Source organism: Kitasatospora sp. NPDC088134 (assembly GCF_044741705.1).
In the GTDB taxonomy this organism is placed as follows: domain Bacteria; phylum Actinomycetota; class Actinomycetes; order Streptomycetales; family Streptomycetaceae; genus Kitasatospora.
On sequence record NZ_JBIUTD010000007.1, the window covers coordinates 171,988 to 229,658 of the forward strand.

Genomic DNA, 57,671 nt, shown 5'->3' on the forward strand with positions numbered 1-57,671 from the left:
GAGCACGGCGGCGCGCTCCTCGAAGGCGGTGCGCTCGGCGTGCAGGGCGTGGCCGATCGCGGCGAGGGCGCGCGGCGAGGTGTCGGCGGCGGTGCGCAGCCGGTCGGCGAGGCGGGCGGCCTGGGCGCGCAGCGCGGCCTCGGTGCGGGCGGAGAGCGGCCACAGCACGGGGGTGGCCGGGGCCTCGTCGGCCGGTTCCGGCTCCGGTTCCGGCTGCGGTTCCGGCTGCGGTTCCGGCTGCGGGGCGGGCTCCTCCGGCGGGGCCTGCTCCAGGATGAGGTGGGTGTTGGTGCCGCTGACGCCGAACGCGGAGACCCCGGCCCGGCGCGGGCGGCCGGTCTCCGGCCAGGGGCGGTCCTCGGTCAGCAGCCGGACGGCCCCGCTCCCCCAGTCGACGTGCGGGGTGGGCGCGTCCACGTGCAGGGTGCGCGGCAGCACGCCGTGGCGCAGCGCCTGGACGGTCTTGATCACGCCGGCGGCCCCGGCGGCGGCCTGGGTGTGGCCGAGGTTGGACTTGACCGAGCCGAGCCACAGCGGCCGGTCGGCGGGCCGGTCCGCCCCGTAGGAGGCGAGCAGGGCCTGTGCCTCGATCGGGTCGCCGAGCCGGGTGCCGGTGCCGTGCGCCTCGACGGCGTCGACGTCCTGCGGGTCGAGTCCGGCGTCGGCGAGGGCCTGCCGGACGACGCGCTGCTGGGCGGGGCCGGACGGGGCGGTCAGGCCGTTGGAGGCGCCGTCCTGGTTGACGGCGGTGCCGCGGATCACGGCGAGCACCCGGTGCCCGTGGCGGCGGGCGTCGGAGAGCCGTTCGACCACCAGCAGGGCGGCGCCCTCGGACCAGCCGGTGCCGTCGGCGGCGGCCGCGAACGCCTTGCACCGGCCGTCCGGGGAGAGGCCGTGCTGCCGGGAGAACTCGACGAACAGCTGCGGGGTCGTCATGACGGTGACGCCGCCCGCGAGCGCGAGGTCGGCCTCGCCGGAGCGCAGCGCCCGGACGGCCAGGTGCAGGGCGACGGAGGAGGCCGAGCAGGCGGTGTCGACGGTGACGGCGGGGCCCTCCAGGCCGAGCGCGTAGGAGATCCGGCCGGAGGCGACGGAGGCGGCGTTGCCGACCGCGAGGTAGCCCTCCAGTTCCTCGGGGGCGGTGCCGGCCGGCGGCACGTAGTCGTTGCCGTTGGTGCCGACGTACACGCCGGTGCGGCTGCCGCGCAGGTCGCCGGGCCGCAGGCCGGCCCGCTCCAGCGCCTCCCAGGCGGTCTCCAGCAGCAGGCGGTGCTGCGGGTCGGAGGCCAGTGCCTCGCGCGGGGAGATGCCGAAGAAGTCGGCGTCGAACCCGCCCGGGTCGGCGAGGAAGGCGCCGTACCGGGTGGACGAGGTGCGCGGCCGGTCCGGGTCGGCGTCGAACAGTGCGCCCAGGTCCCAGCCCCGGTCGGTGGGGAACTCCCCGACCGCGTCCCGGCCTTCGGCGACCAGCCGCCACAGGTCCTCGGGCGAGTCGACGCCGCCGGGGAAGTGGCAGGCCATGCCGACGATCGCCACCGGTTCGGCGGCCCGCGCCCTGGTGTCGGTCAACTCCCGGCGGGTCTGCTGCAGTTCGGCGGTGACCCGTTCCAGCAGGTACCGCATCCGGCCGTCGTTCAAGGTTCCGCCCTTCGTGCGGGGAGTGCTCAAGGTTTCAGGGGTGCGGCGCGGTGCCGTGGGCGCCGCGGGGTCAGGAGATGCCCAACTCCCGGTCGATGAAGGCGATCAGCTCGTCGTCGGCGGCGGCGGACAGCCCCAGGTCCGGGACGTCGCCGACCGGGGCCGGTGCGCCGGTGAGCGCGGCCAGGCGGGCCAGCAGCCGGGGCCGGGACGGGTCGTGGGCCGGGAGCTCGGCGAACTGCCGCTCCCAGTCGTCGAGTCGGGACAGCAGCTCGGCGCCGTCCGACGCTCCGGGGCCTTCCCGGCCGGCCGCCGGGAGGTCGAGCAGGGCGAGCAGCTGCCCGGTCAGGGCCTGCGCGGTCGGGTGGTCGAACACCAGCGTGGTGGGCAGCCGCAGGCCGGTGAGCCGGCCGAGCCGGTTGCGCAGTTCGACGGTGGCGATCGAGTCGAACCCCTGGTCGCGCAGGCCGCGTTGCGGGTCGACGGCGTCACCGCCGGGCCGTCCGAGCACGGCCGCGGCCTCCGCCCGGACGGCCCGCAGCAGGGTGCGCTGCCGCTCGGCCGCCTGCTGTCCGGCCAGTTCCGCCCGCAGCCCGCCGGCCCGTTCGGGCTGCTCGGCGGCGCCCGGCCCGGCCGGGCCCTGCGGCAGCAGCTCGGCCAGCAGCGGGTGCGGGCGGACGGCGGCGAGGGCCGGCCAGTCCGCGTCCGCGACCAGCAGGTGGGCGGCGCCCTCGGCGAGCGCGGTGTCCAGGGCGGCCAGCGCGGTGTCGGGGTCGATCGGCCGGTGCCCGTGCCGGGCGGCCAGCCCCGCCGCCGTCGGGTCCGCGATGCCGTCGCCCGCCCACAGGCCCCAGGAGAGCGCGACGGCGGGCTGTCCGGCGGCGCGGCGGCGCTGCGCCAGCGCGTCCAGCACGGCGTTGCCGGGCGCGTAGTTGCCCTGGCCGGGCAGGGCGGCCACCGAGGCGGCGGACGAGTACAGCACGAACGCGTCCAGCGGCAGTTCCCGGGTCAGCTCGTCCAGGTGGACGGCGGCCAGCGCCTTCGCGCCGAGCGCCCGCTCCAGCTGGTCGTCCGTCAGCCCGACCAGCGTCGCGTCGTCCAGCACGGCGGCGGTGTGCACCACCACGCGCAGCGGCAGCTCGGCGGGCAGCCCGTCGATCAGCCGGGCCACGGCGTCCCGGTCGGTCACGTCCACCGCGGCGAGGCTGACCTGCCGGGCGCCCAACTCCTTCAGCTCGGCGGCCAGTTCGGCGGCCCCGGGCGCGTCCGGGCCCCGCCGGCCGACCAGCAGCAGGTGCGCGGCCCCGCGCCGGGCGAACGCCCGCGCGGTGTGCCCGGCCAGCGCTCCGCTGCCCCCGGTGATCAGCACCGTCCCCCGCGACCCGGGCGGCGCGGCGCGGCCGGCTTCGGTGCCCGCTCCCGCCGGGGTCTCCTCCGGGGCCGGGGCGGCGACCAGGCGGCGGGTGTACACCCCTTCGCGGCGGACGGCGAGTTCGGCTTCCGGGCCCCCGGCGAGCAGGGCGGCGACGGCGAGGGCGGCGGGGCGGCCGCCGGGGTCGGCGGGGAGGTCGAGGACGCCACCCCAGGCGGGGCTCTCGGTGGCGGCGGCTGCGGCGAGGCCCCAGACGGCGGCGGCCCGGGGGGCGGTGGGCGGGTCGGCGGGGCCGGTGCCGACGGCGCCGCTGGTGGCGGTCCAGACGGGGGCGGTCAGGCCGATCGCCTCGGCGGCCTGGAGCAGGTGCAGGGTGTCGGCGAGCGCGGCGGGCACGGCGGGTCGGCCGGGGGCGGGGCCGTCGGCCAGCGACAGCAGCGAGAGCACGCCCGCCGGTACGGGCCGCTCCTCCCGGCCGGGCGCGGCAAGGCCGTTCAGCACCGCGTGGGTGCCGAGCACGGCCGCGTTCGAGGTCTCCACGTCGGGGTCCGGCGGGCCGTCGACGGCCGCCCGGAGCAGCGCGGTCAGGGCGTCCCGGTCGGTGCCGGCCGGGACGTCCAGCCGGTGGACGGTGCGTCCGGCCTGCCGCAGCGCCTGTTCGAGGACGTCGCGCCAGAGTCCGATCCGCGTCCCGGCCTCGTCCGCCGCCCCGTCACCGGCGGGCGCGCCCTGGACGGCGGGGGCCAGCAGCAGCCAGTGGCCGTCCCCGGCGGGGGCCTCGGTCTCGGGCAGCGGGCGCCAGAGCACCCGGTGGCGGAGCGCGTCCACGGCGCGGCGGCGTTCGCGGTCGGAGCGCCAGGCGGCGAGCGCGGGCAGCAGTCCGTCGAGTGCGCTGCGGGCGGCGTCATCGGGCAGGCCGAGCAGGTCGGCGAGCCGGGCGGGGTCCTGCTGTTCGACGGCGGTCCAGAAGCCGGGTTCGCCGCTGCGGACGGGGCCGGTGTCCTCGGGCGGGACCTCGGACCAGTGGCGGGCGTGCTGGAAGGCGTAGGTGGGGAGGCGGTCGGCGCGGCCGGGGCGGCCGCCGAGGACGGTGCTCCAGTCGACGGCGGTGCCCCGGGTGTGGACGGTGGCGAGCGCGGTCAGCAGGGTCTGCGGCTCGGGGCGGTCGCGGCGCAGGGCGGCGGCGAGCGCGGGGCCGGGGCCGTCCGGTGCGGGGTCCTCGTCCAGGGCCGCCCGGGTGAGGGCGGTCAGTACGGCGTCGGGGCCGAGTTCCAGGTAGCCGGTGGTGCCGTCGGCGGCCAGGCCGCGCACGGCGTCCAGGTGGCGGACCTCGTTGCGGAGGTGGCCGACCCAGTGGTCGGGGGTCAACGGGTTTACGGCGTCGCGGAGTTCGCCGTCGACGGCGGAGCGGATCGGGATCTTCGGCGGGTGGTGGGGCAGGCTCGCGGCGATCCGGCCGAACTCGGCGGTGATCGGGTCCATCAGCGGGGAGTGGAAGGCGTGGCTGGTCCGCAGCCGGGCGACCCGGTGGCCGAGGGCCCGGAACCGGTCCTCGGCGGCGGCGACGGCGGCGCGCTCGCCGGAGACCACGACGGCAGTCGGCCCGTTGACGGCGGCGATCGCCACCACCCCTGGCACAGCGGCGAGTTCCGCCAGGACCAGCTTTTCGGGGGCTTCGACGGCGAGCATCGCGCCGCCCTCGGGCAGGGCGTCCATCAGGCGGCCCCGGGCGGCGACCAGGGTGGCGGCGTCGGGGAGGGTGAGCACGCCCGCGAGGTGGGCGGCGGTGATCTCGCCGATCGAGTGCCCGGCCAACCGGTGCGGGGTGACGCCCCAGGACTCGATCAGGCGGTAGAGGGCGACGCCGAGCGCGAACAGCGCGGGCTGGGTGTAGCGGGTGCGGTCGAGCAGCGCGGCCCCGGCGCTGCCCTCGGCCGCGAACAGCACCTCCAGCAGCGGCCGTTCGAGCTGCCCGTCGAAGGCGGCCGCGACCTCGTCGAGGGCCGCCGCGAACACCGGGAAGGTGGCGTACAACTCGCGTCCCGCGCCGGGACGCTGGCTGCCCTGGCCGGTGAACAGGACGGCGGTGCGGTCGGTTTCGGCGGCCGCGCCGACCACCGCGTTCGCGGCCGGTTCGCCCGCCGCGACGGCCGCCAGTCCGGCCCGCAGCTCCGCGGTGTCGGCGCCGAGCACCACCGCGCGGTGCTCGAACGCCGTCCGGGTCGCCGCCAACCCCACGGCCGCTTGGGCGAGTTCCTGATCCGGCACGGTGTCGAGCAGCTTCCGGGCCTGGGCGCGCAGCGCTCGGTCGGTGCGGCCGGAGACCAGCAGCGGCAGCACGGGGAGTGCCGATTCCTCGGCCGGCGCCGCTTCCTCCGCCGGTGCCTGTTCCAGGATCAGGTGGGCGTTGGTGCCGCTGATCCCGAACGAGGACACCCCGGCCCGGCGCGGACGCCCGGTCTCCGGCCAGGCCCGCCGCTCCGTCAGCAGCGAGACACCCGCGTCCCAGTCCACCAGCGGCGAGGGCTGGTCCGCGTGCAGCGACGGCGGCAGCACACCGGCCCGCAGCGCGGCCACCGTCTTGATCACCGCGCCGACACCCGCCGCCGCCTGCATGTGCCCGACGTTCGACTTCAACGACCCCAGCCAGAGCGGTTCGTCGTCCGCCCCGCGCCCCTTTCCGTACACGTCGACCAGTGCCCCGGCCTCGATCGGATCGCCGAGCACGGTGCCGGTGCCGTGCGCCTCCACCGCGTCCACCTCGCGGGCGGTCAGGCCGGAGCGGCGCAACGCCTCGGTCAGCACCCGGCGTTGGGCCTGGCCGTTGGGGGCGGTGAGCTGGCTGCTGCGGCCGTCCTGGTTGACGGCGCTGCCGCGGATGACGGCCAGCACGGGGTGGCCGTTGCGGCGGGCGTCGGACAGCCGCTCCAGCACCAGCACGCCCACGCCCTCCGCCCAGCCGGTGCCGTCCGCCCCGGCCGCGAAGGAACGGCAGCGCCCGTCGGGCGAGTTGGCGCCCTGGCGGCTGAAGTCGACGAAGGTCGCGGGGGTGGACATCACGGTGACGCCGCCGGCCAGCGCGAGGGTGGCCTCGCCGGAGCGCAGCGCCTGCGCCGCCAGGTGGATCGCCACCAGCGAGGACGAGCACGCCGTGTCCACCGTCACCGCCGGACCCTCCAGGCCCAGCGTGTAGGCGATCCGGCCGGAGACCACGCTGCCCGCGCTGCCGACGACCAGGTAGCCCTCCAACTCCTCGGGCGCGCGCCGGAACCGGCTGCCGTAGTCGTGGTACATGACGCCGGCCCAGACGCCGGTGCGGGTGCCGCGCAGCTCGGCGGGACGGATCCCGGCCCGCTCCAGCGACTCCCACGCCACCTCCAGCAGCAGCCGCTGCTGCGGATCCATCGCCGCCGCCTCCCGCGGCGAGATCCCGAAGAACTCCGCATCGAACTCCGCCGCCTCGTACAGGAATCCACCACCGGAGGTGTAGGTCCGGCCGGGGCGGTCGCGGTCGGGGTGGTACAGGTCGGCGGGCCACCCCCGGTCGGCCGGGAACGGACCGATCGCGTCGCCCCCGTTCACCACCAGCTCCCACAGCGCCTCCGGCGAGTCCACCCCGCCCGGGAACCGCCCCGCCGCCGCCACGATCGCCACGGGTTCGGTGTCGCGGGCCTCCAGTTCGGCGGTCCGGGCCCGGCTGTCGCGGAGTTCGGCGGTGACCCGCTTGAGGTAGCCGCGCAGCTTCTCCTCGGTGGTGTCGCTCATCGCCTCAGTTCTCCTCGTTGCCGGTGATGCCGAGTTCCAGGTCGATCAGGTCGAAGATCTCCTGGTCGGTGGCCGTCTCCAGGTCGGAGGACGGGCCGAATCCGGCCAGCAGGTCGCGCAGTTCGGCGAGCAGCGGCGCCCGCTCGGTGTCGTCGAGGGCGGGCAGCGCGGCGGCCAGGGCGTCGATCCCGGCGCGCAGCCGCCCGGGGTCGGGGGCGGGGCGTTCGGGGGTGAACAGCTCCGCCAGGCGGGCGGTGAGCCGGCCGATCGTCGGGTGGTCGAGCAGCAGGGTGGCGGGCAGCCGCAGTCCGCTGTCGGCGGCCAGCCGGTTGCGCAGTTCGACGGCGGTCAGCGAGTCCACGCCGAGATCCAGGAAGCCGCGGTGCTCGCCGAGTTCGCCGGGCGCGTGGCCCAGGACGGCGGCGACCATGCCGCGCAGGTGCTCGGCGATCAGCGCGGGCCGGGCCTCGGCGGGCTGCCCGGCGAGCCGGGCGGCGAGCGCGGGAGCGGCCGTCGCCGCCGGACCGGCCGTCTTCCGACGCTCCGTCAGTTCGACCAGCAGTTGCGGGAGTTCGCCGTTCGCGGCGAGCCGGGTCAGGGCGGCGGCACTGGTGGGCGCGGGGACGAGGACGGCCTCGCCGTGGCCGGTCGCCGCGTCGTACAGGGCCAGGCCGTGGTCGGGGGTGATCGGGGCCAGGCCGAGCCGTTCGAACCGGGCCCGGCCGGTGTCGTCGAGGCGGTCGCCCATGCCGCCGGGGCCGGTCCACAGGCCCCAGGCCAGTGAGCGGGCGGGCAGGCCGAGGGCGTGCCGGTGGCGGGCCAGACCGTCCAGGAAGCCGTTCGCCGCCGCGTAGTTGGCCTGTCCGGCGGTGCCGAGGACGCCCGCGACCGAGGAGAACAGCACGAACGCGGCGAGGTCGGCGTCCCGGGTCAGCTCGTGCAGGTGCCAGGCCGCGTCGGCCTTGGCGCGCAGGACGGCGGCCAGCCGCTCGGGGGTGAGGGTGGCGGCCAGGCCGTCGTCGAGCACGCCCGCCGCGTGCACGACGGCGGTGAGCGGCCGGTCGGCGGGCAGCTCGGCGAGCAGCCGGGCCAGCGCGTCCCGGTCGGCGACGTCGCAGCCCGCCACGGTCGCCTCCGCACCCAACTCCGCCAGTTCCTCCAGCAGTTCGGTGGCGCCGGGGGCGTTGACGCCGCGCCGGCCGACCAGCAGCAGCCGTCGGGCCCGGCCGGTGCGCACCAGGTGCCGAGCCAGCAGAGCGCCCAGCGCGCCGGTGCCGCCGGTGATCAGCACCGTGCCGTCCGGGTCGAGGTCGACCGCTGTACCGGGGGCGGGCGTACCGGGGGCGGGCGTACCGGGAGTGGCCGTCCCCGCCCGGACCAGCCGGAGGGCGAGCAACCGGCCGTCACGCAGGGCGAGTTCGGGTTCGGTCCCGGTCGCACCCAGGGCGGCGGGCAGGGCCCGCAGCGAGGCCGGGCTGCCGTCCAGGTCCAGCAGGGCCAATCGGTCGGGGTGTTCGGCCCGGGCGGAGCGGAGCAGGCCCCGGGCGGCGGCGGCCGCGGGTGCAGCGGGCCCGGTGGCGTCGGCCGTGCCCTCGGTGAGGACCACGATCCGGGCCCCGGCCAGGGCGGGGTCGGCCACCGGCCCCTGCACCACCCGCAGGGCCGCCGCAGCGGCCGCGTGGGCGGCGGCCAGCGGCGCGCCGGCCTCGGCGGGCAGCCGGACCAGCACCACGTCCGGCGCCGCTCCCCCGAGCTCGTGACGCACCGTCACACCGGCGCCGCGCAATGCCGTCGCCAGTTCCGCCGTCCGCGCGTCGCCGGGTCCACCGGGTCCGTCGGGGGCGCCGGGGTCGCCGGGCAGCAGCAGCACCGAGCGCGGGGGTGTGCCGGTCGCGGGGACGGGCCGCCACTCGGTGCGCAGCAGGTCGCGGGCGGCCGTGGCGTCCCGCGCCCCGAGCCGGTCCGTGCCGACCCGGCGGAGCGCCAGTTCCTCGACGGTGGCGACCCGGCGGCCGTCCTCGGCGCGCAGGTCGAGGCGGGCCCGGTCCGGGCCGGTCGGGGTGATCAGGACCCGGGCCGTCTCCGCGCCCGCGGCCGGGCCCGGGGTGACGCCGCTCCAGGCGAACGGGAGGGCGATCCGGCCGGTGCCGTCGTCGCCCCGGCCGCGCACCAGCGGGTGCAGGGCGGCGTCCAGCAGGGCGGGGTGCAGCACGAACCCGTCCCGGGCGGCGTCCGGCGGCAGCCGCAGCTCGGCGGCCCGGCGGTCGCCGTCGGCCGCCGTGCCGGTCACGGCGCGGAACGCGGGGCCGTACGTGTAGCCCTCGTCGGCGAGTTCGGCGTAGAACTGCCCGGCGTCGGTGGGCGCGACGGCCCGGAACGGCGCACTGTCGAGGTGCGCCCCGAACCGGTCCCCGGGCTGTTCCCCGGTCTGCTCCCCGGGCTGCTCCCCGGTGGCCGGGGCGAGGGTCCCGGTCGCGTGGCGGGTCCACGGGGTGTCGGGCCCGGCCCCGGCGGGGCGGGAGTGGACGGCGACGGGGCGGGCGCCCCGCGCGTCGGCGGGGCCGGCCGTGGCCTGGAGGTCGACGTCCTGGTCGGACGGCAGCGGCAGCGGGGCTTCGAGGGTCAGTTCGACGAGGACGGGGGTGTCCACCGACTGCCCGGTGCGCAGGGCGAGTTCGACCAGGGCGGTGCCGGGCAGCAGGACCGTCCCGGCGATGGCGTGGTCGGCCAGCCAGGGGTGGCTGCGGGTGGAGATCCGGCCGGTGAGGACGGTGCCCGCGCCGTCCGCGAGGACCACCTCGGCGGGCAGGAACGGGTGTCCGGTGCCGGGTCCGGCCGCGCCGGCGGGCGGGGCGTCCAGCCAGTGGCGGCGGCGCTGGAAGGCGTAGGTGGGCAGGTCGACCGGTCCGGCGGGCGGGGCGCCGAGCAGCCGTGTCCAGTCGACGGCCGCGCCGTCCACCTGCAGGGCCGCCAACGCGCCGAGCAGGGTGGGCAGTTCGGGACGGCCGCGGCGCAGGACGGCCACGGCGGTGCCGCCGTCCGGGTTCCCCGGGTCGGTGGGGCCGGTCTCCGCGAGAGCGGTGGCGGCGAGGGTGGCGAGGACGGTGTCGGGGCCGAGTTCCAGGAAGCGCCGCACGCCTGCGGCCCGGAGCGTCTGCAGCCCCTGGTGGAAGCGGACCGCCTCGCGGGCGTGCCGGACCCAGTAGGCGGGGTCGGTGAGTTCACCGGGTCCGGCGAGCCGTCCGGTGACGTTCGAGACCACGGGCAGCGCCGGTTCGCGGTAGTCGAGCCGGGCGGCGATCTCGTGGAACTCGGCCAGCATCGGTGCCATCCGGGGCGAGTGGAAGGCGTGGCCGACCTTGAGCCGGGTGGTGCGGTGGCCGCGCGCCCGCCAGCGTTCGACGGCGGCGTCCACGGCCGCCCGGTCGCCCGAGACCACCGTGGCCCGGGGCCCGTTGACGGCGGCGATCGCCACCACCCCTGGCGCGGTGGCGAGTTCGGCCTCGACCTCCGCGTGCGGCGCCTCGATCGAGGCCATCGCGCCGCCCTCGGGCAGGGCGTCCATCAGGCGGCCCCGGGCGGCGACCAGGGTGGCGGCGTCGGAGAGGGTGAGCACGCCCGCGAGGTGGGCGGCGGTGATCTCGCCGATCGAGTGCCCGGCCAGGAACTCCGGTGCGGGCAGCACGGTTTCGATCAGCCGGTAGAGCGCGGTCTCCAGTGCGAACAGGGCCGGCTGGGCGTACCGGGTGCGCTGCAGCAGGTCGCCGTCCACGGTGCCGGGCGCGGCGAACAGCACGTCCAGCAGCGGACGTTCGAGCTGCCCGTCGAAGGCGGCGGCGGTCTGGTCGAGGGCGCCCGCGAACACCGGGAAGGTGTCGTACAACTCCCGTCCCGCGCCGGGACGCTGGCTGCCCTGGCCGGTGAACAGCACCGCCGTCCCGCCGTCGGTCCGCTCCCCCGTCAGCACGCCCTCGGCCGGCTGCCCGGCGGCGACGGCCGCCAGTCCGGCCCGCAGCTGCTCCTGGTCGGCGCCGAGCACCACCGCGCGGTGGTCGAACGCCGTCCGGGTCGCGGCCAGCGCCCTTGCGGCGGGGACGAGTGCACGCCCGTCGAGCAACCGTTCCGCCTGGGCACGCAGGGCCGCTTCGGTGCGGCCGGAGACCAGCAGCGGCACGACCGGGAGCACCGGCTGCTGCTCGAACGGCTCCTCCGCCGGTGCCTGTTCCAGGATCAGGTGGGCGTTGGTGCCGCTGATCCCGAACGAGGAGACTCCGGCCCGGCGCGGACGCCCGGTCTCCGGCCACGCCCGGCGCTCCGTCAGCAGCGAGACACCGGCGTCCCAATCGATCAGCGGCGAGGGCTGGTCCGCGTGCAGCGAGGGCGGCAGCACACCGGCCCGCAGCGCGGCCACCGTCTTGATCACCGCGCCGACACCCGCCGCCGCCTGCATGTGCCCGACGTTCGACTTCAACGAGCCGACCCAGAGCGGCTCGTCGTCCGCCGTCCGGGCCCGGCCGTAGACCTCGGCCAGGGCCCCGGCCTCGATCGGGTCGCCGAGGACGGTGCCGGTGCCGTGCGCCTCCACCGTGTCCACCTCGCGGGCGGTCAGGCCGGAGCGGCGCAGGGCGTCCGCGATGACGCGCTGCTGGGCGGCGCCGTTGGGCGCGGTGAGGCCGTTGGAGGCGCCGTCGTTGTTGATCGCGCTGCCGCGGATGACGGCCAGTACGGGGTGGCCGTTGCGGCGGGCGTCGGACAGCCGCTCCAGCACCAGCACGCCCACGCCCTCCGCCCAGCCGGTGCCGTCCGCCCCGGCCGCGAAGGAGCGGCAGCGCCCGTCGGCGGCCAGGCCGCGCTGGCGGCCGAACTCGGTCAGCATGCCGGGGGTGGACATCACGGTGGCGCCGCCGGCCAGCGCGAGGGTGGCCTCGCCGGAGCGCAGCGCTTGCGCCGCCAGGTGGATCGCCACCAGCGAGGACGAGCACGCCGTGTCCACCGTCACCGCCGGACCCTCCAGGCCCAGCGTGTAGGCGATCCGGCCGGAGGCGATGCTGACGGTGCTCCCGGTCAGCAGGTGGCCCTCGTGACCGGCGGCGGGCTCGTGCAGGCGCGGCCCGTAGTCGAGTTGGGTGAGTCCGGCGTACACGCCGGTGCGGGTGCCGCGCAGTTCGGCGGGACGGATCCCGGCCCGCTCCAGCGACTCCCACGCCACCTCCAGCAGCAGCCGCTGCTGCGGATCCATCGCCGCCGCCTCCCGCGGCGAGATCCCGAAGAACTCCGCATCGAACTCCGCCGCCTCGTACAGGAACCCACCACCGGTGGCGTAGGTGTGCCCGGGCTTCCCCGGTTCCGGGTGGTGCAGGTCGGCGGGCCACCCCCGGTCGGCCGGGAACGGGCCGATCGCCTCACCCCCGTTCACCACCAGCTCCCACAGCGCCTCCGGCGAATCCGCCCCGCCCGGGAACCGCCCCGCCGCCGCCACGATCGCCACCGGCTCCTCGGACCGGTCGGCCGGCTCCTCCGCCGTCCGCTCCGACTCCCGTGCGCCGCCGAGGTGTTCGGCGACCGCGCGCGGCGAGGGGTGCTCGTAGACGAGAGTGCCGGTGAGGGTGCGGCCGACCCGCTCGCCGAGCCGTTCGGCGAACTCGACCGCGCCCAGCGAGTCCAGGCCCAGTTCGCGGAACGAGCGGTCGGGGTCGATCCGGGCGCCGTCGCGGTGGCCGAGCACGGCCGCCAGGGCGTCCAGCACCTCCGGCAGCCCGAATTCCTGGGCACCAGCTTCTTGTTCGGCCTCCGAAGCCGTCGGTGCCGACGGCACCGTCGGCACCGGTTGCGGCGGCTGCGGCGGCGGGGCGGGCCGGGCGCCGTCGGCGGCGGTCTCGGCGAACCAGTGCCGCTCGCGCTGGAAGGCGTAGCCGGGCAGGTCGACGTGCGGTGCCTGCGGCCGGGCCAGTTCGACGCCGTGGACCTGGAGTTCGCCGATCGCCCGGCGGAAGGCGGTGCTCTCGGGGCCGGTGCCGTCACCGCGCAGCAGCGGGACGGCGACGAAGTGCCCTCCGCTTCCGGCGGCCGGGCGGTTCTGGCGGGCGAGCGCGGCGAGCACCCGGCCGGGGCCGAGTTCGGCGTAGGCGGTGGCGCCGAGTTCGGCCAGGGTGCGCAGGGCCTGCCGGAACCGGACGGGGCGGCGCAGGTGGTGGGCCCAGTAGTCGGCGGAGGCGAGTTCCTCGGCGGTGGCGGGGGCCCCGGTCAGGTCGGAGACCACGGTGAGCCGGGGCGCGCGGAACCGCAGTCCGGCGGCGATCCGCCGGTACTCGTCGAGGGCGCTGTCCATGTGTGCGGAGTGGAAGGCGTGGCTGACCCGCAACGGCCGGGTGCGGCGGCCGAGTTCGGCGAACCGGGTGGCGAGTTCGGTGACCGGCCCGGCGTCGCCGGAGAGCACCACCGCGTCGGGTTCGTTGTCGGCGGCGAGCGCGACCCGGTCGCCGTACCCGGCGAGCAGCGGCAGCACCTCCTCGGCGGCGGCCTGGACGGCGACCATGGCGCCGTCGGCGCGGGCGGCCTGCATCAGGCGGGCCCGGGCGGTGACCAGGGTGGCGGCGTCGGCGAGCGGGAGGGCGTCGGCGGCGTGCACGGCGGCGATCGCGCCGACGGAGTGTCCGAGGACGAACTCGCCTGCCAGGCCGTGGTACTGGGCGAGTCGGTGCAGGGCGGTGGACCAGGCGAACAGGGCGGGCTGGGTGTACTCGGTGCGGTCGAGCAGCGCGGCCTCGGCACTGTCGGGGTCGGCGAACAGCAGTTCGCGCAGCGGCCGGTCGAGGTGCGGGTCGAGCGCGGCCAGGGTCTCGTCCAGGGCGGCGGCGAACACGGGCTGCGCGGCGTACAGTTCGCGGCCGGCGCCGGCCTGCTGGCTGCCCTGGCCGGAGAACAGCAGGGCCGTCCGGGCGGGGCCGTCCGCCGGGGCGGCGCCGAGCACCGCCCGGGGGCTGGGCCGGTCGTCCGCCAAGGCGCGCAGTTCGGTGAGGAGTTCGGCCCGTTCGCAGACCGGCAGGGCGGCCCGGTGGCGGAACCGGGTGCGGTGCGCGGCGAGCGCCGGGGCGAGCACATCGGGCTTCAACTCCGGCCGCTGCTCCAGGTGTTCGGCGAGCCGGGCGGCCTGGGCGCGCAGCGCGTCGGGGGTGCGGCCGGAGAGCAGCACCGGCAGGCCCGGGACAGCAGCGGGCACGGCGGACGTCGCGGGCGCCGCGGGCGCTTCGGCCAGCAGGACGTGGGCGTTGGCGCCGCCCATGCCGAAGGAGCTGACGGCGGCGAGCAGCGGCCGCTGCGGGTCGGGCCAGGGCCGCAGGGTGTCGGGGACGCGCAGGCCGAGGCGGTCCAGCGGGATCGCGGGGTTGGGGCGGGTGTGGTGCGGGGTCGCGGGGAGCTGGCGGTGGGCGAGGGCGAGGACGGTCTTCAGGAAGCCGACGATCCCGGCGGCGCCCTCCAGGTGGCCGACGTTGGCCTTGGCGGAGCCGACCAGCAGCGGGGCGTCGGCGGGGCGGCCCGCGCCGTAGACGGCGCCGACGGCGGCGGCCTCGACCGGGTCGCCGACGGGCGTGCCGGTGCCGTGCAGTTCGACGTACTGGACGTCCGCGGCCCGGCGGCCGGACTGGCGCAGGGTGCTTTCCAGCAGGGCGCGTTGGGCGTCGGCGTCGGGGACGGTGAGGCCGGTGGCGGCGCCGCCGTGGTTGGTGTCGCTGGCGAGGATCACGGCGAGCACCCGGTCGCCGTCGGCCCGGGCCCGGGCCAGCGGCTTGAGCACCACCAGGCCGGCGCCCTCGCCGCGGGCGTAGCCGTCGGCGTCGGCGTCCAGCGGGCGGATCAGGCCGTCGGGCGAGAGGCCGCCGAACTGCCGGGCCTCCTCGGTGCTGCGGTCGGTGAGGATCAGGTTGACGCCGCCGGCCAGGGCGAGTGCGCAGTCGCCGTCGCGGACGGCGCGGTGGGCGAGGTGCAGGGCGGTGAGGGCGGAGGACTGCGCGGTGTCGAGGGTGAGGCTGGGGCCGTGCAGGCCGAGGGTGTAGGAGATCCGGTTGGCGAGCAGGCCGTGGCCGAGGCCGGTGAGGGTGTGCCGGCCGGGCGGCGGGGCGTCCTGGCAGTGCCGCAGGATCCGGTAGTCGTGGGCCATCGCGCCGATGTACACGCCGGTGCGGGTGCCGTGCAGGTCGGCGGGGACGATCCCGGCGTGTTCCAGCGCCTCCCAGCCGAGTTCGAGCAGCAGCCGCTGCTGGGGGTCGGTCTCGGCGGCCTCGCGCGGGGAGAGACCGAAGAACTCGGCGTCGAAGCCGTCGACCCGGTCGAGCAGGGCGGCGGGCGGGAGTGCGGGGTCCAGGCCGCGCCGCCCGGCGAGGTCGCCGTGCCCGGCGGACCGGCCGACGACGCTGCGGCCCTCGGCGAGCAGGGCCCAGAACGCCTCGGGGTCGGGGGCGCCGGGCAGCCGGCAGGCCAGCCCGACCACCGCGACCGCGTCGGCGGGCACCCCGGGCGCCACCGCGTCCAGCGGCACGCCCGGCGCTCCCGGCAGGCCCGGTGTTCCCGGCAGACCCGGCACGCCCGACGCTCCCGTCGCTCCCGGTGCCGCGGACTGCTGGGCCGGGCAGCGCGGGTCGGCCTCCGGAGCCCGGTCGTGCGCGTCGGCGGCGGGCGGTCGCTGGCTGGTCATGGTGGCGTCGACACCCTTTCTGCGGGAGGCCCGCGGGCGGTGCGGGGCGATTTCCGTACGTGCCCCGTCCGTTCACCCTGATCGTTCGCCCGGTGCGCGGGGCAATTACCCCGGCGGTTCTTCCGGGGCGCTGCGTGTCCTGTGAAGTATCGGCAGCCCCGGCAATTCCGGTCCACCCCTATTTCGAACCCCTGGACCCACCCCGGAACGGGCCCCGACACCCGCATCGAACCCCTGAACGAACGCTCTGAGCTGGCCTGTTGTCGCACCCTCTGGGGCGGGCAGCGTTAGGGGTTCTCAGCCCCGAGGGGTCTCACGTAGCGTCGAAAACGGACTTTCCGACCTGTCTGATTGCCGCCGAGCGCGGCGAGGGGAATGCAGATGGACGAGTTGACCGAAGCAGTGCTGAGCGACGCCCCGCCCGAGGAGTTGGCACGCCTTCCATTGCCGAAGGATTACACCGCAGCACATTTGCTTCGGCAAGATGTCGAAATGTTTCGCGGTGTTGCGGACAAGGACGTCCGGCGCTCGCTGCACGTCGGCCGGGTGCCGCTGCCGGAGCTGGCGCCGGACGAGGTGCTGGTCGCGGTGATGGCCAGTTCGGTGAACTACAACACCGTCTGGTCGGCGACCTTCGAGCCGGTGTCGACCTTCGACGCGCTGCGCCGCTTCGCCCGCTCGGGCGGCTGGCAGGCCCGGCACGACCAGCCCTACCAGGTGATCGGCTCGGACGCGGCGGGCGTGGTGGTGCGCACCGGCGCCGGCGTGCGGCGCTGGCAGGTCGGCGACCACGTCGCGGTGAGCACCGCCGTGGTCGACGACCAGGACGCGGTGACCCACACCGACGGCATGCTGGGCGCCGACCAGAAGGCCTGGGGGTACGAGACCAACTTCGGCGGCCTGGCCCACTACACGGTGGTGCGGGCCAGCCAACTCGTCGCCAAGCCGCCGCACTTGACCTGGGAGGAGACCGCGAGCATCCCGCTCTGCGGCGGCACCGCGTACCGGATGCTGGTGGGCGAGAACGGCGCCCGGATCAAGCAGGGCGACCTCGTGCTGATCTGGGGCGCCGCCGGCGGACTCGGCGCGTTCGCCGTGCAGTTGGTGAAGAACGGCGGCGGCATCCCGATCGGGGTGGTCAACTCCGAGCGGAAGGCCGAGCTGGTGCGCCGGCTGGGCTGCGACTTCGTGATCAACCGGGAGGAGATCGGCATCGGCAGAGCGCCCGAATCTGCCCAGGAGACCGTGGAGTTGGCGAAGCGGCTGGGCCGGGCGGTGCGCTCCCGGGTCGGCGAGGACCCGCACGTGGTGTTCGACCACGTCGGCAAGGCGACCTTCGGCATCTCGGTGATCGCGGCCCGCCGCGGCGGCACCGTCGTCACCTGCGGCTCCAGCACCGGCTACCAGCACACCTTCGACAACCGCTACTTCTGGATGAACCTGAAGCGGATCATCGGCAGTCACGGCATGAACCTCGGCGAGGCCGCCGAGATGATGCGCCTGTACCGGCTGGGCCTGCTCGCCCCCGTGCTGTCCCGCAGCTACCCGCTGGCCGAGGTCGGCGAGGCGGCCCGGCTCGTCCAGACCAACAGCCACACCGGCAAGATCGGCGTCCTCTGCCTGGCCGACCGGCCCGGCCTCGGCGTCACCGACCCCGCCACCCGGACCCGCCTGGGCGAGGAGTGGCTACGCCCGCTCGCCGAGGACCGCGAACCCGCCCTGGCCGGCTGACCCGAGCCCGACCGAGCCGAACGCCCGCCCACCCTGCTCCACCCGAAAGAACGACTCCCGTCGGGAGAGGACGAGTTCACAGCACTGTCACACCCGCCACCGCACCCGTACCACGCGCACCCTCGTTGACCGACCGAGCCGCACCTCGTGACGCGTTCCGCCGCCGCCCCCGCGGCCGCGGGGCCGTCGCACCGTCAGCAGACGTACGTCCGAGGAGACTTCCCCATGGCCCCGCACCCCGAGGCACCGTTCGACCCCGACCCGTTCGGCATCGACGTGTTCGACCCCGACCGGTACGTGCCGACCCCGCCGCACCACGACTTCGCCGTGCTCCGCAGCCAGCAGCCGGTGCACTGGCAGCCCGACCCGCAACTGCCCACCGGGCACTGGGCGGTGACCCGGCACGCCGACGTGTCCTGGGTCGCCCGCAAGCCCGAGCTGTTCTCCTCCGGACTGGCCGGCGCCCAGCCGATGGAGTACGACGAGGTGGCCGTCTCGATGCAGCGGCTGATGATGATCAATCAGGACGCGCCGCAGCACAGCCGGGTGCGCGGCCTGGTCAACCGGGGCTTCACGCCCCGGATGGTCGAGCGGCTGCGCGACCGGATCTCCGCCGAGTGCGAACGGATCGTCGGCGAGGCGCTGCGCCGCGACGAGGTCGACTTCGTCGAGGCGGTCGCGGCCGAGCTGCCGATCGCCGTGATCGCCGAGCTGATGGGCGTGCCCCGGGACCAGCGGCAGAAGCTGTTCACCTGGTCCAAGGGCGTCGCGGCGGAGGCCGACCCGCAGGGCGGCGGCGCGGTCGCCGCCCGGACCGCCGCCCGGGAGATGGGCCGCTTCGCGTCCGTGCTGGGCGAGCAGCGGCGCGGCTGTCCGGCGGGCGACATCGTCTCCCGGCTGGTCGCCCCCGACTCGCACGGGAACCAGCTGTCCGACCAGGAGTTCCAGGCCTTCTTCGTGCTGCTCGCGGTGGCCGGGAACGAGACCACCCGGTACGCCATCGCGGGCGGCGTGCAGGCCCTGATGGCGCACCCGCAGGAGTGGGCGCGGCTGAAGGCCGACCCGTCGCTGGTGGCCACCGCCGCCGAGGAGGTGGTCCGCTGGGAGACCCCGACGAAGGTGTTCCGGCGCACCGCCGTCACCGACGTCGAGCTGGGCGGGCAGCTGATCCGGGCGGGCGACAAGGTGGTCGCCCACCTGACCTCGGCCAACCGCGACGAGGCCGTGTTCGACGACCCGTTCCGCTTCGACGTGGGCCGCGACCCGAACCCGCACCTGGGGTTCGGCGGTGGCGGACCGCACTTCTGCCTCGGCCGCCACCTCGCCCTGCTGGAGGTGGAGTTGATGCTCCGCACCCTGGTGGAGCAGGTGGCCGAGTTCGTCCCGGCCGGCCCTTCCGGACGGCTGCGCTCCTACCAGTTCCACGGCCTGACCCGTCTTCCGGTGCACCTGGTGGCGGCCTGACCCCAGGCCGCCGGCCCGGCCCGGCCCGCAGCGAATGAGGATGCCTGAGATGACCGATCGCGTTCCCAGTGCCGTGCCGACCGCGCCGCGCCCGCTCCCGAGCCCGCCGGGCCCGCGCCCGGGCCCACCGGCAGCCGCCACCCCGCTTCCGACCCCGCCGGCCCCGTCCGCCCCGTTCCCGGCCCCACCGGCCCCGTCCGGCCCGCTCCCGAGCCTGCCGGACGTGCTGGCCCGGCGGGCGGCCGAGCAGCCCGACCAGGTGGCGTACGCCTTCCTGCACAACGGTGAGGAGGTCGCCGACACGCTGACCTACCGTCAGCTGGACGTCCGGGCGCGGGAGGTCGCGGCGCGGCTGTCCGCGCTGGGCCTGGCCGGGCGCAGCGTGCTGCTGCTGCACCCGTCCGGGCTCGGGTTCGTGGCGGACCTGCTGGGCTGCATGTACGCGGGGGTGGCGGCGGCACCGGTCCAGGTGCCGTCGCGGGCCCGGGGGCTGGCCCGGCTGCGGGCCATCGCGGACGATGCCGGGACGGCCCTGGTGCTGACCACGGCGGAGGTGAAGCGGGACTTGGAGGATCGTTTCGGCACGCTGCCCGAGCTGGCCGGACTGACCCTGCACGACCCCGCCTCGCTGGCGGCGGCCGCCGAACGGCACGACCCGGCGGCGCTCGCCGGGTGGCGGCCGCGGCCGATCGGGGCCGAGGAGCCGGCCCTGCTGCAGTACACCTCGGGGTCGACGGGGACGCCGAAGGGCGTCCGGGTCAGCCACGCCAACTTCGGTGCCAACGTGGACGAGACGGACCGGCTGTGGCCGTGCCGGGGCGACGCCGCGGTGGTGAACTGGCTGCCGCTCTTCCACGACATGGGGATGCTGTTCGGCGTGGTGCTGCCGCTGTGGGCCGGCATCCCCTCGTACCTAATGGCGCCGGAGGCGTTCATCCGCCGCCCGGCGCGCTGGCTGGAGGCGATCTCCCGATTCCGCGGCACCCACGCGGCGGCACCGAGCTTCGCCTACGAGCTGTGCGCGCGGGCGGTCGCGGAAGCGACGACGGAAAGCGGTTTCCCGCCGGGTCTGGACCTGTCCTCCTGGCGGGTGGCGGCGAACGGCGCGGAGCCGGTGCGCTGGCAGACCGTCAGGTTCTTCACCGACACCCTCGCCCCGGCCGGCTTCCGCCCCGAGGCGATGTGCCCCGGCTACGGCCTGGCCGAGAACACCCTGAAGGCCACCGGCAGCCCCGAGGACCGCCCGCCGACGGTGCTGTGGCTGTCCGCCGAGGAGCTGCGGGCGGGCCGCGCCGTCGAAATACCCGGCGCGCCCGGCGCCTCCGGGGCACCCGGCGCGCCTGGTGATGCGTCCGACGGCTCCGGGGCGGTCCCGGCCGTCGGCTGCGGCGGGACGGTCGGCGACAGCACGGTGCGGATCGTCGACCCCGAGGTGCGCACCACGCTCCCGGACGGGCGGGTCGGCGAGATCTGGGTGAGCGGGCCGTGCGTGGCGGGCGGCTACCACGGCCGTCCCGAGGAGTCCGAGGCGACCTTCCGGGCCCGGCGCGCCGACCGCGCCGAGCAGCGCACCTGGCTGCGCACCGGCGACCTGGGCTTCCGGCACGGCGGCGAACTGTTCGTCACCGGCCGGATCAAGGACGTGGTGATCCGGCAGGGCCGGAACTTCTACCCGCAGGACATCGAACTGTCCGCCGAGAGCGCCGACCCCGGCCTGCACCCGAACTGCGCGGCGGCGTTCTCCGCCGACGACGGCGCCCACGAGCGCCTGGTGCTGGTGGTCGAGGCCGACGGCCGGACCCTGCGCGGCGGCGGCGACCGGCTGCGCGAGCGGATCAGACGGGCCGTGCACGAGAACCAGCGCTTGGAGGCCGACGAGATCCTGCTGGTCCGGCGCGGGTCGCTGCCGAAGACGTCCAGCGGCAAGGTGCAGCGCCGCGAGACCCTCCGGCGGTACCTGGACGGCGAGTTCGGCACCGCCGGGGCCGCCGCGCCGCGCGAGCGGGTGGAGGCGGGACGGTGACGGTGACCGAGGAGCCGACGGCCGGGAAACCGGCGGCCGGGGGGCCGACGACCGGGAAACCGTTGACCGAAGAGCCGACGGCCGGGGGGCCGACGGCCACCGGGGCGCCAACGCCTGCCGGAGCACCGTCCGCCGGAGCACCGTCCGCCGGAGCACCGTCCGCCGGGGCACCGTCCGCCGGGGCCGCGTCCGGGGTGCTGCGGGCGAGCACCCCGCTGGCCGGGGCGCGCATCCTCGGGGTGGGCGCGTACCGGCCGGCCCGGGTGGTCGGCAACGCGGAGGTGGCGACCGCGATCGACTCCAGCGACGACTGGATCAGGCGCCGTTCGGGTATCGCCACCCGCCGCTTCGCGGACCCGGACGAGACCCTGGTGTCGATGGCGGCGGCGGCCTCGCTGAAGGCGCTGGCGCACGCGGGGGTGGCGCCGGAGAGCGTCGACACCGTCCTGCTGGCGACCATGTCGCACCTGGAGCAGTCGCCGCCCGCCGCGCCCCGGGTGGCGCACCTGATCGGCGCGAACGGGGCCGGCGCGGTGGACCTGGGCGCGGCCTGCGCGGGCTTCTGCCACGCGCTGGCGATGGCGGACGGGCTGGTGCGCTCCGGGCACAGCCGCCACGTGGTGGTGGTCGGGGCGGAGCGGATGAGCGACCTGATCGACCCGGCGGACCGGGGCACCGCCTTCCTGTTCGGCGACGGCGCGGGCGCGGTGGTGGTGGGCCCGGCCGCGGTACCGGGCATCGGGCCGGTGGTGTGGGGCGCGGACGGGTCCCGGCCGGGGGCGATCGCGCACGCGCACGGATGGCGGGAGCTGCGCTCGGCCGACCCGCCGCCGTGGCCGACGCTGCGGATGGAGGGTCAGGCGGTGTTCCGCTGGGCGGTGGAGACGGTGCCCCGGGTGGGCCGGGAGGCGCTGGCCGCGGCCGGGGTCTCGGTGGACGAGCTGTCGGCGTTCGTCCCGCACCAGGCGAACCTGCGGATCGTGGACGCCGCCGCCACCGCGCTCGGCCTGCCGCCGTCGGTCGCGGTGGCCCGGGACGTGGTCGACACCGGCAACACCTCGGCCGCCTCCGTCCCGCTCGCCCTGGACCGCCTGCTCGGCGAGGGCCGCACCGGCCCGGGCGACCTGGCCCTGCTGGTCGGCTTCGGCGCGGGCCTGAGCTTCGCCGCCCAGGTGGTCGCCCTGCCCTGACCCGCGCCCACTGCCTCCTGCCCCCTGCCCCCTGCCCCCTGCCTCCTGCCCCCTGCCCTTCGCACCTGCTCCTGCCCGCCCCCGACGCCCTGCGGAACGGGGCGGCCGCCGACTCCCCGACAGTCCAACGGCCGCCCCGGGCAGGAGGTTTGTCGATATGTCGGCCACCGGCTCCCGTGCTCGCGGGCCGGGCGTCCTTGGGAGCACGCTCCTGCGCCCGGCCCCGTCCCGGAGCACGTTCCCGGGTGCGGTCTCGTCCCTCGCGGGGACGGATCGACGGTGCGTCGGATGATCCCCTTGAAGGGCGCCGAGAAGGGTTCCGGCGCCCTGACCCGAGGGGTTCCCCATGGACGAGTACGCACCGCAGCACCGCTTCCCGCAGCGCCTCCCCGGCGGCCGGCGCGGGGTGGCGGCGGCCGTGACCGCGCTGACGGCCGTCGCCGTGCTGACCGGTGTCGCGGCCCCGGCCCCGGCCTCCGCCGCGCCCCGCCCGGACGCCGTGCAGCAGCGCCTCGACGCGCTGGTCGAGGACGACGGGGCACCCGGCGCCCTGGCCACCGTCAAGGGCCGCGACGGCCGCACCCGCACCTACACCGCCGGCGTCGGCGACGCGGTCACCGGGGCCCGGGTCCCGGTCGACGGGCAGGTGCGGATCGCCAGCAACACCAAGTCCTTCACCGCCGTCGTCGTCCTGCAACTGGTCGCCGAGGGCAAGGTCGGCCTGGACGCGTCCGTCGACACCTACCTGCCCGGCCTGGTCCGCGGCGACGGCTTCGACGGCCGGACCATCACGGTCCGCCAGCTGCTCCAGCACACCAGCGGCCTGCCCGAGTACGTGAACACGGGGATGGTGCTCGACGCCCCCGAGCGCTACTACGAGCCGCGCGAACTCCTGGACGCCGCGCTGTCGCAGAAGGCCCACTTCGCGCCCGGTACCCAGTGGGAGTACAACAACACGAACTACCTGGTGGCCGGCCTGATCGTGCAGAAGGTCACCGGACGGCCGCTCGGCGAGGAGATCACCCGGCGGGTCATCGACCGGATCGGCCTGCGCCACACCTCCTTCCCCACCCCCGGCGACCTGACGATCCCGCAGGCCCACCCGAAGGGCTACCAGCACGCCGCCGACGGCTCGCTGCGCGACTACACCGAGCTGGACCCGTCCTGGGGCTGGGCGGCCGGCGCGATGATCTCGACCAACACCGACCTCACCCGGTTCTACGCCGCGCTGCTCGGCGGCCGCCTGCTGCCCGCCGAACAGCTCGCCCAGATGCGCGCCACCGTCCCGGCCGAACCCCTCGGCCCCGGGGTCCGCTACGGACTCGGCCTGATCAGCCGGCCGCTGAGCTGCGGCGGCGTCGCCTGGGGCCACGGCGGGGCGATCCCCGGCTACGGGACCGGCAACGGCACCACCGAGGACGGCCGTTCCGTGAGCATCGCCGTCACCACCCTCCCGGCGGGCGACATCGAGAGCCACCTGGACCGGGCGGTGGACGAGGCGCTCTGCCGCTGATCCCCGGCCGCCCCGCCCAGCCCCCTTCTTCGCTTCCCAGCAGTGGAGTCCCGATGAACGAACCCGCCCCGCCGAGCGGAGCGCACCGCCTCCGCCTCGTCCGGCACGTCCGCCTCCTCCGGTACGTCCGGCACGCCACGGTGGCCGCGGCCGCCGCCGGCCTCGCCCTGACCGCCTTCACCCCGGCTCCCGCCCACGCCGCGCCGCGCCCGGACGCCGTGCAGCAGCGCCTCGACGCGCTGGTCAAGGACGACGGGATGCCCGCCGCCCTGGCCAGCGTCAAGGGCCGCGACGGCCGCACCCGCACCTACACCGCCGGAGTCGGCGACCTGGCCACCGGGGCCCGGGTCCCGGTCGACGGCCAGATCCGGGCCGGCAGCAACACCAAGGCGTTCACCGCCGTCGTCGTCCTGCAACTGGTCGCCGAGGGCAAGGTCGGCCTGGACGCGCCCGTCGACACCTACCTGCCCGGCCTGCTGCGCGGCGACGGCTTCGACGGCCGGACCATCACGGTCCGTCAGCTGCTCCAGCACACCAGCGGCCTGCCCGACTACATGGACGCGCCCGCACTGGCCGACTACCGGACCATCCAGTACCGGTACTTCGAGCCGCGCGAACTGCTCGACGGGGCGCTGGCCCAGAAGGCGCTGTTCCCCGCCGGAACGAGCTGGATGTACAGCAACACGAACTACCTGGTGGCCGGCCTGATCGTGCAGCAGGTCACCGGACGCCCCTTCGGCGAGGAGGTCACCCGGCGGGTGATCGACCGGATCGGCCTGCGCCACACCTACGTCCCGGCCACCGGGGAGACCGCCCTGCGCGAGCCCCATCCGCACGGCTACCTGAACACCGGCCCGGGCGGCCCGCGGGTCGACTACACCGACATGGACTCCTCGATGGCCTGGGCCGCGGGCGCGGTGGTGTCCACCAACACCGACCTGAACACCTTCTACGGAGCCCTCCTGACGGGCCGTCTGCTGCCCGCCGAACAGCTCGCCCAGATGCGCACCACCGTCCCGGCCGACCTGATCGGCCCCGGGGTCCGCTACGGCCTGGGCCTCCAGAGCAGGCCGCTGAGCTGCGGCGGCCTGGTCTGGGGCCACGGCGGCACCGCCGTCGGCTACCGCTCCCGGGGCGGTGTCACCGAGGACGGCCGGGCCGTGAACATCACTCTCACCACCGTCCCGGACGGGGCCGCCGCCACCCACCTGACCGACGCGGTCGACGCGGCCCTCTGCCGCTGACGGCCCGCCGGTCGGGGGATCAGCCCCGGCTGCCAGCCGTCGGACCGACCGGGGCACCGGTCGACGGTCCGGCCGAGGCACTCGTCGTCGGACCGGGCGAGGTGCTGGTCGACGGGCGCCAGACCCGCAGGTAGTCGGCGGCGGTGGTGACGGAGGCGCTGCCGACCGGGGCCGGGTGCCAGTACCCGGCGCAGATCGACAGGTTGAGGATCAGGTAGGCGCTCCAGTTCGGGCCGGTGCCGGTGTGGTCGGAGAAGACCAGCTTGCGGTTGACGTACCACTCGTTGTTGGTCGCGCCGTAGCGGACGCCGATGCTGATCCACGCGCCGGGGCGCACGGCGTTCGGGTCGCTGTAGTACAGGCCCGCGCTGTGGATCCGGTTGGACAGCTCCAGCAGGTTCGGGTTGTCGGGGTGGTACTCGAAGGAGTCGATCTCGTTGCCGCCGTCCTTCCAGGTCCACAGCGCGGGCCAGGCCCCGTAGCCACTGGGCAGTTGGAGCCGCACCTCCGCGTAGTCGCCGGGCCGGACCTGGAAGCCCTGCTGGGTGTACTCGGTGGTGAGCAGCCCGGTGTCCCAGGACTGCTTGCCGTTCTCCAGCCGGGCGAGGCCGGGGGCGGCGGTGAAGACGTTCTTCCCGGCGACGGTGCTGAGCGCGTTCGGCTGCAGCCAGTCCAGCTTGTCGTCGTCCGGGTTGTGGGTGCCGTACCGGTACGCGCTGGTGCTGCTGTTGTGCCACCTGGTGCCGATCAGGGGCGGGTTCGTGAAGCTCTCGTCGAACACCAGCTTCCCGCTCGGCGTGAACTGCCCGGACGCGGCCGCCTCGGGCCCGGCGGCCGGTGCAGTGCCCGGTGCACTGCTCGGGGCGGCGGTCGGTGCGGCCGTCGAGGTGGCGGTCGGAGCCCGGCCCGGCAGCCCGACGGCGGGGACCTGCGCGGCGGCGGGCAGCAGCGGGACGAGCAGCGCGAGGGCGGGCAGCACCACCCGGCGGAACCGGGAGGCCCGGCGAGGCCGGGAGACCTGACGGGGCTGGAAGGTACGGCGGGGCCGGGGGCTATGGCTGGGCAGGGACACGGTGCTCCGATCGGACGGGCGGGGTGGGGGCGGAGCGGGGCCGGGCGGCACCAGGTGTTCGCAACGCCCCCAAGGGGAAACGTTTCTTCAACTCCGGGCACTGGTCCGGGCGCTACTGGACATCGATGCTGAACGCCCGGTCGGGCACCGACCGGCCGGGCCGGTCCGGGTCCTGCAGCGAGACCGTTCCCGCCAGGCGCTCGCCGGGCCGGATGCCCTCCTCGACCCGCAGCGGAACCAGCACCGTCGCCGTCCGGCGCACCCCGAGGCCCTTGCGGAACCGGCAGGCCAGCTGCCGCCCGTTCGCCTCGACCCGGCAGCCGTCGGGGAACACCTGGCCCTCCACGGTGACGCCCTTCGGCAGGCGCACCGTGGTGGTGAACTGCTTGGTGACCGGGTCCGGCCCGAGGTTGGCGACCAGGGCCCGCACCACGGTGAGACCTTGCGCCTCCGCCCGGTCCACGGTCGCGCTCACCACCTGGAGCCCGTCCTGGTCGTCGGGCGCCGGCTGCCCCTCCGCCCGCACCGCCGTCGGCCGTCCACCGAACGGTGCCACTCCGGACGCGACCGCAGCCGTCCCGGTGGCACCCACGCACAGCGCCACCGCGAGGCCGATCCGCCACCATCCGCGTCGGACTCTCCGCATCGTCCCGCCACCTCCTGCCACCTTCGTCGACTCCCGGCAGGATCGGCCGGACCCGTCCGGGCGACGGTCAGGCGCACCGCCACCCGGACGCGAGCACCCAACTGGCGGACAATCATCAGATCATCCCAAAATGACGATCCGTCAATCCGACACCCGCGCCCGGCGCCCGGGGCCGCACACTGGACGACATGGAGTCCACCGAACCCGCCGAACCCGTCAGGCCCGTCGAACCCGAGGGCGGCGAGCCCGCCTGCTTCCTGCACCTGGCCTGCGAGGAATGCGGCAAGGTCCGCGAGCACGGCCGCTGCCCCCACTGCGACGCCCCGCCGCCGAACGACCGGGCCTAACCCCGCCCGGACTGCCGCGCCCCGCCCTCCGGCGTCCGGTGCAGGGCGCTGAGCTGCGAGTCTTGACCCTGACCCCACGTCAGGCTTCAGCGTGGGGCGCAGCGGAACGGCGCGGACGTCGAGGGGGGAACGGTGAGTTGGTCGGTCGGGCAGGTTTCGGGCTTCGCCGGGGTGACGGTGCGGACGCTGCACCACTACGACCGGTCCGGGTTGCTGTCGCCCAGTGAGCGCAGCGCGGCCGGCTACCGGCTCTACGGGTCGGCCGATCTCGCCCGGCTGCAGCAGATCCTCTTCTACCGGGAGCTCGGCTTCCCGCTCGACGAGATCGCCACCATCCTCGCGGACCCGCAGGCCAACGCACTCGACCACCTGCTGGCCCGTCGGCAGGCGCTGACCGAGCAGATCGCGCGGCTGCACAAGCTCGTGGACGTCGCCGAGCGGGCGATCGAGGTCCGCAACCTCGGGGTCGACCTGACCCCGGAGGAGCGTTTCGAGGTCTTCGGCGACGTGGTCTTCGACCTCAGTTACGCCACCGACGCGCACCTCAAGTGGGGCGACCGCGCGGGGCACCGGGAGTCCCTGGCCCGGGCCGCCGCCCACTCGAAGGAGGACTGGCGGCAGCTGATGGCCGAGGCCGGCGCGTGGCGGGTCAGGCTGCTCGCCGCCTTCGACGAGGGGCGGCCCCCGCACGACGAGCGGGTGCTCGGCCTCGCCGAGGAGCACCGGCAGCACATCACCCGCTGGTTCACGCCGTGTCCGCCCGAGATGCACTGCCGGATCGCCGACGACTACGAGGCGGACGCCCGCGCGTTCGCCCTGGTCGTCCCGCCGGCCGAGCAGCGCCCCGGCCTGGCCGCGTACCTGCGAACGGCCATCGGCGCGAACGCGGAGCGCCGGTCCGGGGCGAACCCGGGCAGCCCGGCGAACCCGAGCAGCCCGGCGAACCCGAGCGGCGCGCACGGTACGAACGACACGAACGGTACGGAGGAAGCCCGGTGAAGATCCTTGTCATGGCGGCCGGTTCGCACGGTGACGTCGCTCCCTTCGCCGGCCTCGGCGCCCACCTGCGCGCGGCGGGGCACGAGGTCGCGCTCGCCGCGCCCGAGACCTTCGGCGGCCTCGTGGCGGAGAGCGGCCTCGCATTCCGGCCGCTGTCCGTCGACCCCGGGGGCGGGGCGGGCGGCGGGTCGCTGCTGGGGCGGGCCGCCGCGTTCGTCGACCGGCTCGGCGACGGGCTCGCCGACGCCGCCGCCCCTGGCGCGGACCTGCTCCTGCTCACGGCCACCACGGCCCCGCTCGGCTGGCACCTCGCCGAGGCGATGAACGTGCCGAGCCTCGGTGTGTACCTGCAACCCACCCTGCCGACCGGCGAGTTCCCGCCGGTGGTCGGCGGCACCCGCTCGCTCGGCCGCTGGGGCAACCGGGCCGCCGGCGCCGTCGGCCAGCGCGTGGTCGACCGCCTCCACACCGACGCGGCCCGCCGACTGCGCACCCGCCTCGGCCTGCCCCCGCTCGCCCAGAGCGCCCAGCGGCGGGCCCGGGAACGCGAGAACTGGCGCGTCCTGCACGGCTTCAGCCCGACCCTCGTCCCGAGGCCGGCGGACTGGCGCAGCGGACTGGAGGTGGTCGGCACCTGGTGGCCGTACGTGGCGCCGGACTACCGACTTCCCCGCGAGGTCGAGGACTTCCTGCAGGCCGGCCCGGCGCCGGTGTTCATCGGCTTCGGCAGCATGGCGGGCGGCGACGGCGAACGCCTCGGCGTACTGGTCACGGAGGCGCTGCGCCGGGCGGGTGTCCGGGGTGTGCTGCAGGCGGGCTGGGCCGGGCTCGCCGCGGACGGGGACGACATCCTGACCGTCGGCGAACTCCCGCACGCCCACCTGTTCCCACGCATGGCCGCCGCCGTCCACCACGCCGGAGCCGGCACCTCCGCCGCCGCCCTGCGCGCCGGCATCCCCGGCATCCCCGTCCCGGTGATGGCCGACCAACCCTTCTGGGCCGCCCGCCTGGCCCGCCTCGGCACAGCGACCGCCCCAGTCCCGTTCAGGCAACTGACCGCGCAGCGCCTGGCCGAACAGATCCGCCGGGCGCTGGAAGACCCCGCCCTCCGCACCCGGGCGAGAACAGCAGCAGACCGACTCGGACGGGAGAACGGCGCCGCCCGCGTGGCCGAAGCGGTGGAAGCCACCCCGTAACACGCGTTCCACCACCCCGGACGGAAAGCGCCTTCCGCACGCAGCTCCCCGGCCCCGCCCCCAGGCCACCGGCACAACCTCCGCCCTCGGCACGCCCCCGCCCGCAGGGCCCTCAACGCAGCAAGCCGTGCAGCAACAGCTCCGCCAGATGCCCGTACGCTTCGACGTCGGCGAGGCCCGCCGCAGCGGCGAACCCCCTCCCCAACACCCCCACCCCGCCGCCCGCAGGGCCCTCAGCGCAACAAGCCGTGCAACAACAGCTCCGCCAGATGCCCGTAGGCTTCGGCGTCGGCGAGGCCCGTCGCGGCGGCGACCTTGCGCTGCTGGATGCGGACCATCACCGAGCTGATCACGTCCGCGGCGAAGGCGACGTGGGTCTCCCGGAAAGCGCCTTCCGCCACGCCGTCGTCGATCAGGCGCTGGATCCGGCGGGCGGCGGCCCTGGTGTTGCGGCCGTAGACCTCGGCGGCGGGCTCGAAGGCCGCGAGGTCGTCGAAGAAGCGGGCCGAGCCGGGGGCGAGTTCGGCGGAGACGGCGCGCAGGTAGGCGGCGAGCCTCGCGGCGGGAGCGCTCTCGGCGGCGAGCGCCGCCTCCACCCGGGCGGTGGCGGTGCGGAAGAAGTGCACCACGGCGGCCCGCACCAGCTGTTCCTTGGAGCCGGCCAGGCCGTAGAGGGTGCGCTTCGAGCAGTGCAGCCGGGCAGCCAGGTCGTCCAGGGTGAACTGGGCGAAGCCCTCGGCCACGAAGAGGTCGACCAGTTCCTCGAAGAGGGCGCTGCGGCGCGCGGCACCCCGTCCGGTCGGTTGGGGCGCGGCGGCACTGTCGATCACCCGGCCAGTATGACAGTCGGCCCCTCCCGCACTCCCGTCTCCTCCACTGCTCCACCCGCGTGCCCGCCCACCCGTCCGCCCAACCCGCCCGTGTGCCCGCCCTACCCGCCCGCGCGCCTGTTCGCCCGCCCCTTCGCCCGCCCGTCCGCGCGGATTCGCGGTGCCGCCGTTCCGGGGATGCCCAAGGCCGGGATCGCTGCGCTACGCTGACCGGTACTGACGTACCGCTTTGCGTACCGCTTGGAGCCGGAACATGGCCGTGGATCGCTTGCTTCCCACCGAAGAAGCCGCCGACCTGATCGCGTTGACCCGCGAGCTCGCCGACAAGGAACTCGCCCCGAAGGTGGATTCCCACGAGAAGCAGGAGCGCTACCCGGAGGGCCTGTTCACGCTGCTCGGCCAGGCGGGGCTGCTCGGGCTGCCGTACCCGGAGGAGTTCGGCGGCGGCGCCCAGCCGTACGAGGTGTACCTGCAGGTGCTGGAGGAGCTGGCGGCGCGCTGGGCGGCGGTCGCGGTGGCCACCAGCGTGCACACCCTGGCCTGCCACCCGCTGAACGCCTTCGGCACGCCCGAGCAGAAGGAGCGCTGGCTGCCCCGGATGCTCGCGGGCGAACTGGTCGGCGGCTACAGCCTGTCCGAGCCGAACGCGGGCTCCGACGCGGCGGCGCTGACCTGCAAGGCCGAGCCGGTCGAGGAGGGCTACCGGATCACCGGCACCAAGGCGTGGATCACGCACGGCGGCAAGGCCGACTTCTACGCGCTGTTCGCCCGCACCGCGCCGGGCCCGCACGGCGTGTCGTGCTTCCTGGCGCCGGGGCAGGTCGAGGGGCTGACCTTCGGCGCGCCCGAGGAGAAGATGGGCCTGAGCGCGGTGCCGACCACCGCCGCGTACTGGGACGGCGCGCTGCTGGAGCGCGAGCGGCTGATCGGCGCGGAGGGCCAGGGCCTGCCGATCGCGTTCTCCGCGCTGGACTCCGGGCGGCTCGGCATCGCGGCCTGCGCGACCGGCCTGGCCCAGGCGGCGCTGGACACCGCCGTCGCGTACGCCAACGAGCGCACCACCTTCGGCCGTCGGATCGTCGACCACCAGGGCCTGGGCTTCGTGCTGGCCGACATGGCGGCGGCCGTGGACTCCGCCCGCGCCACCTACCTCGACGCGGCGCGCCGCCGCGACCTGGGCCGCCCGTTCAGCCGGCAGGCCAGCGTGGCGAAGCTGATCGCCACCGACGCGGCGATGAAGGTCACCACCGACGCGGTGCAGGTGCTCGGCGGGTACGGCTACACCCGGGACTTCCCGGTGGAGCGGTACATGCGCGAGGCGAAGATCATGCAGATCTTCGAGGGCACCAACCAGATCCAGCGCCTGGTGATCAGCCGCCAGTTCGCCGCCCGCTGACCCGCTCCCCCGCACTTCCCGCGCTCTCCCGCACTTCCCGCGCTCTCCCGCACTTCCCACCAGTTCGTCACCATCCGATCGGAAAGGGCTTTCCGCATGCAGCTCTCCGGCACCGCCGCCCTGGTCACCGGCGCGGCCTCCGGCCTCGGCGCGGCCACCGCCGCCCACCTCGCCTCGCTCGGCGCCCAGGTCTACGGCCTGGACCTGCCGAAGGCCGTGGAGTCCGCTCCCGCGCAGCCCGACGGCGTCACCCTGCTCGGTGCGGACGTCACCGAGGAGCAGCCGGTGCGCGAGGCGCTGGCCCGGGTGGCGGCGGACGGCCGTCCGCTGCGGCTGGCGGTGAACTGTGCGGGCATCGCCCCGTCCGCGCGGATCGTCGGCCGGCGCGGCCCACACGACCTGGACCTGTTCCGCACCGTGCTGAACGTGAACCTGGTCGGCAGCTTCAACGTGATGCGACTGGCCGCCGAGGCGATGACCGGCCAGGAGCCGGACGGGAACGGGCAGCGCGGCCTGGTCGTCAACACCGCCTCGATCGCGGCCTTCGAGGGCCAGGTCGGCCAGATCGCCTACGCGGCCTCGAAGGCGGGCGTGGCGGGGATGACCATCACGGCGGCCCGTGACCTGGCCCAGTTCGGCATCCGGGTGGTGACCATCGCCCCGGGCATCGTCGACACCCCGATGATGGCGGGCTTCTCCGACGAGGTCCGGGACGGCCTGGCCGCCACCGTCACCTTCCCGCAGCGCCTGGCCCGCCCCGAGGAGTACGCCCGCCTGGTGGCGATGGTCGCCGAGCACGACTACCTCAACGGCGAGACGATCCGGATGGACGGCGCCCTGCGGATGTCCGCCCGCTGAACCCCAGCCTTCCCCTGCATCCGTCCACCGCACCGCACCGGCAAACGAATTGACGAGCCGTCAGTTCGGTGGCGGCGCGGTGCGGTGGACGCTGCGGATCGCGGCGACGTCGGGGGCCGTGGCCGGGGGCGGGACGTCGGCGCTCAGGGCGTCGAGGCGGCGGACGATGCTGCCGGCGACGCCCTTGCCCAGCAGGTAGCGGGTCGGGGTGGCGGCGGTGGCGGCGTGGTCGAGCAGGCGGTGTGCTTCGCGGCTGCGCAGGCCGGTGTTGGTGAGGACCAGGTGGTCGAGGCGGTGCGGGGCGGCGGCGAGCGCGGCGCCGATCCGTTCGGCGGCGGCCAGGTCGATCCGGTTGTCGGCGGCGGACAGCGCCCCGGCGGCCCGGACCCGGCCGAGGTCGAGCAGTTCCACGCCCGCGTGCGCGGCGGCGGCCACCAACTCGCCCGCCACGTCCGGCCCGAGGCCGGAACTGGCCAGCGACAGGCGGCGCAGCCGCCCGGGCGGGGCGGTGCGCAGCGCGGCGGCGAGGGTGCGCGCGCCGCTGTCGCCGAGTCCGGCGGCGGAGGCGTACAGCTCGTCGGTGCGGTCGGCGGCGAGCAGGCGGGCGAGCGGTTCGGCGCCCGCGGGGCCGAGCGGGTTGCCGCTCAGGTAGAGGCGTTCGAAGTGGCGGTCGCCGGCCAGCAGGGCGTCGACCAGGACGGCCAGCCCGGCCGCGTCCAGGCCGGTCTGCACCAGGTCGAGGGTGCGCAACCGCTCGACGGCGGCGACGAGTTCGGCGGCGGCCTGGCCGGCGTGCAGGCCGAGCGGGTTGCGTTTGAGCCAGAGCGCCCGGACGGTTTGCGGGGAGGCCCGCAGCCGGTCGGCGATCCGGCAGGCTCCGGCGGCGGTGATGCCGTTGCAGCCCAGGTAGAGGGTGCGGACGGGGGTGTCGGCGGTCCGGGCGGCGAACGCGGCGGCGCCGTCGTCGCCGAGGCCGTCGGTGCCGAGCAGCAGGTGCCGGACCGGAAGCAGGTCTTCCTCCGCGCCACCGTGGCGCTGGGCCGCGTCGGCGAGCGCGTCGGCGACCAACTTGGCGCCCTCGGGGCCGAGTTGCTGCTTGCACAGGTCGAGCCGGCCGTCCGGGAGCGCGGTGCCGGCCGGGAAGTCGAGCCGCTGCCCGGCGGCGGCGCCGGTGCGCAACCAGGCCAGCAGCGGGGCGAGTTGGTCGACCGGGCGGGGGACGACGGACGGGACGCCCGCGAACTCGCTCACCACTGGCGCTCCTTGTGCTCTCCGCCCCGGGGACGGGGTGTGGGGCCGGCCGGATTCGAACCGGCGTCCTCCGGCTCTGCAGGCCGACGCATCTGCCGCTGTGCTACGACCCCACGACGCGCGGCGGCCGCACCGGGCCCGCGCTCCCCCTCGGGTGCGACGGGGCCGACCGGAGTCGAACCGGCGTCCTCCGGTTCTGGAGACCGGCGCATCGGCCGCTGTGCTACGGCCCCGTCACCGCCGATCGTAGGGGCGGAGGTCACCACTGCGCCACCTGATAGTCCTTCAGGAAGACGCCGGAGAGCGGCTCCCCCGCCTCGCCGCGGACGATCGGGTCGTAGACCCGGGCGGCGCCGTCGACGATGTCCAGCGGGGTGCGGAAGCCGCGGTCGGCGAGGCGGGACTTCTTCGGGGCCGGGTTCTCGTCGGTGATCCAGCCGGTGTCGACGGCGCACATGTGGATGCCCCGCCCGGCGAGTTCGGCGGCGCTGGTGCGGGTGAGCATGTTGAGCGCGGCCTTGGCCATGTTGGTGTGCGGGTGGCCGGCGGTCTTGTTGCGGACCTCGAACCGGCCTTCCACGGCGGTGACGTTGACGATGTAGCGGGCCGGGTGCGGGGAGGCCTCCAGCAGTGGCAGCAGGCGGTCGCAGAGCAGCGCGGGCGCGAGCGCGTTGACCAGCTGGGTCTCCAGCAGCTCGGCCGGGTCGAGGGCGCCGAGCGTCGCCGACCAGGAGTTGCGCGGCGCGGCGTCGGGCAGCAGCCCGGCCTCGTCCACCGCCGCGACCGCCGCCGGTCCGGGTATCGGAAGCGACCCCGATTCCCTTGCACCGTCGGCGAGTTCGGTGACCGGCCAGGCGGCGGTCAGGGCGGGCATCGGGCGGAACCTGGGGGCGTGCCCGACCTGCGCGGGGACGGGGCCGTGTTCGCCGGCGGCGAGCAGCGCGTAGGACTCCGGCGGGCGGCGCAGGGTCTGCGCGGCGTTGTTCACCAGGATGTCCAACGGGCGCCCCTCGGCGCGCAGTTGCTCGCACAGGCCGAGCACCTGGCGGGGGTCGCGCAGGTCGATGCCGACGATCCGCAGCCGGTGCAGCCACTGCCCGCTGCCCTCGGCGGCGGTGAACCGGCGCAGGGTGTCGTGCGGGAAGCGGCTGGTGACGAGCAGTTCGGCGCCGTCGCGGAGCATCATCAGGGCGAGCTGGAAGCCGATCTTGACCCGGCCGCCGGTGAGCAGCGCGCGGCGCCCGGTCAGGTCGGTGCTGAGGGCGCGGCGGGCGGTGTTGTCGGCGGCGCAGTCGGGGCACAGCCGGTGGTAGAAGCCGTCGACCCGGTGGTAGAGCCGCTTGCAGACGTAGCAGCGCTGGGGCCGGTGCAGGGCGCCGACGGGGGCGGGTGCCTCGGCCAGCGGGGCGTCCTCCCGGCGGTCGGCGCCGCCGGTGGCGGTGGCCGCGATCAGCGCGGCGTCGGCCCGGGACGCGTCGGTGCGCCGGTCGCGGCGGCGGCGGTGCCGGCCGTCGCGGACGAAGGACTCGGCGGTGCGCTCGGCCCGCAGCCGGACGGGGTGGTCGACGGGCAGGGCGCGGAGCCGGCCGACGGTCCGCTCGAAGGCCGCGAGTTCGGCCTCGCCGAGGGCACCGGGGGCATCAAAGCCACCAGGGGCATCAAGGGCACCGGGAGTCTCCTCGGGGGCGCTCGACAGGGGCGTGCTCATCGGGCGGTCCTCCGGGGCGCGTGCGACCGCGCGGGGCGTGGTGGGTGCGGGGGCGATGCGACGGGCCCGGCCGGATTCGAACCGGCGTGCTCCGCACGAGCAGTGCGGCGCGTCTGCCTCTGCGCTACGAGGCCCGTCGTCGGGCCTCCCGGAGGCCGGATTCGAACCGGCGTGGTCCATCTTGCGAAGATGGCGCGCCTGCCTCTGCGCTACGCCCGGGAGGTGTCACGGATGCTATCCCGCCGCCGGGGGCGGTCGGCAAGCGCTTTCCGCCCGGCTCCCGGCCCCGTGGTCAGACCGGCGGCAGCAGGTCGCTCGCGCTGACGGTGTACGTCGGCGCCGGCTGGCGGAAGTCCGGTTCGGTGTTCTCGCGGCGGCGCAGCCGGTAGAACTCGCGCTGCTGCTCCTCGTCCGCGAGGGTGAGGCGGGCGCCCGACGGGAGGTGGGCCTGCCCGTCGCGGTACCGGAGCAGCGTCTTCGAGGTGCGGAAGGTGACGCCCAGCCACTGGTTGTCGGGGGCGGGGGCGGGCGCGTCCAGGACGATCCGGTGCTTGAGGCGCCGGTTGGCGGCGACGGAGAAGATCACGGCGCTGTGGTGGTCGAGCGGGATCTCGAACCTCCCGCCGCCGTCCGGTTCCTTCGGCTCGACGCGCAGGGTGCGCGGCGGCCCGGCCTCGGGGTCGCGGTAGCAGGAGAAGACCGCGATGTGCGACTCCTCGGCGAGGTCGAGCGCCTGGTCGGAGTGGGCGCCCATGGTGGTGTACGCGCTGGTGTAGCACTCCAGCAGCGCGTTATTGAACTCGTCGGGGAGCGCGGCCAGTTCGCGGATCTGCCGGGCGAGGCGTTCGTGCACCGGGCGGAAGGTCCGGGCGGGCGCGCCGTACCGGGTGGTGGTGCGCACCAGGGGCACGGCGCCGGTGGCGTCCGGCCGGGTCAGGACGGTGCCGCGCCGGCCCTTGCCCAGTTCCTCCAGCTCGGCGGAGCCGAGCAGTTCCGCGAACAGGCCCGGTCCGGCCGCCTCGGCGGGCAGCGCGTACCGGACGAACTCCGCCCGGCCCGTCGGGTCGAAGGGTTCGGCGGCGGAGGGGTCAGAGGCTCGGGGCACGGTAGTCTCCGCTGTTCATGCTGAAGCGGAACTCGTCGCCGTAGTCGATGAAGGCCGAGCTCCGGTTCTCCTCGGCGTAGCGCTGGCGCAGCTCGGCCAGGCCGGCTTCGGTGGGCGGCTCCAACTCCACGAGTTCCCCGGCCAGTTCGATCAGGGTGCGGCCGTCCCGGTGCACGGCGGGGGTGGCGGAGCAGCGCACCACGTAGCCGAGCCGGGTGGGGAGCAGGGCGGCGTCCAGGGCGGCGGGGCGGATCTCGTGCGCGTACCGGCGGTTGGTGGAGAGCGGCATGAAGAACACCGAGCCGGGGTGCAGGGTGACGGTGAACTGCTCGGGCAGCTCGGCCTCTTGAGCGGTGCGGGCCGCCTCCTTGCGGCGGAAGTGCAGCCGGGTGAGCCCGCTGACGCCCTGCACGCCGAGGTCGTGGGGGTCGTCCCCGGCGAGCGGGCGGAGCCGGTCGAGTCCGTCGTAGAAGGTGCAGAAGGCCATGATGCCGTTGGCGGGCATGTCCTTGGTCTTGTCGGCGTGGGCCGAGATCCTGGCCTTGGTCTGCTTGCGGCCTTCGGTGGCGGGGGTGTTGTGGTAGGTCTGGGCGAGGACGTGGTTGAGCGGGGCGTGGCCCCGGAAGAGCGCGTCGGCCTCCCGGTTGAGCGCGGCGACGATCCGGGTGTCGGTGGGGCCGAAGTTCTCGGTCGGCCCGGAGAGGTTGGTGGAGCAGCGCAGCAGCCGGAAGCGCAGGTCCGCGCCGTCCCGTTCGACGGGGGTCAGGTAGATCCCGCTGCGGTGGGCGGTGCCGGGCTTGGTCGACTCGGTGAGGGTCTGGAAGGCGTGCTCGGCCCTGATCCGGGCGAAGTGCCCGCCGTCGGGCGCGAAGAAGCGGGGGTAGTACGCACCGAGGCCGTGCACCCGCCGCGGCACCCGCCCGGGGCCGACCGCCTCCTCCAGGGCACCGTCCGCCACGTGCTCGTGAACCCTGAACACCCGTCCGGCCGTCCGGAGTCGGTGCTCGTCGACCTCGGCCGGGTCGCCGCAGAGGTAGACCGTCCGCCCGGTGGGGTCGACGGCGCCGGAGGCGAGGTCCGCCGGGGTGGCGACGGTGCCGAGGAAGTCCCGGGCGAGGTCGCCGCTCCACCCGCCCGGGGACGCGACCAGGAGGACCCCGGCCTCCTCCAGGCGGGCTTCGGCGCGGATTTCGGCGCGGATTTCGGCGCGGGCTTCGGCCGGACCGGTGGTGGACATCGACGACTCTCCCTGCTTCCTGCCGCTCGCCCTTCCCGACGGAAGGTCCGGCACGAAGCGTACCCGCCGGGCAGGGCCGGAGGAGGGTGCCGCCCCCGATGTCCTGTCCCTGTAATGGAGTTGTGGCACCCCGCACTGGAGTTGTGGCACCCCGGACCGGGGTTGCGGCACCCCGGACGCGGGGGCGGACCGGGCGCCCGCCCCCGCGTCCGGGGTGCTCAGTGGTGTCAGGGGACGACGGGGTGCGAGATCTCGCAGCCGCCGGCGCCGCCGTTGTAGTCGTTCGCCCAGGTTCCCTGCATGGCGAAGGAGCCGGTCGCGAAGGCCACGTTCTGCGCGCCGCCGACCCCGCCGGTGCCCTTCCAGGCGCACTTGTCGGCGTTCTCGTAGCCGGTCGAGTCGGTCCAACCGCCCGCGGGGTTCTGGTCGGTGACGGTCTCCGAGTACTCGTGGCCGTACACGATGGTGACGCCGTCCAGGAGGCCCGCGCTGCCCGCGTTGACGTAGTTCTGGCCGCAGGAGGCGCCCATGTCGGTGACGTAGGGGTCGTTGGTGAACGCGATGTCGCCGTACGGGGAGGCGGCCGCGCCGCCGGACAGCGTCGTGTCGCCGTTCCAGTCGTGCCAGGCGCAGAACTGGCCGGTCGAGGTGTTGAAGCCGTCCGGGTGGGTGCCGGTCGGGGACAGCACGACGTACTGCACGTTGCGGTTGGACGCGGCCGTGGTGTTGCCGAAGTGTCCGGCGGCCTTCACGGCCTCGGAGGCGAGTTGGTTGCCGCTGGCCTGGTTCGGCGCGGCGGCCGAGCCGTCGACCCAGACTCCGGCCAGCGCACCGCCGGTCGGGTAGCCGACGTGCGCGGCGGTCGACGGGCAGGAGGTCGCCCCGGCGGCGATGCCCTGGCAGTACTGGGTCATGACGCCCGACCAGCTCTCGCCGTTGGTGCCCAGGCCCTTGAACAGCCGCTGGGCCCGGACGGCGATGCCCAGCGGGTCGCCGGAGAGCGTGGTGTAGCCGTTGGCGTCGGTGCCCTGGGTGCCCCACTGGGAGCCCATGAAGACCAGGTAGACCTTGGCCGGGCCGGTGGTGACGCCGATGCCGTCCACCCCGCCGCCGTACTTGAGGTTGCTGGTGCGGTGGGTGGCCTGGCCGCTCAGGCCCTTCGCCTGCACGACGCCGTGCCGGTAGGGGTGGGGCCGGCCGGCGAACTCGTCGACCGGCTGGTTCGCCGAGGCCGGGGCGGCGGCGAAGCCCGCGGCGGCGATCGCCAGCGAGGTGAGTCCGGTCAGGACCTTGATCCTCGGCCGACGGCGGGTGGGGGGAATGCCCATGGTGAGGGTGCCTCTCTCGTGCCGACCGCGGACCGGTGGGAACGGCGGCGGCATCGTGGGGGGAGGGAGTGGGGGGAGGGAACGGGAGCGGGCGGCCGCGGGCGAGCCACCGGAAAAAGGCATGCCGGAGAGACGCTTCCAGCGCCGTGGTGATTACTGACGGGACATCAGGAAATGGCTCGCACGGTTCTGCCGCCGACCGCTCGGAAGCAAAGCAGAGCCGCTGAAAGACCGTCAACGGGACGGACGGCAAAGAACTCCCCGGCCACGCCCAGCAGCAGGCAAAAACCACAGGTGGCCATGGTGTCGATGCGCGTAGCACGGTCGGCCGTGAACAGTTGAAGCGATCTCGTGAACTGTATGCGGCGCCGGGGCCCGGTCCGCACTGCCGCCGCACACCTTGACGACCGGATTACCGCCGGCCCGGAAATCGTGCACCGGAATTTGTCGACCGGTCAGGAATTGCTTCCGGCGGGCATTTTCGGTACCCCGCAGCAATTCCGCGGGAAGGGGGTGCGTTCCGGTCGCCGCCGGGCGGGTGGAGCTGCGGGCGCGGCTCGGTCAGCGGCTGACGTGCAGGGCGCAGATGTCGTCGCGGCGGGGGTGCGGGGCGACCAGGGTCCCGACCACCTCGTCCAGGAAACGGGGGCTGTCGGCGTGGGCCAGGGCGGTGTCCGCGAGGCGGGCCAGGCCCTCGTCGATCGGTTCGTCGGGTTTCTCGATCAGGCCGTCGGTGTAGAGCAGCAGGTGGTCGCCGGGGAGGAGGTCGACAGTGGCGGCCTCGTAGCGGGGGTCCGCGGTCGCGCCGAGCAGGATGCCGCGGGGGGAGGGCAGGAAACGGGCCCGGCCCTCGCGGACGAGCAGCGGCGGCAGGTGGCCGGCCCGGACCCAGGTGAGGCGGGAGGCGGCGGGCTGGTAGACGGCCATGATCATGGTGGCGGTGTCGCCGTCGCGTTCGGGGGTGTGCAGCAGGAGGGTGTTCAGGTTGGCCAGGACAGCGGGCAGGGGGGTGCCGGTGATGGCCATGCCCTTGGCGGTGAAGCGCAGCAGGGCCATGGTGGCGATCGCGTCCAGGCCGTGCCCGGCCACGTCGCCGACGACCAGCAGGGCGCTGCCGTCGGGGAGTTCGACGGCGCTGTACCAGTCGCCGCCGAGTTCGAGCCCTTCCTGCAGGGGCCGGTAGGCGACGTCGACGGTGAGGCCGGACAGGTCGAGGTTCCGCTGGGGCCTGGGGAGCAGGGTCTCCTGGAGGCGGGCGGCGAGGGCGCGTTCGGCGGCCAGCTGGCCCTGCTGGGCGAGGGCGGCCTCCTGCTGCTCCAGCAGGCGCCGTTCGGTGTCCTTGGCGCTGGTGAGGTCCTGGAAGAAGCCGTGCACCCGGACCGGCAGGCCCGCGACGTCCGTCTCGGCCTCGGAGACCACCCGCACGTGGCGGGTCCGCCGGCCGGGCAGGCGCAGGCGGACGGTGAGGTCCATCGGCTCGCCGGCCTTCAGCAGGCCCGCCACCGCGCGCTCCATCGCCTCGCGGTCGGTGTCCTCGGCGTGGGCGGCCAGCTCCTCCAGCGGCATCGGGCCCAGCTCCCGGTCCCGTCCGAAGATCGAGTACACCTCGTCGGACCAGGTGATCTCGCCGCGGACCAGGTCGCGGTCCACCCAGCCCATCCGTCCCAGGCGCTGCATCAGCGCCAGGCGGCGGCGTTCGCGCTCGTCGGAGTCCAGGCGCTCCCAGGAGACGATCAGCCCGCCCCGGCAGCGCGTGACGCGCACCCGGTAGCGGGAGTGGTGCGGGATGCCGACGGTGCTCTCCTCGTACTCCGTCTCCCCCTCGTGGGCGGCCCCGGTCTCCAGCACCTCCAGGTAGTGCCGCCACAGTTCGGTGTCCTCGATGCCCGGGTAGGTGGCCCGGACGCTGCGGCCCAGCAGTTCCCCGGCGCCGCGCCCGCCGATGTCCACCGCCGCGGGCGACGCCGCCGCCAGCCGGAAGTCGGCGACCTCACCGCGCGGCCCGTACTCCGGCACGAGGAAGACCACCGAACCGGGCAGCGCCGCCAGTACCTCCGCCACCACGGCCGCGTCCGGCCCGGCCCCGGTGTCCGGGCCGTCCTCCGACCGGGGTGTCACCCGTCGCTGCTGGTCCGCCATAGGGCGAGCATGCCACGCGCTGGGAGGCGCCGGAACATCCGGTTCCCACTCCCGGTGCGGGGCGGTGGTGGTCCTGGGACGAAGGGTGGCACCCGTGGACCCGGGGGCGGCTCGCCGCGGCGTTCAGTTCGCGGGCCGGTACGGCACGGGCGGGCGGGGCGGCAGGGGGCTGAGCGGGAACAGCGGGGCGGTTTCGGTGATCTCCAGCAGGCGGGTGACCTGGGGGCGGGGGTGGGCCAGGGCGAGCAGGGTGCCGTTGCGGTCGGCCTCGACTCGGGCGGCCAGCAGGCTGTTGAGGCCGGTGGAGTCCATGAAGGAGACGTCCTGCAGGTCGAGCAGGACGACGGCCGGGGCGGGGCGGACCGCCAGGGCCCGGCGCAGTTGGCGATCCAGCCGGGGAGCGGTGTGGATGTCGATCTCGCCGACGCACAGGAGGACCGGTCCGGCCCAGTTGTCGCCGGCGGTCACGGTCAGGGTTTGCGGCGCGTTGTCGATGAGGCGCCCCTTTCGTGTCGGTGTGTCCTCTGCACCCACCGTACGGCGGCACGCCGGTCGTCCCCACAACGGGTACCGACCCTTCACCGACCCGACACCCTCGGCCGGGCAGGACGGGGCGGGCGGGCAGCACGGGGGGCAGTGCGATAATCGGATCGATGCTTGGGCGGGTGGACGAGCCGGCTGTCCCTCGGAACAGGGGCGTGGACGCCGATGAACCCCACGGGCGGCGCCCCGGACAAGAGGATGGATCAAGAGGGTGGATGACATGCGCGACTATCTCGGTGCCGTTCTCGACATGATCGGCCCCGGCCGGGCGGACCGCCCCGAGTTCGTTGAGTGGGGCGAGGTGGAAGGCTTGTTGGGGATCGAACTCCCGGCGGACTTCAAGGAGATCGTGGAGACCTACGCCCCGGTGACCCTGAACCACCACCTGGTTCTGACCCGCCCGGGCACTCGGTTCTTCGATCTGGCCGAGCGGCTCGGGCCGCAGATCAGGGGACTGGAGGAGTCCGACTGGGACGGGGCGGGCGTCACCTTCCGCGGAGCGACTCCGACCTTCGGCGGCCCGGACGGTCTCATTCCCGTCGCCCGCACGGACCGCCGGGAGGGCGCTTTCCTCGTCCGGTCGGCAAACGGCGAGCGCTGGCACATGGCAGGCATGGTTCTCGACGGCCCGCTCGTCGAGTACGGGATGGGCTTCAGTGAGTGGCTCTACCGCTATCTCGTGGGTGAGGACATGTTCGGCCCACGCAGCGGCGTGTTCTATCCGGGCCCGCTGATGATCGAGGATCTTCCCGAGGCACCCGGTGATGCCGTCGCTGCACGCCGCGGGCCCGCCCGAACGATCTGAACGACCCGGACCCCGGGGCGGTTCGGTCCTCGCCGCCGTGGGGTTGCACGGGCGCGAATACTCCGTGACCCGCGAGGGCGGCTGCCCGGTCTGCGGGACGGGGACCCTGCAGCTGGCGTTCACCATCGACGGGCCCGAACGGCGTTGGGTGGAGCACGGGGTGACACTGTGCGGGACGGGACGGTACTGGGAGTGGTGCGAGCAGTGCCACGCGTACGAGTACTACTGCCGGTCGAGCGTTCCGGAGTGGGCGCGCTCCCGCGTCGTCACCGAGGACGCGGGGTGGCGCGACCCGCGGCAGGCTGCCCGGCTGATCGGTGCGTGAACGGGGAGAGCCGGCCGGGTCGTGAGGGTTCGGGGCCGTGGTGCGGATCCTCCGGGCCCGAGCCCCGTCCCTCCCGGCGCCACGGCCCGAACGCATGGACCGTCTTGAGCATCTGGCTGTCCCGCGGCGCAGCCGGCGCACCTTCGTGAGCGCCCGTGGTGGTGCGTTCAACGCGACTCGATGGGCACGCGGACCCAGACGGTCTTGCCGTGGCCGGCCCGGTCGCTGCCCCAGGTCAGGGCGAGGCGCTCGACGATGAACAGGCCGTGCCCGCCCGGGGCGTCCGGGCGGTGGGGGCGGGGCCGGGGCGGGTCGGTCGAGGCGTCGGTGACCGCGATGCGCAGCGCGCCGGGTTCGAGGGCGAGGTCGAGGCGTTCGGCCCCCGGGGTGTGGCGGATGGCGTTGGCGAGGAGTTCCGCGGCGACGAGGAGGGCGTCGGCGGCGAGGGCGGCGTCGACCTGCCAGTCGGCGAGGGCGGCGCGGACGAAGGCCATGGCCGGGGCGGTCGGGCCGCCGGGGCGGAGGTCCAGGCGGCGGTGGCGGGCGTCGGGCCCGAGGGGGTGGTCGGTCATGGCGTGTCCCGTCTCCCGGTGCGGGTCGAGGGCTCCGGAGCGCCTGCCCGGCCGCCCGAAGGCTACACGGCCCGCCCCTCGGCGCCGGTGCTCCTCCGGGCCCGGGCCGGTGTCCTGTGTCGCTCTTGACCGGTGATCAGCGGGCTGGCAGCGTGCGGGTTGTGCCCGCGGCCGGGCAACGAGGCGGCGGCCGGGGTCGGAGAAGGCAGGGACGGAACAGATGGCACCGGACACGGCCGCTCGACGGGACTCCGCCGCGTACCGCGGCTTCCGCGCGGCGCGGGACCACCTGCTGCGCACGCGCGGCGACCTCGACGCGGCCCGCGACTTCCCGCGTCCCGAGGGCGAGCACTTCAACTGGGCACTGGACTGGTTCGACGTCGAGGCCGAGGGCAACGGGGCCGTCGCCCTGCGCGTGGTGGACCTGGACGCGGACGGCACCCTGCTCGGCGAGAGCGCGCTCAGCTTCGAGGAACTGCGCGAGCGCTCCGACCGCACAGCGGGCTGGCTGCGCGAGCAGGGCGTGCGGCGCGGCGACCGGATCCTGCTGCTGCTGGGCAACCAGGTCGCCCTGTGGGAGGTGATGCTCGCCGCGATCAAGCTCGGCGCGGTCGTCATCCCCGCCAGCACCCTGCTGACCCCCGACGACCTGGCCGACCGCCTCTCCCGGGGCCGGGTCCGGCACGTCGTCGCCGAATCCGCCCTCACCCCCAACTTCACTGGACTGGAAGGCAGTTGGAACGGGATCGCGGTCGGCGAACCCGTCCCCGGCTGGGCCGACTACGCCGAAGCCGCCGAACACACCGGCGGGTTCGCGCCGGACGGCGAGACCCGGGCCGAGGACCCGCTGCTGCTCTACTTCACCTCCGGCACCACCAGCCGCCCCAAGCTCGTCCAGCACACCCACCGCTCCTACCCCGTCGGCCACCTCTCCACCATGTACTGGATCGGTCTCAAGCCCGGCGACGTCCACCTCAACGTCTCCTCCCCCGGCTGGGCCAAGCACGCCTGGAGCAACCTCTTCGCCCCCTGGAACGCCGGCGCCGAGATCCTCATCGTCAACCAGCCCCGCTTCGCCGCCCGCCCCCTGCTCGACGCACTCGTCCGCCACCGGGTCACCTCCTTCTGCGCACCCCCCACCGTCTGGCGGATGCTCCTCCTCGAAGACCTGGAGCAGTGGCGGCCCCCGCTGCGCGAACTCGTCGGCGCCGGCGAGCCGTTGAACCCCGAGGTCGTCGAACGCATCGAACGCGCCTGGTGCGTCGCCCTGCGCGACGGCTACGGACAGACCGAGACCACCGCCCAGATCGGCAACACCCCCGGACAGCCCGTCAAACCCGGCTCGATGGGCCGCCCCCTGCCCGGCTACCACGTCGTCCTCGTCGACCCGATCACCGGCGAGGAGATCACCGGCACCGGCACCGACGGCGAACTCTGCCTCCCCCTCGACACCAACCCCCTCGGCCTGATGACCGGCTACCAGGACGACCCCGAACGGCACGCCGAATCCATGGCCGGCGGCCGCTACCACACCGGCGACGTGGCGCAGCGCGACACCGACGGCCACTACACCTTCGTCGGCCGCGCCGACGACGTGTTCAAGAGCAGCGACTACCGGCTGTCGCCGTTCGAGCTGGAGAGCGTGCTGATCGAACACCCGGCGGTGGCCGAGGCCGCGGTCGTCCCCTCCCCCGACCCGCTGCGGCTGTCGGTGCCGAAGGCGTACGTCGTCCTGGCGCCCGGCCACGCGCCCGACGCGGGGACGGCCGAGTCGATCCTGGCCTTCACCCGCACGCGGCTCGCCCCGTACAAGCGCATCCGCCGCTTGGAGTTCGCCGACCTCCCGAAGACCATCTCGGGCAAGATCCGCCGGATCGAGCTGCGCGGCCGCGAGCAGGAACGACACCGGTCCCCGGAGCATCCCACCGGCACCACCAGCGCCTCCGAAGGACCGGTCCGGGGCGAACGCGAGTTCTGGGAAGAGGATTTCCCGGGTCTCAAGAAGGGCTGATCGAACAGCTGAAAAGCGAACGCGCTCCTGGGCCTTCCTCCGGTGCGCGCTGTCCCGCTGCGGATTGCCCCGGCTCCTACCATCGTGCACAGTGGTGGGACAAAAGACCGGGGGGTAAGCCAAGTTGACGGATCATCAGACTCTGCTGTCCGGTGCCGGAAGGATCGTCGGGACGGCCGTATGACCGCTCCGCCGCCCCCGTCCCGGCAGGTATTCCGGCCGCCCGGGCGCCCCCGGTACGTCAGGACCGTGCCGGAGCGGCCGCGGCGCCGACGCCGCCCGTGGCGTTCGGACCGGCCGTGGCCCTGGAGCGGACGGGCCCGGGTGGTGATCGTGCTCTGCGGCCTGGCGGTCGTGCTGGGCGGACTCGCCTGGGGCCTCCACCTGCGGAGCGACGCGATCGGCGATCTGACCGCCCCGCCGTGCGCCCCCGGGCTCACCGCCGGGGCCGCCCGGGAGGCCGACTGCGTCGTGACGGAGACCGGCCTGGTCGCGGACCGGAGGCACGCCCCCGCCGTCTCCTCCGACGACGGCGACATCCGGACGCTGACGGTCTCCCGGGGAGCGGCCCGCACGGACCACCAGGTCGACGAAGCGTTCTACGCGTCGGTCCGGACCGGCGACACCGTGGACGTCAAGAGCTGGAAGGGCGAAGTCTCCCGGCTCGAACACGCCGGCCACTCGTACCGGGTCAGGTCGCCCTTCACCGTGGTCGGCGCCCTGGCCCTGCTGGTGGTGACCTCGGGGATCGTGCTCACGGTGGCGACGCTGAAGCGGGCGGGAGCGGGGCGGACGGCGTTCGCCCTGCTGTGGTTCTCGCTCTGGGAGGGCCCCCCGCTCCTGGGACTGCTCGGCAGCACCTCCCCGTGGGCCCTGCTCCTCCTGCTGTGGGCGGCCGTCGGCGTCCTCGGCCTGGCCGCGCTCTGAGGTCGTCGCACCTGCGGCTCGACCGGCTGCTCAACCGGCTGCTCGAACGGGCGGTCGACGGCCCGGCTCCGGGGGCCCGGTCGAGCGGTCGTGGGAGCGGGGGCCCGGTCCCGGGCCGGGAGGGCCGGCCCGCAGAACGGCCCCGGCCGTCGCTCCCGACCGGTACCTTCTGGGCAGGGGACGGACGAAGTGGGGTGGGCAGTGGACGCGTTGGGGCCGGGCGACCCGCGGCGGGTCGGCGAGTACCGGCTGCTGCGGCGGCTGGGTGCGGGCGGCATGGGCGAGGTCTACCTCGGCCGCAGCCCGGGCGGGCGGACCGTGGCGGTCAAACTGGTCCGCGGCGAGTACGCGGCCGACCGGGAGTTCCGCGACCGCTTCCGCCAGGAGGTGGCCGCGGCCCGCCGGGTCGGCGGGCAGTGGACGGCGCCGGTGCTGGACGCCGACACCGAGGGCGAGCACCCCTGGGTCGCCACCGGGTACGTCGCCGGGCCGCCGCTGAGCGAGGCGGTCCGCGAGTTCGGCCCGCTGCCCTCGGCGGTCGTCCGGGCGCTCGGCGCGGGGCTGGCCGAGACGCTGGCGCACGTCCACGGCATGGACCTGGTCCACCGGGACATCAAACCGTCCAACATCCTGCTCGCCCTGGACGGGCCGCGCCTGATCGACTTCGGCATCGCCCGCGCGCTGGACGCCTCCACCGCCCTCACCCGCTCGGGGTACGTGGTCGGCTCGCCGGGCTTCATGTCCCCGGAGCAGGCCGGCGGCCACCAGGCCGGACCGCCGGGCGACGTCTTCTCGCTCGGCGCGGTGCTCGCCTTCGCCGCCACCGGGACCGCCCCGTTCGGCGAGGGCGTGAGCGCGGCCGTGCTGCTCTACCGGGTGCTGCACGAGGCGCCCGACCTCGGCGGGCTGGACGGCGCGCTGCGCGCGGTGATCCAGGACTGCCTCGCCAAGGAGCCGGCGGACCGGCCCGACCCCGCCGAGCTGCGCCGCCGGCTGACCACCGCCGGCCCCGGCACGGTCCGGCTCGGCCAGCGCGGCTGGCTGCCCACGGCCGTCTCCGAGTCGGTCGGCCGGCTCGCCGTCGAACTCCTCGCCCTGGACGCCGAGCCCGCCGACGCCGTCCCCGCGCACCCGCCGACCGTCACCGACGGCACCGCGCCCGCCGAACAGCCGCCGGGCGAACGGACGCCCACCGAACGGACGGCGGGCGAACAACCGTCGGGCGAAAGGCCGTTGGTGCTCGGCACGCCGACCGCATCGCCCGCGCCGACCGGCCCGGGCGGCCGCCGGGTCCTGCCGATCGTCCTCGCCGCGGCCGTCGCGGTGGCCGCGACCGCCGGCGGGGTCGCGCTCTGGCTCACCCGCGGCACCGGCACCCCCACCGCCGACGGCGGGCACACCGCCGCCGCGCCGCCGACCTCCCCCAGCCCGTCGCCCTCACCGCCCCCGGGCCCCTCGCCCTCACCGTCCCCGACCAGTCTGGTCCCGGCCGCCTTCCTGGGCGTCTGGCAGGGCGACGTCCGCCAGGTCGAGCAGGACGCCCGGGGCAAGTACCGGATCCAGTTCTCCCCCGGCAACCCCGGCGCCAACGTCGGCCGCGCCTCCACCACGTGGGAGAGCACCGGCGTCCCCTGCGGCGCCGTGGACGAGCTCGCCTCGGTCAGCGGCAACACGGTCACCGTCCTGGAGACCACCATCTCGGTCGGCGCGAGCTGCGCCGGCGACGTGGCGCTGAAGGTCGTCTTCACCCTCACCGACGACGGCCACCTGATCGCCCAGCAGGACGGGTTCGAGGACGTCCACCTCTCCCGCCAGCAGTGACCGCCGGGGGGCGGCCTCAGGACCACCGGGGTGGAGCGGGCCGGTCACCAGGGGACGACGCCGTCGTCCTCGAAGAAGCAGCCGGTCGGGCCGTCGTCGGGGAGGGTGGCGAGCCGGATCGGGGTGGCCGCGCCCTGGGCGGGGGTGCGGGGGCCGTGGAAGCCGGTGAAGTCGGTGGCCACCAGGCCCGGGCAGGCGGCGTTGATCAGGACACCGGTGCCGGCGAGCTGCCGGGCGTACTGCAGGGTGAGGGCGTTGAGGCAGCTCTTCGAGGGCGCGTAGGCCGCCATGACGGGGCCGACCTCGGTGTCCGGGTCGGCCTGCCGGGCCAGCGAGCCGACGCTGCTGGAGACGTTGACGATGCGCGGGGCGGCGGAGCGCCGCAGCAGCGGCAGCATCGCGTTGGTCACCCGGACGACGCCGAGCACGTTGGTGTCCAGGACGGCGCGGACCTCGTCCAGGTCGAGCGCGGTCGGGTCCTGGAGCCAGCCGGGGCCCGTCGCGCCGGAGATGCCGGCGTTGTTGACCAGGGCGTCCAGGCGGCCGGCCAGGCGTTCGACGAGTTCGGCGGCGGCGGTGACACTGCGGTCGTCGGTCACGTCCAGCGGGACGGCGAAGGCGTCCACGCCGGCGGCGCGCAGCGCGGTGACGGCGGCCTCGCCCCGGGCCGCGTCGCGGGCGCCCACGCCGACGCGGTGGCCGAGGCGGCCCAGTCCGGCCGCGATCTCGTAGCCGATGCCCTTGTTCGCGCCGGTCACCAGCGCGACCCTGGTCTCCCTCGCGCCGGCCCCGGTTGCGCTCAAGCCCGCCTTCGTCTCGCCCGCGCCGGCCTTCGTCCCGCTCGTGCCGGCCTTCGTCCCGCTCGTGTCGATCTTCGTTTCGCTCATGCCGATCATGCTGGCGCGCGGACGGGCGGTGCGGCCAACACCGGTACGGTGCACTGTGATACCCGGCGGGTATCACCGCGTATGCTGCCGGGCGTGGACACCTTGGAGACCCGTGAGCTGAGGTACTTCGTGGCGGTGGCCGAGGAGCTGCACTTCGGGCGGGCCGCCGAGCGCCTGGGCATGGCGCAGCCGCCGCTGTCCCGGGCCGTCCAGCAGCTCGAACGGCGCCTGGGGGTACGGCTGTTGGAGCGCAACCGGCGCGGTGTCCGGCTGACCGGCGCCGGCGAGGTGCTGCTGCACGAAGGGCGGGCGGCCCTCGACGCGACGGCCGCCGCCGTCCGCCGCACCCGGCGGGCCGGGGGCGCCGACCGGCCCGGCGGCCCCGGCGGCCCCGACGGCTCCGGCGCTTCCCGGGAGCGGCTGGTGCTCGCGGTGAAGGCCGCCGCCGCGCACGAGCTGCTGCGCGCGCTCCTGGACGCCCACGCGGCCGAGCCCGGCGCCGCCGAGGTCGAGGTGCTGCTGTGCGGGCTGTGCGAGCAGGAGGAGGCGCTGCGCGACGGGCGGGCCGACGTCGCGCTGATGCACACGCCGTGGAACTCGCTCGCCGGGTTCGACAGCGAGCCGCTGGTGACGGAGGGCCAGGTCGCCCTGCTGCCGGCCGGGCACCCGCTGGCCGCCCGCGCCGCGCTGTCGCTGGCGGAGGTCCGGGACGTGCCCGGCCTGCCACTGGCCCGCTGGCCCGCCCGCGGCGTCTTCCCGCCCGGCCCGGGGCCGGAGATCCACCACCAGACGCAGCTGGCCCAGCTGGTCGCCCTCGGGCGCACGGTGGCGGTGGTCCCGGAGTCCGCCCGCTCCTGGCTGTGGGCCGAGCACGCGGCCGTCCCGCTGACCGACGCGCCCCCGGTGGTGACCCACCTGGTGTGGCCGGCGCACAGCCGCTCGCTCGCCCTGGCCGGCCTGGTCGGCACCGCCACCCGGATTTTCCCGGCCTGAGCAGGCCCCCGACCTGCGCCCGGAGCCGGGGCGCGCGGGCGTCCCGGGCCGGGTGGGCGCGGGTCGCGTCCCGGCCGCATTAGGGTGGGCATCTCCCCCGTCGCCGTCCCGTCCCCGCCCCCGTCCGCGTCCCCTGTCCGCGTCCTCGTGCAAGGAGCCCGCCCCGTGTCCGACAGCTTCGCCCACCTGCACGTCCACACCGAGTACTCGATGCTGGACGGCGCCGCGAAGAACGGGAAGCTGTTCGGGGAGGCGGAGAGACAGGGCATGCCCGCCATCGCGATGAGCGACCACGGCAACATGTTCGGCGCGTACGAGTTCTTCCACGCGGCGGCGAAGACCGCGGTGAAGCCGATCATCGGCATCGAGGCGTACGTCGCCCCGGGCTCGCGGTTCCTGAAGAAGCAGGTGTTCTGGTCGCCGGGCGGGCAGCGTCCGACCGGTGCGGACGCCGAGGGCGGCAAGGACGTCTCCGGCGGCGGCCGCTACACCCACATGACGATGTGGGCGCAGAACGCGACGGGGTTGCGCAACCTGTTCAAGCTCTCCTCGCTGGCGTCGATGGAGGGCTACTACATGAAGCCCCGGATGGACCGGGAGCTGATCGCCGCCAACGCCACCGGCATCATCGCCACCACCGGGTGCCCGTCCGGCGAGGTGCAGACCCGGCTGCGGCTGGGCCAGTACGAGGAGGCGGTGAAGGCCGCCGGCGCGTACCAGGACATCTTCGGCAAGGAGAACTACTTCCTCGAACTGATGGACCACGGCCTGTCCATCGAGCAGGACGTCCGGGCCGATCTGCTGCGCCTGGCCAAGCAGTTGAACATCCCGCTGCTGGCCACCAACGACTCGCACTACGTGACGGCCGACCAGGCGGACGCGCACGACAGCCTGCTCTGCGTCGGCGTGGGCAAGAACAAGGACGACCCGAACCGGTTCAAGTTCAACGGCTCGGGCTACTACGTGAAGACCGCCGAGGAGATGCGCGAGCTGTTCCGCGACCTCCCCGAGGCGTGCGACAACACGCTGGCGATCGCCGAGCGGATCGAGTCGTACGAGGAGGTGTTCACCTACGTCGACCGGATGCCGCAGTTCGACGTGCCCGAGGGCGAGACCCAGGCGTCCTTCCTGCGCAAGAAGATCGCCGCGGGCCTCCAGCACCGCTACGGCGACAACCCGAGCCAGGAGGTGCTGGACCGGGTCGAGCTGGAGATGGGCGTGATCACCCCGATGGGGTTCGACGCCTACTTCCTCGTGGTCGCCGACATCTGCCAGTACGGGCGCGACAACGGCATCCCGGTCGGCCCGGGCCGCGGTTCGGCGGCCGGTTCGATGGTCGCCTACCTGACCGGCATCACCCAGCTCGACCCGCTGGAGCACGACCTGCTGTTCGAGCGCTTCCTCAACCCGGAGCGGATCAACCCGCCGGACGTCGACATCGACTTCGACGACCGCCAGCGCGACCAGATGGTGCGCTACGTCACCGACAAGTACGGTTCCGCGTACACCGCGCAGGTCAACACCTTCGGCACCATCAAGGCGAAGGCCGCCGTCAAGGACGCCAACCGCATCCTCGGCTACCCGTTCTCGATGGGCGACCGGATCACCAAGGCGATGCCGCCGGACGTGATGGGCAAGGGCGTGCCGCTGGCCGACCTGTTCAACGAGAAGCACCCCCGGTACAACGAGGGCGCCGAGATCCGCGCGCTGTACGCGAACGAGCCGGACGTCAAGAAGATCATCGACACCGGCCTCGGCATCGAGGGCCTGATCCGCGGCACCGGCGTGCACGCGGCCGCGGTGATCCTCTCCTCGACGCCGCTGCTCGACCTGATCCCGCTGCACATGCGGGACAAGGACGGCACCATCATCACCGGCTTCGACTACCCGTCGTGCGAAGCCATGGGCCTGATCAAGATGGACTTCCTGGGTCTGCGGAACCTGGGCATCATCGACCACTGCATCAAGATCGTGAAGGCCAACCGGGGCATCGACGTCGACATCGAGAACATCCCGATCGACGACCCCACCACGTACCAACTGCTCGCCCGCGGCGACACCCTGGGCGTGTTCCAGCTCGACGGCGGCCCGATGCGCGCCCTGCTCAAGCTGATGAAGCCCACCGAGTTCGCCGACATCTCCGCCGTCTCGGCGCTGTACCGGCCCGGCCCGATGGGCATGAACTCGCACACCAACTACGCGCTGCGCAAGAACGCCCAGCAGGAGATCATCCCGATCCACCCGGAGCTGGAGGAGCCGCTCAAGGAGGTCCTCGGCCCCACCTACGGCCTGATCGTCTACCAGGAGCAGGTGCAGCGCGCCGCCCAGGTGCTGGCCGGCTACTCGCTCGGCCAGGCCGACCTGCTGCGCCGCGCGATGGGCAAGAAGAAGAAGGAGGTGCTGGAGAAGGAGTTCGTGCCGTTCCACGCGGGCTGCAAGGAGCGCGGCTACTCGGACGAGGCGATCCAGGCGGTCTGGGACGTGCTGGTCCCGTTCGCCGGCTACGCCTTCAACAAGTCGCACTCCGCCGCGTACGGCCTGGTCTCCTACCAGACCGCCTACCTGAAGGCGAACTACCCCGCCGAGTACATGGCCGCGCTGCTCACCTCGGTCGCCGACGACAAGGACAAGATGGCGGTCTACCTGGCCGAGTGCCGGGCGATGGGCATCCGCATCCTCTCCCCCGACGTCAACGAGTCCGTCGTCGACTTCACCGCCGTCGGCAGCGACGTCCGGTTCGGCCTGAAGGCGGTCCGCAACGTCGGCGTGCCGGTGATCGAGTCGCTGGTCGCCACCCGGGAGGCGAAGGGCAAGTACACCTCGTTCGCCGACTTCCTGGACAAGGTCGAACTGGTGGTCTGCAACAAGCGGACCGTCGACTCGCTGGTCAAGGCCGGGGCCTTCGACTCGCTCGGGCACACCCGGCTCTCGCTCAGCACCGTCCACGAGAGCGCGATCGACGCCGTCACCGGCGTGAAGAAGCAGCAGGCGATCGGCCAGGACGACCTGTTCGCGATGCTCGGCGGCGACGACACGCCCGCGATCGGCCTGGACTTCCAGCTCACCGACCGTGAGTGGCCGCGCAAGCAACTCCTGGGCCTGGAACGGGAGATGCTCGGCCTCTACGTCTCCAGCCACCCGCTGGACGGCGCCGAGCACATCCTCGCCAAGAACCGCGACCTCTCGCTCGTCGAACTCCTCGGCTCCGGCCGCTCCGAGGGCGAGGTCCGGCTCTCCGGCCTGATCACCGGCATCGACCGCCGGATCAACAAGGCCGGCAACGCCTGGGCGATCATCACCCTCTCCGACCGCGACGCGTCGATCGAGGTGCTGTTCTTCCCCGCCGCCTACCAGCTGATGTCCGCCCTGATGGTGGAGGACAACGTCGTCTCGGTCCGCGGCCGCCTCAACGAGCGCGACGGCTCGCTCAGCATCTTCGGCCAGGAGATCACCACCCTCGACGTCTCCTCCGCCGAACTCGGCACCAAGCCCCCCGTCCAGATCACCGCCCCCGTCGGCCGCCTCACCCCCGAGGTGGTCGCCGAACTCCGCACCACCCTGCTCGCCCACCCCGGCGACGTCCCCGTCCGGCTGCTCGCCACCGGCTGGGACAAGAGCACCCTCTACGAGCTCGGCTTCACCGTGAACCCCGACAACGGCCTCGCCTCCGACATCAAGACCTTCCTCGGCCCGCACTGCTGGCAGGGCACCCTCTGACCCCGTGTCCGGCCGCGCCGCCGCCCCCGCCGACACGCCGGACCGGCGTGGCGGGTTGAGGCGGTGCGGCCGGCGGGTGATGCTGGGAGGCGATGCCTGCGGGCGGCTGCGCCGAAGGGGAATGGGCGGACATGGCGACACGGGTTCCGGGCCGGGCGGCGACCGCGACGGTGGACGGCGGCGGGGCGGTGACGGGCTGGTCGGCCGCCGCCGGGCTGCTGTCGGGGTTGGGCGCGGGCCGGGTACTGGGTCGGCCGGCCTTCGGGCTGCTGGCGGGCGGGGCCCCGATCGGCCTGCTGCGCGCGGTCGTTCGGCGCGAGTCGTTCAGCGGGATGGTCCGGGTGCGCCGGGCCGAGGCGGAGCCGGTCGCGGTGGAGCTGGGCGCGGTCCCGGTCCGGACGGCCCGCGGCGAACTCGGCTGGGTGGTGACCGCCCAGCCGCTCGGCCCGCCGACCGCCGACACCCCGAGCCCGGCCGCCGCCCCCGCCGACACCCTGGCGAGGGCCGCTTCGGCCGGCGCCCCCGACGTCCCGGAGGACCGGGCCCGGCGTCGGCTCGCGCTGCTCGGCGAGGCCGGCCTGCGGATCGGCACCACCCTCGAAGTGCGGCGCACCGCGCAGGAGTTGGCGGACGTCGCGGTCGAGGGTTTCGCGGACTTCGTCGGCGTCGACCTGCTGGACTCGGTGTTCGGCGGCCCGCAGCGCGACGCCGGTCTGGCGTTCTACCGGGCCGGGCAGCGCTCGGTGCTGCCGGGCTGTCCGGAGTCGGCGGTCTCCCCGGGCGACGGCGACCCGATCGCCCCGGACTCGCCGATGGCCCGGGTGCTGGCCTCCGGGCGGCCGCTGCGCGCCGACGGCCGGGACCCGGCGCTCCGGGCCTGGATCGCCCAGGAGCCCGAACGGGCGCGGCTGGCCCAGGAGTTCGGCATCCACTCCGCGCTGCTGGTGCCGCTGACGGCGCGCGGGACGACGCTCGGCGTGGCGATCTTCCTGCGGCACCGCTCGCCGCTGCCGTTCGACGACGACGACCTGCTGCTGGCCACCGAGCTGACGGCGCGGGCCGCGCTGTCCGTCGACAACGCCCGCCAGTACACCCGGCAGCGGGACACCGCGCTGGCGCTGCAGCGGTCGCTGCTGCCGACCCGGACGCCCCGACAGGCCGCCGTCGAGGTGGCGTTCCGCTACCTGCCGGCCGACGACCGGGACGGCCTGGGCGGCGACTGGTTCGACGTCGTCCCGCTCTCCGGCGCCCGGGTCGCCCTGGTGGTGGGCGACGTGGTGGGCCACGGGGTCGCCGCCTCGGCGACCATGGGGCGGCTGCGCACCGCCGTGCGGACGCTCGCCGACATCGACATGCCGCCGGACGAACTCCTCACCCACCTCGACGACCTGGTGCTCCGGGTCGACCTGGACGAGCAGCCCGAGAACGGCGGCGCGGGGGCGGGGAGTGCGGGGGCGGGCGGCGCGGGAGCGGGCAGCGCCTGGGCCGGCGGCGGCGCCTGGGCGAACGGCAGCGTCGGCGCGACCTGCCTGTACGCGGTGTACGACCCGGTCACCCGGTCCTGCGCGCTGGCCCGGGCCGGGCATCCCGGACCGGCCCTGGTCGGGCCGGACGGCACGGTGGACTTCCCCGAGGTGCCGCCCGGGCCGCCGCTGGGGCTCGGCGGGCTGCCGTTCGAGGCGGTCGAGTGGGAGGTCCCGGAGGGCAGCGTGCTGGCGCTGTACACCGACGGCCTGCTGCGCGCCTCCGAGTTGCGCGGCGACCCCGGGCTCGGCCTGGACCGGCTGCGGGCGGCGCTGGCCGCACCGGCGGACTCGCTGGAGGACCTGTGCGACCGGGTGCTGTCCGCCGCCCTCGGCCCGGACGCGCCCGGCGACGACGTGGCCCTGCTACTGGCCCGCACCCGGGCGCTGCCCGCCGGGGACGTCGCCGAGTGGCCGCTGCAACGGGAGGTCGCCGAGGTGTCCCGGGCCCGGAAGCTGGCGACCGCCCAACTCGCCGACTGGGGGCTGGAGGAGGCCGCGTTCGTCACCGAACTGGTGGTCAGCGAGCTGGTCACCAACGCGGTCCGCTACGGCCTGGCCCCGGTCTCGCTGCGGATGATCCGCGACGGCGGGATGCTGACCTGCGAGGTGTCCGACGGCAGCAGCACCGCCCCGCACCTGCGCCGCGCCCGGACGTACGACGAGGGCGGGCGCGGGCTGCTGCTGGTGGCGCAGCTGTGCCGCAACTGGGGCACCCGGCACACCCCGCGCGGCAAGACCATCTGGGCGGAGCAGGCGATCTGACGGTCCGTCAGATGCCTGGAGAACCGTCCAGGGCCTCCCGGAGGGCGTCGCGGAGCCGGCCGCCGTGCCGGGCGAGCAGGGCGGCCGCGGCGGGGGCGTCGACCCCGGCGAGCAGCAGCAGGACGGCGTCCTTGACCCGGCCGCCGGTGGCGTCCAACGCGGCGTCCACGTCCGGGAGTTCGGCGTCGGTGGCGAGGGCGGTGATCCGGCGGGCGCGGGCCCGGAGCTTCTCGTTGGTGGCGCGGACGTCGACCATCAGGTTCCCGTAGGTCTTGCCGAGCCGGACCATGGTGAGCGTCGAGACCATGTTGAGCACCAGCTTCTGCGCGGTGCCGGCCTTCAACCGGGTGGAGCCGGAGAGCAGTTCGGGCCCGGTGACGACCTCGATGCCGTGCTCGGCGGCGGCGGCCAGCGCGGAGCCGGGGTTGTTCGCCAGGCCGACGGTGAGCGCGCCGAGCGCGCGGGCGTGCTCGACGGCGGCGAGCGCGTACGGGGTGCGGCCGGAGGCGGAGATGCCGACCAGGGCGTCGGCGGCGGTCAGCCGCAGCGCGTCCAGGTCGGCGACGGCGGCCCGCCGGTCGTCCTCGGCGTCCTCGACGGCGGCGGTCATCGCGGCGGGGCCGCCCGCGAGCACGCCGATGACCTGCCCGGGGTCGGTGCCGAAGGTGGGCGGGCACTCGCTGGCGTCCAGCACGCCGAGCCGCCCGGCGGTGCCCGCGCCGGCGTACAGCAGCCGCCCGCCGCGGGCCATCCGGTCGGCGATCGCGTCCACGGCGGCGGCGATCTCCGGCAGGCGGGCGGCGACGGCGTCGGCGACGGTCCGGTCCTCGGCGTTCATCAGCCGGGCGAGTTCCAGGGTCGGCAGCAGGTCGATCGCGGCGTGCTCGGGCCGCCGCGCCTCGGTCGCCAGCCCGGCCAGCGCCGCCACCAGCTCCCGGTCGGGCGGCGCGGGCAGCGGGGCCTGCGGGGCCTGCGGGGTCGACGGGTCGGGGACGGGGGCGGGCTGCGGGGTGCTGGTCACGCCCCCGACCTTAGCCCGGCCCCCGCCGCCCCCTGCTCGTGGGAAGGGCTCCCGCCGGGCGGGCGCGGTGTGGTTCGCTGGGGCGGTGCGAGAAGAGCAGACGGTCCGGGTGGTCGCGGGCCGGTACCGGATGGAGCGGCCGCTGGGGTCGGGCGGCCAGGGCACGACCTGGCTGGCGTACGACGTGCGGCTGCGGCGGGAGGTCGTGCTCAAGCAGCTGGACGTCCCGGCCGGGCTGTCGGGGCGGGCGGTCGGGGCGCTGGTGGAGCGGGCGGCGCAGGAGGCGCGGGCGCTCGGCGCGCTCGACCATCCGCACGTGGTCCGGGTGTACGACCAGTTCGCCGACCAGCAGGGCCTGCCGTGGCTGGTGCTGGAGCACGTGCCGGGGCGCCCGCTCGACGAGGTGCTGGCGGCGGGGCCGCTCCCGGTCGCGGAGGCGGCCCGGATCGGCGCGCAGCTCGCCTCGGCGCTGGCCGCCGCGCACGCGGCGGGGGTCGTCCACCGGGACGTCAAGCCGCACAACGTCGTGCTGGCGGCGGAGCGGGCGGTGCTGGTGGACTTCGGCACCGCGACGGTGCCGGACGGGACCGGTCTCAGCTCGACGGTGCCGCTGCTGGCCTCGCCCGCGTTCATGTCGCCGGAGCAGATCGCCACCGGGGCGTCCGCCGAGGCGTCGGACCTGTGGGCGCTGGGCGTGACGCTGTACCGCGCGGTGGAGGGCGTCCTGCCGTTCGCCGCGGCGAGCCACCCGGGGATGCTGCGGGCGATCGAGCGGGGCGACCTGCGGCCGATGCGGCGGGCGGGCGCGTTGGAGCCACTGATCCGGGAGTTGCTGCGGACCGACCCGGCCGGGCGTCCGAGCGCCGAGGTCGCAGCCGCCGCCCTGCGCGCGGCCGCCGGGGAGCCGACCGCCGGGGAAACGTCCTCGGGCGGGCCTGCGGAGGGTACGGCGGAGGGCGCGGCGGCGATCGACGCGCTGCTGCGCCGGGCCTCGGCGGAGCGGGACGGCGGCGACCG

Annotated in this window: 35 protein-coding genes, 4 tRNA genes and 1 pseudogene (2 of these 40 only partly in view); 20 read left to right on the forward strand and 20 right to left on the reverse strand. The window is 75.3% G+C overall.

The window, feature by feature from the left end; genetic code table 11:
* From ACIOHG_RS14190 to ACIOHG_RS14200, 3 genes and pseudogenes are all read right to left on the reverse strand, one after another.
* Positions 1 to 1,638 (reverse strand): annotated as a pseudogene (locus tag ACIOHG_RS14190) (type I polyketide synthase); its annotated part reaches 6,765 nt to the left of the window's first position; the annotation flags it as partial.
* Between the two features lie 70 nt (positions 1,639 to 1,708).
* Positions 1,709 to 6,751 (reverse strand): type I polyketide synthase, encoded by a 5,043-nt coding sequence (locus ACIOHG_RS14195; protein WP_400949956.1) that lies wholly within the window; start codon positions 6,749 to 6,751, stop codon positions 1,709 to 1,711.
* Between the two features lie 28 nt (positions 6,752 to 6,779).
* On the reverse strand, positions 6,780 to 15,467 hold the full coding sequence (locus ACIOHG_RS14200) for an SDR family NAD(P)-dependent oxidoreductase (RefSeq protein WP_400949589.1): 8,688 nt from the start codon (positions 15,465 to 15,467) through the stop codon (positions 6,780 to 6,782).
* A 381-nt stretch (positions 15,468 to 15,848) separates the two neighbouring features.
* Here ACIOHG_RS14200 and ccrA point away from each other — a divergent pair, with 381 nt between their 5' ends.
* The 6 genes from ccrA to ACIOHG_RS14230 all read left to right on the forward strand — a co-directional run bounded on the left by ccrA (position 15,849) and on the right by ACIOHG_RS14230 (position 24,632).
* The gene (ccrA, locus tag ACIOHG_RS14205; RefSeq protein WP_400949592.1) at positions 15,849 to 17,198 is read left to right on the forward strand and encodes a crotonyl-CoA carboxylase/reductase; all 1,350 of its coding nucleotides are present in this window, start codon (positions 15,849 to 15,851) and stop codon (positions 17,196 to 17,198) included.
* Between the two features lie 225 nt (positions 17,199 to 17,423).
* Positions 17,424 to 18,662: a cytochrome P450 gene (locus ACIOHG_RS14210; RefSeq protein WP_400949593.1), complete on the forward strand. Its 1,239-nt coding sequence runs from the start codon at positions 17,424 to 17,426 to the stop codon at positions 18,660 to 18,662.
* 49 nt (positions 18,663 to 18,711) lie between these two features.
* Positions 18,712 to 20,685: a fatty acyl-AMP ligase gene (locus tag ACIOHG_RS14215; protein ID WP_400949596.1), complete on the forward strand. Its 1,974-nt coding sequence runs from the start codon at positions 18,712 to 18,714 to the stop codon at positions 20,683 to 20,685.
* 194 nt (positions 20,686 to 20,879) lie between these two features.
* On the forward strand, positions 20,880 to 21,875 hold the full coding sequence (locus ACIOHG_RS14220) for a beta-ketoacyl-ACP synthase III (protein ID WP_400949599.1): 996 nt from the start codon (positions 20,880 to 20,882) through the stop codon (positions 21,873 to 21,875).
* Positions 21,876 to 22,221: 346 nt separating this feature from the next.
* Positions 22,222 to 23,388 (forward strand): serine hydrolase domain-containing protein, encoded by a 1,167-nt coding sequence (locus ACIOHG_RS14225; protein ID WP_400949601.1) that lies wholly within the window; start codon positions 22,222 to 22,224, stop codon positions 23,386 to 23,388.
* 53 nt (positions 23,389 to 23,441) lie between these two features.
* Positions 23,442 to 24,632, forward strand: a complete 1,191-nt coding sequence (locus ACIOHG_RS14230) for a serine hydrolase domain-containing protein (protein WP_400949603.1) — start codon at positions 23,442 to 23,444, stop codon at positions 24,630 to 24,632.
* A 19-nt stretch (positions 24,633 to 24,651) separates the two neighbouring features.
* Here ACIOHG_RS14230 and ACIOHG_RS14235 read toward each other — a convergent pair whose 3' ends face one another.
* The gene (locus ACIOHG_RS14235) at positions 24,652 to 25,704 is read right to left on the reverse strand and encodes a beta-glucanase (protein WP_400949605.1); all 1,053 of its coding nucleotides are present in this window, start codon (positions 25,702 to 25,704) and stop codon (positions 24,652 to 24,654) included.
* 112 nt (positions 25,705 to 25,816) lie between these two features.
* Entirely contained in the window at positions 25,817 to 26,350 is a 534-nt protein-coding gene (locus ACIOHG_RS14240) for a hypothetical protein (protein ID WP_400949607.1), read from the reverse strand.
* A 188-nt stretch (positions 26,351 to 26,538) separates the two neighbouring features.
* Here ACIOHG_RS14240 and ACIOHG_RS14245 point away from each other — a divergent pair, with 188 nt between their 5' ends.
* The 3 genes from ACIOHG_RS14245 to ACIOHG_RS14255 all read left to right on the forward strand — a co-directional run bounded on the left by ACIOHG_RS14245 (position 26,539) and on the right by ACIOHG_RS14255 (position 28,892).
* Positions 26,539 to 26,697 (forward strand): hypothetical protein, encoded by a 159-nt coding sequence (locus ACIOHG_RS14245; protein ID WP_400949608.1) that lies wholly within the window; start codon positions 26,539 to 26,541, stop codon positions 26,695 to 26,697.
* A gap of 132 nt (positions 26,698 to 26,829) precedes the next feature.
* Positions 26,830 to 27,696 (forward strand): MerR family transcriptional regulator, encoded by an 867-nt coding sequence (locus ACIOHG_RS14250; protein ID WP_400949610.1) that lies wholly within the window; start codon positions 26,830 to 26,832, stop codon positions 27,694 to 27,696.
* Entirely contained in the window at positions 27,693 to 28,892 is a 1,200-nt protein-coding gene (locus ACIOHG_RS14255; RefSeq protein WP_400949613.1) for a glycosyltransferase, read from the forward strand. The genes ACIOHG_RS14250 and ACIOHG_RS14255 overlap by 4 nt, the downstream gene beginning before the upstream one ends.
* Before the next feature lie 233 nt (positions 28,893 to 29,125).
* On the opposite strand, the gene ACIOHG_RS14260 is transcribed toward ACIOHG_RS14255, so the two are convergent.
* Complete coding sequence (locus tag ACIOHG_RS14260) at positions 29,126 to 29,722, reverse strand: TetR/AcrR family transcriptional regulator (protein WP_400949615.1); 597 nt, start codon at positions 29,720 to 29,722, stop codon at positions 29,126 to 29,128.
* Positions 29,723 to 29,975: 253 nt separating this feature from the next.
* Here ACIOHG_RS14260 and ACIOHG_RS14265 point away from each other — a divergent pair, with 253 nt between their 5' ends.
* Both ACIOHG_RS14265 and ACIOHG_RS14270 read left to right on the forward strand, forming a co-directional pair.
* Positions 29,976 to 31,118 carry an acyl-CoA dehydrogenase family protein gene (locus ACIOHG_RS14265; protein ID WP_400949618.1) on the forward strand — a complete coding sequence of 381 codons (1,143 nt, stop codon included), beginning with the start codon at positions 29,976 to 29,978 and terminating at the stop codon, positions 31,116 to 31,118.
* A gap of 96 nt (positions 31,119 to 31,214) precedes the next feature.
* Entirely contained in the window at positions 31,215 to 31,976 is a 762-nt protein-coding gene (locus ACIOHG_RS14270; RefSeq protein ID WP_400949621.1) for an SDR family NAD(P)-dependent oxidoreductase, read from the forward strand.
* Positions 31,977 to 32,036: 60 nt separating this feature from the next.
* On the opposite strand, the gene ACIOHG_RS14275 is transcribed toward ACIOHG_RS14270, so the two are convergent.
* The 11 genes from ACIOHG_RS14275 to ACIOHG_RS14325 form a co-directional block, all read right to left on the reverse strand.
* Entirely contained in the window at positions 32,037 to 33,227 is a 1,191-nt protein-coding gene (locus tag ACIOHG_RS14275; protein ID WP_400949624.1) for a ribonuclease inhibitor, read from the reverse strand.
* 40 nt (positions 33,228 to 33,267) lie between these two features.
* Positions 33,268 to 33,340, reverse strand: a tRNA-Cys gene (locus ACIOHG_RS14280).
* 47 nt (positions 33,341 to 33,387) lie between these two features.
* Positions 33,388 to 33,460: transfer RNA gene (locus tag ACIOHG_RS14285), tRNA-Trp, on the reverse strand.
* A 26-nt stretch (positions 33,461 to 33,486) separates the two neighbouring features.
* Positions 33,487 to 34,935 carry an SDR family oxidoreductase gene (locus ACIOHG_RS14290; protein WP_400949626.1) on the reverse strand — a complete coding sequence of 483 codons (1,449 nt, stop codon included), beginning with the start codon at positions 34,933 to 34,935 and terminating at the stop codon, positions 33,487 to 33,489.
* Between the two features lie 61 nt (positions 34,936 to 34,996).
* A tRNA-Ser gene (locus tag ACIOHG_RS14295) sits at positions 34,997 to 35,070 on the reverse strand.
* 11 nt (positions 35,071 to 35,081) lie between these two features.
* Positions 35,082 to 35,155 (reverse strand) — tRNA-Ala (locus ACIOHG_RS14300).
* Between the two features lie 72 nt (positions 35,156 to 35,227).
* On the reverse strand, positions 35,228 to 35,965 hold the full coding sequence (locus ACIOHG_RS14305; RefSeq protein ID WP_400949959.1) for a hypothetical protein: 738 nt from the start codon (positions 35,963 to 35,965) through the stop codon (positions 35,228 to 35,230).
* 58 nt (positions 35,966 to 36,023) lie between these two features.
* Positions 36,024 to 37,277 carry a hypothetical protein gene (locus ACIOHG_RS14310; protein WP_400949628.1) on the reverse strand — a complete coding sequence of 418 codons (1,254 nt, stop codon included), beginning with the start codon at positions 37,275 to 37,277 and terminating at the stop codon, positions 36,024 to 36,026.
* Between the two features lie 227 nt (positions 37,278 to 37,504).
* Positions 37,505 to 38,605: a hypothetical protein gene (locus ACIOHG_RS14315; RefSeq protein ID WP_400949630.1), complete on the reverse strand. Its 1,101-nt coding sequence runs from the start codon at positions 38,603 to 38,605 to the stop codon at positions 37,505 to 37,507.
* 561 nt (positions 38,606 to 39,166) lie between these two features.
* Entirely contained in the window at positions 39,167 to 40,744 is a 1,578-nt protein-coding gene (locus tag ACIOHG_RS14320) for a PP2C family protein-serine/threonine phosphatase (RefSeq protein WP_400949632.1), read from the reverse strand.
* A gap of 123 nt (positions 40,745 to 40,867) precedes the next feature.
* The gene (locus ACIOHG_RS14325; RefSeq protein ID WP_400949634.1) at positions 40,868 to 41,212 is read right to left on the reverse strand and encodes an STAS domain-containing protein; all 345 of its coding nucleotides are present in this window, start codon (positions 41,210 to 41,212) and stop codon (positions 40,868 to 40,870) included.
* Positions 41,213 to 41,507: 295 nt separating this feature from the next.
* Between ACIOHG_RS14325 and ACIOHG_RS14330 the strand changes: the two genes are divergently transcribed.
* Positions 41,508 to 42,092 carry a hypothetical protein gene (locus ACIOHG_RS14330; RefSeq protein ID WP_400949637.1) on the forward strand — a complete coding sequence of 195 codons (585 nt, stop codon included), beginning with the start codon at positions 41,508 to 41,510 and terminating at the stop codon, positions 42,090 to 42,092.
* A 64-nt stretch (positions 42,093 to 42,156) separates the two neighbouring features.
* Complete coding sequence (locus tag ACIOHG_RS14335) at positions 42,157 to 42,417, forward strand: hypothetical protein (RefSeq protein ID WP_400949639.1); 261 nt, start codon at positions 42,157 to 42,159, stop codon at positions 42,415 to 42,417.
* Between the two features lie 167 nt (positions 42,418 to 42,584).
* On the opposite strand, the gene ACIOHG_RS14340 is transcribed toward ACIOHG_RS14335, so the two are convergent.
* The gene (locus ACIOHG_RS14340) at positions 42,585 to 42,989 is read right to left on the reverse strand and encodes an ATP-binding protein (RefSeq protein ID WP_400949641.1); all 405 of its coding nucleotides are present in this window, start codon (positions 42,987 to 42,989) and stop codon (positions 42,585 to 42,587) included.
* A 220-nt stretch (positions 42,990 to 43,209) separates the two neighbouring features.
* Here ACIOHG_RS14340 and ACIOHG_RS14345 point away from each other — a divergent pair, with 220 nt between their 5' ends.
* The 3 genes from ACIOHG_RS14345 (at position 43,210) to ACIOHG_RS14355 (ending at position 47,748) form a co-directional block, all read left to right on the forward strand.
* Positions 43,210 to 45,000 carry an AMP-binding protein gene (locus tag ACIOHG_RS14345; protein ID WP_400949642.1) on the forward strand — a complete coding sequence of 597 codons (1,791 nt, stop codon included), beginning with the start codon at positions 43,210 to 43,212 and terminating at the stop codon, positions 44,998 to 45,000.
* Positions 45,001 to 45,324: 324 nt separating this feature from the next.
* Positions 45,325 to 45,927, forward strand: coding sequence for a hypothetical protein (locus ACIOHG_RS14350; protein WP_400949645.1), 603 nt, complete (start codon positions 45,325 to 45,327; stop codon positions 45,925 to 45,927).
* A 189-nt stretch (positions 45,928 to 46,116) separates the two neighbouring features.
* Positions 46,117 to 47,748, forward strand: coding sequence for a protein kinase (locus tag ACIOHG_RS14355; RefSeq protein WP_400949647.1), 1,632 nt, complete (start codon positions 46,117 to 46,119; stop codon positions 47,746 to 47,748).
* Between the two features lie 44 nt (positions 47,749 to 47,792).
* Here the strand turns inward: ACIOHG_RS14355 and ACIOHG_RS14360 are convergent, their stop codons facing one another.
* Positions 47,793 to 48,635 (reverse strand): SDR family oxidoreductase, encoded by an 843-nt coding sequence (locus tag ACIOHG_RS14360; RefSeq protein ID WP_400949649.1) that lies wholly within the window; start codon positions 48,633 to 48,635, stop codon positions 47,793 to 47,795.
* A gap of 93 nt (positions 48,636 to 48,728) precedes the next feature.
* On the opposite strand from ACIOHG_RS14360, the gene ACIOHG_RS14365 reads away from it, so the two are divergent.
* The 3 genes from ACIOHG_RS14365 to ACIOHG_RS14375 all read left to right on the forward strand — a co-directional run bounded on the left by ACIOHG_RS14365 (position 48,729) and on the right by ACIOHG_RS14375 (position 55,633).
* A complete protein-coding gene (locus ACIOHG_RS14365) occupies positions 48,729 to 49,628 on the forward strand; it encodes a LysR family transcriptional regulator (RefSeq protein ID WP_400949651.1) in 900 nt (299 codons plus the stop codon).
* 165 nt (positions 49,629 to 49,793) lie between these two features.
* A complete protein-coding gene (gene dnaE / locus ACIOHG_RS14370) occupies positions 49,794 to 53,345 on the forward strand; it encodes a DNA polymerase III subunit alpha (RefSeq protein WP_400949654.1) in 3,552 nt (1,183 codons plus the stop codon).
* A 131-nt stretch (positions 53,346 to 53,476) separates the two neighbouring features.
* Positions 53,477 to 55,633, forward strand: a complete 2,157-nt coding sequence (locus ACIOHG_RS14375; RefSeq protein ID WP_400949656.1) for a SpoIIE family protein phosphatase — start codon at positions 53,477 to 53,479, stop codon at positions 55,631 to 55,633.
* Positions 55,634 to 55,640: 7 nt separating this feature from the next.
* Here ACIOHG_RS14375 and murQ read toward each other — a convergent pair whose 3' ends face one another.
* Positions 55,641 to 56,588 carry an N-acetylmuramic acid 6-phosphate etherase gene (gene murQ, locus ACIOHG_RS14380; RefSeq protein ID WP_400949961.1) on the reverse strand — a complete coding sequence of 316 codons (948 nt, stop codon included), beginning with the start codon at positions 56,586 to 56,588 and terminating at the stop codon, positions 55,641 to 55,643.
* Positions 56,589 to 56,739: 151 nt separating this feature from the next.
* Here murQ and ACIOHG_RS14385 point away from each other — a divergent pair, with 151 nt between their 5' ends.
* Positions 56,740 to 57,671, forward strand: partial view of a serine/threonine-protein kinase gene (locus ACIOHG_RS14385; RefSeq protein ID WP_400949659.1) — the 5' portion only. The gene runs 595 nt beyond the window's last position; the window shows 932 of its 1,527 coding nt (coding positions 1-932); its start codon is at positions 56,740 to 56,742; the stop codon falls past the right edge of the window.

Excerpts from the sequence above, each read along its gene's own strand:
- ACIOHG_RS14315 (WP_400949630.1), bottom strand. The coding sequence starts at position 38,605 with ATGGGCATTCCCCCCACCCGCCGTCGGCCGAGGATCAAGGTCCTGACC.
- ACIOHG_RS14340 (WP_400949641.1), bottom strand. The coding sequence starts at position 42,989 with ATGACCGACCACCCCCTCGGGCCCGACGCCCGCCACCGCCGCCTGGAC.
- ACIOHG_RS14265 (WP_400949618.1), top strand. The coding sequence starts at position 29,976 with ATGGCCGTGGATCGCTTGCTTCCCACCGAAGAAGCCGCCGACCTGATC.
- ACIOHG_RS14330 (WP_400949637.1), top strand. The coding sequence starts at position 41,508 with ATGCGCGACTATCTCGGTGCCGTTCTCGACATGATCGGCCCCGGCCGG.
- ACIOHG_RS14270 (WP_400949621.1), top strand. The coding sequence starts at position 31,215 with ATGCAGCTCTCCGGCACCGCCGCCCTGGTCACCGGCGCGGCCTCCGGC.
- ACIOHG_RS14290 (WP_400949626.1), bottom strand. The coding sequence starts at position 34,935 with ATGAGCACGCCCCTGTCGAGCGCCCCCGAGGAGACTCCCGGTGCCCTT.
- ACIOHG_RS14245 (WP_400949608.1), top strand. The coding sequence starts at position 26,539 with ATGGAGTCCACCGAACCCGCCGAACCCGTCAGGCCCGTCGAACCCGAG.
- ACIOHG_RS14375 (WP_400949656.1), top strand. The coding sequence starts at position 53,477 with ATGGCGACACGGGTTCCGGGCCGGGCGGCGACCGCGACGGTGGACGGC.
- ACIOHG_RS14310 (WP_400949628.1), bottom strand. The coding sequence starts at position 37,277 with ATGTCCACCACCGGTCCGGCCGAAGCCCGCGCCGAAATCCGCGCCGAA.
- ccrA (WP_400949592.1), top strand. The coding sequence starts at position 15,849 with ATGGACGAGTTGACCGAAGCAGTGCTGAGCGACGCCCCGCCCGAGGAG.
- ACIOHG_RS14240 (WP_400949607.1), bottom strand. The coding sequence starts at position 26,350 with ATGCGGAGAGTCCGACGCGGATGGTGGCGGATCGGCCTCGCGGTGGCG.
- ACIOHG_RS14230 (WP_400949603.1), top strand. The coding sequence starts at position 23,442 with ATGAACGAACCCGCCCCGCCGAGCGGAGCGCACCGCCTCCGCCTCGTC.
- ACIOHG_RS14320 (WP_400949632.1), bottom strand. The coding sequence starts at position 40,744 with ATGGCGGACCAGCAGCGACGGGTGACACCCCGGTCGGAGGACGGCCCG.
- ACIOHG_RS14200 (WP_400949589.1), bottom strand. The coding sequence starts at position 15,467 with ATGACCAGCCAGCGACCGCCCGCCGCCGACGCGCACGACCGGGCTCCG.
- ACIOHG_RS14345 (WP_400949642.1), top strand. The coding sequence starts at position 43,210 with ATGGCACCGGACACGGCCGCTCGACGGGACTCCGCCGCGTACCGCGGC.
- ACIOHG_RS14210 (WP_400949593.1), top strand. The coding sequence starts at position 17,424 with ATGGCCCCGCACCCCGAGGCACCGTTCGACCCCGACCCGTTCGGCATC.
- ACIOHG_RS14360 (WP_400949649.1), bottom strand. The coding sequence starts at position 48,635 with ATGAGCGAAACGAAGATCGACACGAGCGGGACGAAGGCCGGCACGAGC.
- ACIOHG_RS14225 (WP_400949601.1), top strand. The coding sequence starts at position 22,222 with ATGGACGAGTACGCACCGCAGCACCGCTTCCCGCAGCGCCTCCCCGGC.
- ACIOHG_RS14215 (WP_400949596.1), top strand. The coding sequence starts at position 18,712 with ATGACCGATCGCGTTCCCAGTGCCGTGCCGACCGCGCCGCGCCCGCTC.